The following is a 46,837-nucleotide window of genomic DNA, read 5'->3' on the forward strand; positions in this document are numbered from 1 at the left end:
CCACTTTCATCTAGCGACCATAATTTCTCAGGATGAGCTTCAAGCCTTGCCTGTACATCATCCCATGAGATATGTTCATGGCGATGCTTGTTTTTTTCAAATCTGGCTTTTAAGATATTTAATAAGTTTTCTATTTGCTCTGGCGAAAGTGTTCTGTGATTTGAGCTCATAATAGTTGATGAAGTATATTTTGGTTCAAATAAAATTAGCAAAATTATTTATAGCCCACAACCTGTAGTTGATTGAGGGACGTAATGGAACTTAACAGATATTACATAAAAAATGCCCTGCATAGGTTTGCAGGGCATTAAAAATTTTATTGAAGAATTAATCTACCATGGACTGATTCCTGATTCATCTTCAATATCATTACTGAAAAATTGTCCGGTTGGTCCGTTTTCATCTGTTAACGTATGTTTAATAATGAAACTGGCTGCGCTTTCTACGGTTCCGGGGCCGCTGTGGTGATTGAAGTCTGTTGCGGTATAACCTGGATCAATTACATTAACTTTAAATGCTGAATCTTTTAACTCATAAGCTAATACAATGGTGTAAGCATTTAATGCCGATTTCGATGGGCCATACGCTGCCGCTTTAACCTGATAGTACTTCCAGCTTGGATCGCTATGCAACGTTAATGAACCTAATCCTGAAGTAATGTTGCTGATTCTTGGCGCATCAGATTTTTTAAGCAGATCCAAAAAAGTTTGGGTAACCTGGATTACGCCAAAAAAATTGGTTTCAAAAACTGCTTTAATGTCATCAACAGCAGTTTCCGTTGCGGTTTGAGGATTCACACCCAAAACGCCAGCATTGTTGATTAATATATCCAGTTTTCCCTGTTCCTGCTCAATGATATTTTTCGCGGCAATAATCGAATCAGCGTTCGTCACATCAATTTCAATCGCTTTAATGTTTTTAAATCCTTGTTCGGTTAACGTACCGATAACTTCGTTTCCTTTTGCAAGATCGCGGCTACCTAAATAAACGAAAATACCTTGTTTTGATAATTGTTTTGCTGTTTCCAAACCGATACTTCTATTGGCTCCTGTTATTAATGCTGATTTCATTTTTCTTATCTTTTAATTAATGATGTAAAGCTGCGGCTTTAAAAACTGAAATCATTTGCCATTTGGCAAAAAGTGTTTTAGCGGATATTTTTTCTGATTCTACTGAGCGAAGATTGGGTAACACCCAGATAAGAAGCAATATAAGATAGTGGAATCCGGTTAACAACAGTGGGATAGATTTCCAAAAATTTCAGGTAACGGGTAGTTGCATCTTCTGAAACTAAAGGACTTCTTCTTTCTACTTTTTGCATTAAAGCTCTGGTGGTAATTTTATTTACGATGGTGTCCCAACCTATAATGGTTTGCAGAAGCTCCAGCCAGTCTTTCCGCTGGAAAACAATCATTTTACAGTCTGTAACTGCCTGAACGTAAGCACTGGAACAAATTTCATTATTGAAGCTCTCCAAATCGACAACAAGGTTATTTTCTTCAATAAAATATTTAGTGATTTCCTCTCCCTGGTTATTATAATAGCAAACGCGTAAAATTCCATCGACAATAAAGCCAACCTGGCGGGCAATTTTTCCAGCTTCAGAAAAATATTCATCTTTTTTAAGTTCCAGCGTTATCGATTTACCGGCAATAAAATCTATTTGTTGCGGATTGAGATTTCCAAACCTTAAGATGAAGTCAAACAATTCTTTCATGCGCACAAGGTAGCTAAAGAAACAAATAAAGAATTTGCCATTTGGTAAAAATTTGGGTTGTTATTTGGGCTCTATTTTTTTGGGATGAAGGAGAAGAATTAAAAAAGCAACTAATCCTCAATGGCTTCAATGCCCTGGTCTTTGAGTTTTGCCAAGGCTGCTTTCATAGTTTCAATCTGTGCCTGAGGATGGCCCTGCCAAACAGTAATCTCGGCGATCACTTTAAATGGATCTTTTGAACGGTAAGATTTGGTTGGGTTACCCGGGAACTTTTTATCCGTTAAATTAGGATCGTCCTCAATATCTCCGGTAGGCTCAACCACGTAAATTCTTTCTTTTGCATCGCCCAAAGCAAGTTCTGCACCCCAAATTGCAGCATCTAAGGTACCAGAAAGGTAGATGTATTTGGCTGCTTTTTGTTGCCCGTAGTTGGAACTAATGCCCACGGTAATCAAATCTCCTGGCTTTAAATCAGCTTTGGTACCATGAAAATAAGCTTGCGCAAAGGGACTGTGAATGGTTGTTGATTTAATATCCATACTGTTGTTGTTAAGAAAACATGAAATTATCGTCTTCGCGAAATATGTTCGTGTACCCATTTTGCCTCTTCATCCGGGCTTGTTGTTTCCAACGTACTGCTTACTCTGCTGAAAGTTGCCTGAGGAAAATCATAGGGTTTGCTATCTTCAAAATACGGACCAACCACTCCCAAAATCCAATCGTCTTTTGCTGCCCAATGTGGCTCGAGCGTTTTATATTTAAATACTTCATAAAAAACCATGTGGCGTTTTCCATCAAAATCAATGCCTACCCGCTTAATATGTTCAATTTCATCAGGGCATGTGCCTAATTCTGTAGGAAATTCTAACCAGTTCGCCAGATTACTTTCAGCTGCTTTTTCAATCGTAACTAATTCTCCTGGGAACAGCGATAATTTTTGATGTTCATTTAACAATTGATAAGTCGTTTCACGGGTAAGCAGATTTTCGGCATAAGGCTTTACTTCCGTAGGCGTAAGTTCTGCCGCCGTATTGAGCTTATCATAAAGCGGCTTTACCCTGTTAAAACGGAGATCATTCAGTTTTCTGTGTTGTCTTTTTATAATGATCATGCGGTAAGTCCCGATGATAATTACCGCTAAAATAATCAAACCCAATATGGGTAAAAATGAATTCATTCGGATTAGGGTAAATACTTTGACTTCAAAATCGAGATGCTCAAATTTTGATTATCCAATCCTAAAGATAGAGAAAATGCCTAATTTAATTACCACTTGTGCCGGTTTTTACATTTCCAGCCCTTGAGAAATTGGCCATAATCAAGCCTTTTGACGTAACAACACTCTCTTGAAGGGTGAAAGAGGCTGGAATGGCACCATCAACAAATAATTTTTTCCTTTCCCGAGTGTTAGTGGATGAATAAAAAGCCATAATTCATCAATCAGATCATTTTTTAACAACAATTGAATAAGTTCGCTGCTACCCCAAACTTGTAAGTCTGATCCATCTGAATTTTTGATTTGTTTAATATCTTCAATTCCGTTAATAAAAACTGTATTCTGCCAATCAGATTTTGTAACTGTAGTCGACAAGACATATTTTGTTACCGTATTTATGCTTGGCCAGTAGTTGGTGTGCTTAGGCCAGTAATCTTCCCATATTTTGAATGTTTTTCTACCCAATAGCAGATCAGAAGGCTGCATTAACTTCTGCATTATCTTCCCCGATTCCTCATCATTGAAAGGCGCACTCCAGCCACCATATTCAAAGCCTCCTGATAAATCTTCTTCAGGTCCACCTGGCGCTTGCATCACTCCATCTAAAGTGATCATCGATAATACTGTTATTTTTCTCATAATATTTAACTCCTTATTTTTCTATCTTGTTGATTTAGAAAGTATAAGTTAAATATCTGCAAATAAAATGCGCTTTCAACTATGCAAATACGGCAATATTGAGGGTTCAATGCGACAGGTTAATAAGTGTTCTCTATTGAAAACTACTTATTATTCTTATCATAAAACTCAAAGAAATCATTCAATCTGAATATTTTAGTGAGGAAAGCATAATCTTGATTCACGCGATTGTAATTCTCGAAAGCAGGTTCCTTATCATCAATATTACCTTTTCCCAGAGTTCTATCGGGGATAAATAACGCAGTCGTCACTTCCGGCTCTCCAAGCAACGAATAAATTTCCTTGCCTTCTACCTGATAAGCCTTGAATTTGCTGCTCAGGTCTTTTTTTGTGTAAATGATGTTATAGATAACGTACTTCGATTTTGTTGGATTAATTACCCCGTATTCAGTTGGGTCGAGATGCAAATCCTGGTCGGCGATTTGGTATGCTTTGCAACTAATTTTATGATGACCAATTTCCAGATCGATTTTTTCAAAAGAATTAGCGGGAATTTCGTAATCTGTACCATCAATGGTTACAGCCAGTGGCTTACCGGTAGGATTATCAATCAGTGTGGTTCCGTTCAGTTTTGTCTTCCATACTACCTCATATAAACCATAAATAATAAATGCAGCTAATACACCCACCAATAAGAAGATGTGCGCTTTCGTTAATTTTTTATTTTCCGGGTTGGTTGCGTTTGCCATAACAATAAATTAAAATATGTTTAATAATTCTAAAATAAAGTTTCTATTTCAACCCGTCAGGCTACATTTTAAATTCGCTTCATTTGCTTAATGATTCGTAAAGAATGGATTATTATTTGCAATAGCTGGGTGAGAATGTTTAAACCAGGCTTTCTGTCAATGGCTCGTATCATTTAAAAACTTTTCTATCATTGGCACTACCAAATCACTTTCCTTAAAGTTAGGTTTAATCGTCGTAATTTCTCCAATATATTCACCATGTCCTCCCGGGATAATAGCCAACGATGAATTCGAAATTAAATGATGTAAGTTGATGGCATGTTCAGGTGTGATCACATCCTTATCGCCGATAATGATTAGGGTTGGGGATTGAATCGATTTAAGCTGCTCATCTGGAATGTCTTTAAAATTTACCATTCTGCGGGCATCCTTATCATGCATGTTTTGCAGGCCATTCTTATTTGCGGCAACTGCTTGATAACCTTTTTTTAAGGGTTCCGGCATATTATCCAGCCTGGCCTGTGCCATAAAATCCCAAAACCAGTTGGGCACACCGTTTCGTTTGGCTAATGCAGAGCCTAAAATCAGTTTGTTAATCAGTTTTGGATGCCAGATGGCAAGCTGTAAACAAATTGTTCCTCCATTACTAAAGCCAAAAAAATCGGCTTTTTTGATATTGAGATTTTTGAGGAATGTAGCTACATCATCGGCATCCTGCTCAAAAGTCAACTCAGCATTACGATCGCTTGTTCTTCCATGCGCCTGTAATTCAACAGCAATAACTTTTCTGTTTTTAGCCAATAAGGGGATGAGTTTTTCGAAATTCGTCTGAATGGTTGAACCGCCACCATGTAACAACACAATCGGTTTTCCTTCACCGTATATTTCATAATACATTCTCAATCCGTTCACTTCAGCATATCCGCTAGTGAATGTCAAATGATCATTGCTCTCCTGTTTCATTTTCAATGTCTCAGTTTTTTGTCTGTAAGGTGGAAATGTAAACATCTCCAATAGAAAAATCAATGCAATGAATTTCATGAGTTTCCGCTATCCGTTCCATTATTAAACTCAATCATAAGAACGTGAATCTTTACCATGCCGATTTCAAGTTTAGTTGTGAGCTGCTCGCCGATCACACTGCCGGCTCGAAGTTTACCATCCATTCAATCCCAAATTTATCTCTAAACATTCCAAAATACGATCCCCACATACTGTCGTCAATCGGCACTTCAACATTTCCACCTGCTGAAAGTGCCTGAAATAGCCGATCTGCTTCTTCACGACTTTCGGCACTTACAGAAATTTTTGATCGGTTTTCATTTTCATCTACTTTACCCATAAAAGCCGGAACATCATTGCCCATTAGCGCATTATAGCCAATAGACAAAGCAATGTGCATGATTTTATCTGCCTCACTTTCATCTACCGGAAATTCTTCGCTTGATAAATCTTTAAAACGAACAATTCTTTGGAACTCGCCGCCAAATGCTGATTTATAAAAATTAAAAGCTTCTTCGGCATTGCCATTGAAGTTAATGTGTGGGTTAATAATTGCCATAGGTAGTATTTTTGTTAGTTTATAAAGACGTTAAATGTGCATTAGTTAGTGTAAAGGTATTAAAATCAATCTGTTGATTATCAATATCTTTGGATGGAAGAAAGTTGTATTTGGTTAATAATTTAGCTGAAGCATAGTTTTGATAATGGGTTACGGCCAGTATTTTCTGAAATTTTAACACCTTAAAAACATAGTTGATCACCTTTTCGATTGCTTCGCTCATAATTCCCCGGCCTTGAAAACGCTTCAGGAGTTCGTAGCCAATTTCAACACTGGTTTTATCATTCGAAAAATCAAACAGACAGATGGTACCAACAAATTCTCTGGTTTCGGTGAGGGTAATTGCCCAGTAAACCGAAATATTTTTTTTGATGTTCGCATTAATAACATTGATGAACCTGATGGCATCTTCTATCGTTTCGGCTGGTTTCCTGTCCAGAAATTGGTTGATTTCTTTGTCAGCACGCAAAGCGAAAACATCTTGCTGATCGGTTAATGATAATTGCCTGAGTGTAAGTCTTTCACTTTGCAAAACAGGAAAGGGGTTAAAACTGATATTGGCCATTTTTTTAGCTCTGGAAGTGTTTGCAACCTTATCCATCCTAATTAAGCGGAAAATTAATGATATCGCTTATAGGAAGATTGATTCCTTTTGTAAATCTAAGTCGTTTACCTGCATGAACATTCATGATGCTCACTTATGTATCTAATTGATTCCAAACAAAGGTCTTTCAAAACCTCCAGCTTAATATCAGAAAGTTTTTTGACGTAAATACAAGCTTTACTCATCTTGAATTTGCCAAGGTTTGGAAGCAGCAATTTACTTACTTCTGTTTCAGCACAAACATATAAAGTAAGTGCATTTTTTCTCGGCGAAAAACCAATAATAGGCGCATCGCCTTCATGTCCGCTGGCGTATTTGTAATGATAGTTACCAAAACCGATAATGCTTGGTCCAAACATTTTAGCTTCTTCGGCCGACCATTCTTCCATCAATTTAATCAGTTGAAAACTATCAGCCTTTTTTTGCTCGTTATCAACATAAGCGTTTATAAAATCGGCTACATTTTGTCCGGTATAAGTTGTTTTTGTTTTTGCCATAATATTGATTTAAACTACTGCCTTAGAATTTTTTCCATCTTTTTTCCTTTAGCCAATTCATCAATCAGCTTATCTAAATACCGTATTTGTTTAGTTAGGGGCGTTTCAATATCTTCAATGCGGTAGCCACAAATTACACCTGTTATTAACTCTGCATTTGGGTTTAATGCTGCTTTATTGAAAAAAGTTTCAAATGTGGCTTTCTCTTCTATGAGTTTTTGCAGTTTTTGAATGTCGAAACCTGTAAGCCACCCAATAACCTGATGTAATTCTGCCAACGTTCTGCCTTTGCTTTCCACCTTTTTGATGTAATGTGGGTAAACCGATGCAAAAGTGATGTTTGCAATCCGCTTATCGTGTTCAGGGGTTGTTTTCATATCCAATAGTCAATGCCTGTTACAATTCATATTGTTGGCACATTTTAATATTCTTTTAACTAAGATATTGAATTTACTAATTTTTACGATTTCTTTTCTTTTTTTGATATGATGGCTTATTCATTTAGTCTGGAAACTCATAACAGCTTGTACATTATTTGATAGGGATATATATGTTCAGCTTCAGCTTTTTCCGCAGAGCGACACCAGCACAGCTCGACCAGGAGTAAATCCATTTATTTAAATTCCGTTTTGAAATATTTGTATTTTTTTATCCATTGATTATTCTCATAAACTTCCTCGTAGCCTTTTACAATGAAACTATTGTCTGTTTTCCAGATAATTTTTTCGACTGCAAAATCAGCAGAGCGATAGCTCGCATATTCACTTAAATAAGTTTTGGGATTTGATTTATCATTTATTTTTAAAACTCCAATGTCGCAGTTTTTATGCCCATAAACCGCGTTGTAGAAATAAACAAAGTATTTATTATTGATGGATGGAACAGGTAAGGCTACACTCGCATCACCAAACGAAATGATATTATAGTTATAGTCATTCAAACTATCTAATAAAAACAATTGACTAAAGTTTATATTTTCAGACGTTGAATGTTCTGTAATGGCATAAAGTTTAGTAGCCGGATAATATCCTGAAAACTCATATCCGCTCCAACCCAATTTTCCACCGTAATCATTATGTTTCTTAAACTTATGCTTTTTTAGCCTTGTTTGAATGTAAAAGTAATTCCCTTCTCCCTCAGGCTTAAAAGTTTCAATATATTTTTTCTTTTCAAGAGATAAAAATTCAGCTTCATCGGCAGTTTCGAAAATTAACTTCGGCAACTTTTGGTAATTTTCATCATATCCAATATTAACATACTGCTTTCGGCTAGTTTTTAAAGCGGGTTTTTCCGAAGTCAAACTACCTTTAGAAGTTGTGTCGTTACTCTGAATGGTATTTGTTTTTTTTGAAGATGGTATAGGTGGTGGAGGTATTTTTTGCTGAGCAAATGAACAAAAAGAAAATGAAAGCAATATTGCGATCGAAATTTTTGACATCCATTTAATGTGAAAAAGATTATTCCGTTTATTTGTTCTGTTCATAGTGTTATCATTTATTGAATTCTCTTTTTACAAACTTTCCTTTTTTATCGAAGTATTTCCATTCGCCAACCTGTCAGGACTAATCAAATCTATAGTCATATTTCCTAAAAATTTAGATTAATTAGCATTCGAATAGGTTTTACAAAAAAAGTGTCAGGATTAAATTTTTATTCGTTTTCTATTTTCTGATAATAGGAACCAGAATCATTGGTAGAGGAGGGTGCATCCAATGGTGGTACGGCAATTTTTTTCGATGAAGTTGAGGATTATGAATTTTAGTTCAAGACTAAAATCTATTTTCAAAATGATAATATCAGGTCAATATCCACGGCAATTAGTGGTGATCACTCGTCGATTATATCACCTGCTCGAAATGACCATTCAATATGTTTATCTAAATCCTGTCGTAAAAGCATATTTAATTGTGCAGCATGATGTTGCGTATGTCGCATATTATAAAGTAAAATTTCCAAAATAGGATAATCCATATCATCTGGTTGATCTCCCTCTTTAAACCTTTTATTCAATTCATCAGCTGTTAAACTGAAAATTATTCGTTTGCACTTCTCTCTAATTTGTTTAAGGTATTTTAGTATTTCTTCTTTGCTATAAATTTCATCGGGTATTAAATCGCCAATAGCTTCTTTTGGTCTTTCTGACAGCTCTTTTTGTGTGAAAGAAAGTAGCGGAGAAAAATCTTGTGGTGAAATTGTAGAATAGTAGTCTAAAAAAATTGTACTGTGAAATGCTATAAAATAAAATCGTTTATTCGTGAGAAAATAATCGTCGGGGCAACTTGAAATGACGTTTAAAAGCATATCTATACTTGCCCCAAGTTGATTCCACAGTATTTCCTTTATTGAGTGATCCATATTTTATCAATGTTTGCTATAGTTTTTTTATAAGGTTAAGCTAACTTTTGGAAGTTAGGATGATTTTAAGTCGCTGCTTGCTGCAGGCAGGGCATTATAACTCGCTTCAAATTCCAAAACCTTTGCCAGCTAATTTTTTTTAGTTAGCTTTTCTCGGAGCTTCCCGAGGAACATAATCTGGGTCGGTCCTGTATAGATAATCTGGGAAATTGATACCCCTTGAATGCATGCGTTAATGGAACGAACAGTTTTGTAAATTAGCTCAGCCATAACTTTTCATCTCGTTTTACGAGTAAAAGCTCATCGTCATTTAAAAGCAAAAATCCGTATTCATAACAAAAGTGGTAGGTTTTTCCTGCCTGAGTGATGTAGGTATGGGTATGATAGTCAAAATTGAACCCTACTGAATTGAGTTTGCTTTTCTTCATCTTTACTTTGCCATCGGGATTAAATTCAGCTAAAATTGCCCGGTTTTTCTTAAGAATCAGGTTAATTTTTTTAACCACAATAGAATAATCATTCTTTATGCGGTTGTTATAATTGTTTCGACAAGAATCGTCGCAGAATTTTTTATCGGCTCTGCCTACCAAGGCTTTGCCGCAATCTAAGCAGGAGCGGTCCATAATAATTTGATTTATTTATTATGGGATGATGTTTAAAACTAAAAAGAATTGTAGGCATTTCAAAATTGAACGTCAAAAATTGTAAGCTTTTGCTAGTCAATTAGATTTCGAAACAGGCAGTACAAGCAATATTATCCGTTTTAAACGCTTATACACGACTATAAATGCTTAAACTCCGACTAAGTTTTACTGCTTGTTGCAACTTTGTCCTGTCGGTAGTTGTGGTGACTGCTGCTCGTTAAACATCAAGTTATTTAAATTTTACGATCATGGAAAGTACAATTAACAAAGTGGTATTAACTGGATTTGCAGGAGCAGATGCAGAATTAAAAAACCTGTCAGGAAATCAAAAATTAGCAAGAGTTAATCTGGCGGTAAATGAATATTTTAAAAGTGCTTCGGGTGAAGAGGTAAAGAAAACACAATGGTTTACTTTAACTTTTTGGAATGCCAAAGCAGAGCTGGCTTTAGCCCAGATTAAAAAAGGAACACAATTGACCATTGAAGGCCGGTTACAAACCGGAAGTTATGAAGCAAAAGATGGTTCAAAAAGATTTACAACAGATATTGTAGTGAGCGAATTAATTGTAAAGGAAATGACATTAACGAACTAAGATCGTCACTAATTGAAATGCAGTAAGTCAAATGGCTACTGCATTTCAATTAAGCTTTACAGTTTTACGGCTAATCCAGAATAGAAATTGAGGCCTGCTGCAGGATTGTAATATCGGTTGCCTACAGCATTTAAATCATTGCCCAGGCTATATTTTTCATTTAAAAGATTATTTATACCTGCAAAAAATTCGATTTTTGTTTTGCCCATTTTTAAATCACGAATACCCGCTTTTAATTCTATCAGATGATATTTGTCTGCAAAAGCCGTATTGGCATCATTTAACGGAATCATACTGGTATAGTTATGTTGGGCAAAGAGATAAACGCCAATTTTCGATTCAAACAGTAAATTACTAACAATCACGTTTGCCGGAACTCCTGTGAGTTTGTTTCCTGTAAAATCAGTATTACCATTTTGAAAATCACTGAAACGAAAGTGACTGTAGCTATAACTGCTTCTCAATTGGATGCCTGTTAAAAATGATTCTTCGTTTTTTATAATCCAGAAAGATGTTTCTAACTCAATGCCTTTTTGCCTGGTACCGCCGGCATTAATGAAAAATTCTGTATCGTTGGCGTTCAACCTTCTTACTATGGCATCACGAAGTTCAAACTGAAAAACATTTGCATTGGCATAAAAACGATTGTTCCTGCTGTTAAATCTTAGGCCAGCTTCGTAATTCCAACCCAGTTCGGCCTGGAGATTATTATTGATGTTATTATCGGAGGATCTTACCTCGGCAATAGTAGGTGGCGAATAACCTTTGCTGATGGAAGCTCTTAAAGAAAGGCTATTGTTCAGCAAATACGAAGCGGCCAGTTTTGGCATCCATTGCTCAGTGAAAGTACGTTTTTGCTTTGCAACCGGAATAGGGAAGATGCTTTCATATTTGTAATTGAAGAAATTGATACTTGAAGCGAGTTCTATTAAAAGTTTTTGGCCGATATCAAAATTCAACCTCAAAAAAGCAAAATCCTGGTTGGCCTTTAACCAGTCTGATGCTTGCATTGCTGTTGCTTCGCCTGCATTGTTATTGAAATTTCGAACCTGGGTTTTGGTTCCTGCACTTTCAATACCTAGCTGGGCATTTACTTTTAAGTTTTCTTTTGAATGAATATATTCAAGAAATGTCCGCAAGCCCAAAGTGCTCTCATAACGTTTTTCGTAATTGGTTATAAACGGATTTTTGAAATCGGTATAAGTAGTGAAAATTGATACAACATGCTTAAAATTTTCAGATAGTTGATAAGTATTGGTTATGCCGGCAAATGTAGTCTGGTTATAAATGCCTGCTTGTTGGGTAACAGCACCGGGCAAGGTTGGCGTGGCGGGGCGGCCGGCTTTAGGGTCTTGCTGCATTTGAGTCAAGGTTAAGCCTCCTGGTGTTTTATAGCTTAAATCGCTGTAGAAAGCAAAAAGTTTCAAACTGCCTTTATTATTGTAATTCCAGCGGTGCGAAGTTTGCAGATATTTTCGCTCCATGCCACTATTCTGGCGATAGCCATCACTTCGCTGATAACCTTCTACGATGCTGAAACTGTAATTTTTAAAACTTCTTTCAATATTTGCGGTCTGGTGAAACAGGCCATAAGATCCAGCAGTTAAGGAGGCTTCAATTTTATTTTGATCCAAACCAGCAGAACGGATTAAAACTGCACCTCCAGTGTTAGCGCCAAAAATATTAGCTTCCGGACCTTTATATACTTCGGCTGATTGTATCGCAGTGGGGTCAAGGGCATTCAGATAGGTATTTCCGCCGGCATCAGTTAAAGGAAGTTCATCAATATAGATTTTGATGTTTCTAATGCCAAAAGGCGATCGCAACAAGCTTCCACGCAAAGATAAACGGTAGCTTCCTGGCGATCTTTCTTCCATTCTAACGCCTGTGATGGTATTAAACGAACTTACCAATGATGTATTCTGCTGATTTTTGAGTTGGTTGCTGTCCAGCAATGTTACCGCAGATACCGACCTTAGCAGTGGTTGGGTATTATAATACCCCTGGATGACTACATCCTTGAGCTTTCTTGTGCTATCAACTTTCGTAATTTGAGCAAAGCTAATGCCGCAACAAAGCAACAAAAGAGTAGTAAATGTAGATTTCAATATTTGTTGGTTTAAAAATCAAGCAAAAACATCCGCAGATAAATAAGTGATATCTGCGGATTTTAAGGGTAAATTATTTTGCAGCCACTCGCCACACCACGCCACTAACATCATCAGCAACAAGTAAAGCGCCATCTGGTGTCTGGGTAATTCCTACTGGTCTGCCATAAACTTCGGCTTTATCTTGATCTGCAATAAAACCAGTTAAAAAATCCTCCGGTTTTCCTGTTGGTTTTCCATCCTTAAAAGGAACAAATAATACTTTGTATCCCGCCAAGGCCGAACGGTTCCATGAGCCATGTTGCCCTATAAAAGCGCCACCCTGATATTTAGTAGGGAATTTCTTGTCTTTGTAAAAAGCCAAACCTAACGAAGCAGTGTGCGAACCAACCGGAACATCAGGAGCAATGGTTTTCTTAACCAGTTCTGGATTTTTTCCTTTTAATCTCGGATCTTCATTAGGACCAAAATACGCATAAGGCCAGCCATAAAAAGCACCTGGTTTTACACTGGTAATGTAATCCGGAACCAAATCATCTCCTAATCCGTCTCGCTCGTTAACTGCAGTCCAAAGCATTTTGGTTCCAGGTGCCCAATCTACACCAACCGGGTTTCTTAAACCGCTGGCATAAATTTTTTCGCCTGTACCATCTGGATTAATTTCCAGGATATTGGCTCTTCTTACCTCGTTTTCCATGCCATTTTCGCCAACATTACTTCCTGAACCCACTGTTACATAAATTTTGCTTTTGTCTTCGTTGGTAATCAGGTTTCTTGTCCAGTGATTATTGTAACCTCCCGCTGGCAAACTTAAAATTTTCTTCCCTGTTCCGGAGATTTTGGTGTCACCTGTTTTATAAGGGTATTGCCACAAACCATCGGTGTTGGCTACATAAAATGAGTTTCCGATGATTGTTACGCCATAAGGTTGGTTAAGACCAGATAAAAAAGTGGTTTTAATTTCTGCTACGCCATCTTTATTGGCATCACGGTATAATAAAATGGTATTGGCACTGGCACCAGCTACCTCCGATTTTGCCTTTCCCGTTACGGTGTTAGCGATTTTTTCCTTGGTACTGCGTTCCGAATTACTTAAAACAATCAATACATCGCCGTTAGGAGCAATGTAAGTATTTCTCGGACTTTTAATATCTGATGCAAATTTTGTCACTACAAATCCTGCCGGCGCAACCGGCGTTTTGTTCTCAGGCCAGCCAAGCACCTTACTAAACTTGTTTTTAGCTGCTGTGGTATCAGGTGCAGGCAGTTCTACTTGCTGGGTTTCTGTAGTTAAAGTTGTTGAATCGCCCTGTGGCTCAGAGGTTTTGTTTGAATTTGATTGGCAGCTTACTAAAACCGAAGCTGACAACATTGTTGCGTATAAAATCTGATTTTTCATAATTAATATTTTTCAGGAAATGAGATATGTTTCACAGAAAATACAACAGAAAAAATGTGCAGATGTTTTTGAATAAAAAATACTGGATTGACTTATGATAAAAACAATCAAACCATAAATAACATTACAATGTTCCTTAATTCATTCGATTCTTTTATCTTTAGGCGATTTAAAAAAAGCTCGGTTTTTTATTTTAACCGATCAATAGTTAACCTTTTAAAGCAAAATCAATTTAAACATGTCAAATACATCAAAAATTATCTACACCAAAACCGATGAGGCGCCAATGTTGGCAACTTATTCACTTTTACCTATCGTACAAGCTTTTACCGCATCTGCAGGTATTGATGTAGAAACCAGAGATATTTCTTTAGCAGGAAGAATTTTGGCTAACTTTCCGGAGTATTTAAAAGACGATCAAAAAATTGGCGATGCTTTGGCTGAGCTGGGTGCATTGGCAACCACTCCAGAAGCAAACATCATCAAGTTACCAAATATATCAGCATCTATTCCACAATTGGTTGATGCCATTACCGAATTGCAGCAGCAAGGTTTTGCCTTGCCGAATTATCCGGATAATGCTCAAACTGAAGAGGAAAAAGCAATCAAAGCTAAATATGCTAAAGTTTTAGGTTCGGCAGTAAATCCTGTTTTACGCGAAGGAAACTCTGACAGAAGAGCACCGAAAGCGGTTAAGAATTATGCTAAGCAAAACCCACATTCAATGGGCAAATGGTCTGCAGATTCTAAAACCAGGGTAGCCAGCATGACAGAAGGCGATTTCTATGGTTCAGAAAAATCTACTACGGTTGAAACAGCTTCACAGTTTAAAATTGAATTTGTTGCAGAAGATGGTGCAGTAACTGAATTAAAAGGCCTTTCGCCATTAAAAGCAGGAGAGGTGATTGATAGCTCTGCACTTAGCTTATCGGCATTAAAAACTTTTGTTGCTAAAGAAATCGAGGAAGCTAAAGCCGCAGGCGTTTTGTTGTCAGCGCATTTAAAGGCAACCATGATGAAAGTTTCTGATCCGATTATATTCGGCGCCATCGTAGAAGTTTATTTTGCAGATGTTTTTACAAAATATGCCGATCTTTTTAAAACCTTAAATATTGATACCCGAAACGGTTTAGGCGATGTTTATGCAAAAATCGCAGGCAACGCACAACAAGCTGAAGTAGAGGCCGCTCTTGCTCAGGCCATTGAAAACGGACCGGCTTTAGCGATGGTGAATTCTGATAAAGGAATTACCAACCTGCATGTGCCAAGTGATGTAATTGTTGATGCATCTATGCCTGCTATGATTCGTACTTCAGGACAAATGTGGAATAAAGAAGGACAACCTGAAGATACCATCGCTTTAATTCCTGATCGTTCATACGCTGGGGTTTACACGGCTACTATTGACGACTGCAAAGCAAACGGTGCTTTTGACGTGACTTCAATTGGTTCGGTTCCAAACGTTGGTTTAATGGCGCAAAAAGCTGAAGAATATGGTTCTCATGATAAAACTTTCCAGGCAACTGCAAATGGCCTAATCCGTGTTACTGATGCTGACGGAAAAGTTTTCTTTGATCAAAAGGTTTCCACGGGAGACATTTTCCGCATGTGCCAAACCAAAGATGCGCCTATTCAGGATTGGGTTAAACTGGCTGTAAACCGGGCTCGTTTATCTGAAACGCCAGCGGTTTTCTGGTTGGATGAAAACAGAGCACATGATAGAGAAATTATTAAAAAAGTAAATCAATATTTAAAAGATCACGATACTACTGGTTTAGATATTCGTATCCTTGCTCCAATTGAAGCCACTAAATTTACTTTAGAGCGTATTCGTAAAGGGGAAGATACCATTTCAGTTACCGGTAACGTATTACGTGATTATTTGACAGATTTGTTTCCAATTTTAGAACTTGGAACTTCTGCTAAAATGTTATCTATCGTTCCTTTGATGAATAGTGGCGGTTTATTTGAAACTGGTGCCGGAGGTTCTGCTCCGAAACACATCGAGCAGTTTATCCATGAAGGTTATTTACGCTGGGATTCTTTAGGTGAATTTTTAGCGCTTCAAGCTTCTTTAGAACATTTATCGCAAACACAAAACAATGCAAAAGCACAAGTTTTAGCAGATGCATTAGATGAAGCAAATGCTAAATTTTTAGCGGAAGATAAATCTCCAGGTAGAAAATTAGGAACAATTGATAATCGTGGTTCTCATTTCTATCTTGCATTATATTGGGCTGAAGCATTAGCTGCACAAAGTAAAGATGCAGAATTAAAAGAAAGATTTTCACCGTTGGCGAAAGCGTTAACTGAAAATGAATCGAAAATTAAAGAAGAATTAATTGGAGCTCAAGGTAAAGCGCAGGAAATCGGTGGTTATTATCATCCAAACGATGAATTGGCTGGAAAAGCGATGCGTCCTAGTGAGACTTTAAATGCTGCATTAGCGGCGTTATAGTATTTGATTATTAGTTTAAATCCCCGGTTGATTAATTTCAGCTGGGGATTTTTTGTTTTTTATTTATTGGTGTGGAATTTATCTGTTTCCCGTTTAGTGGCATTATTCAAGATATAATTTTAAATATTTCGAACACCTGCTGGCCACGAATGATATTATCGTAGAAGCGGGTTTGCCAGCCAAATTCAATTTCCAATCTATCGCAATAACTCATTCCAGATAACATTGAGGGATACGATATAGATTTAAAATGCAAAAAAAAATGGGCGATCATAATGATCGCCCATCTAAAAAAGAATTGGTTAATTTAGTAAGCACCTAAATAAAAGCTGCCAGATTGGTTTTTTAATTTTGCACCTTTTGTGATGGTTTTTGTTTTATAATTAATTACATATAAGTTTCCATCAAGTCCATTTGGTGTTAAAGGAACATATACGTTATCACCTGCAAGACCAATATTCTGAAATTGACCAAAAGTACCTGTTAAAGCAGTTCCGCCGTTTTGCGCTGCTGTTAATCCAGAGTAACCACTATTGTTTTGATTTTCTGTAGTCAACCTGGTAGCAGTTTTAGCATTTAGATCTATTAAAGCCAAATATCCACCCTGTAAACCTGTTTCTGTAAATAAAACAATTCCGATTCCATCCTTAATGTATCTCCAGGCGCTGATAGTCACATTATTCGATGTGCCTAGCGCTGTTTTCAGGTTGAAGTTATAGCTGTTGTCATATTCATTTGTTGACGCGTTGATACGTAAAATCTGACTGCCGGAAGTCGCTGTCGCCTGATAAACGTTTCCATCAGTACCTACATATTGCGTCATGGTACGATATGAGTGGTTGTTTATCTTACTGATGTTCGGATCAACAAAAATTAATTTAGGATTAGCTAAAGAAGGATAATCTACAACCAAAGTAGCTGTACCCAATTCTCTTGTACCTGTAGACCAGGTCTGAGCAGTACCTGCAGTGTTAACACCAGATTTTTTAGTTACATCTGTTCTGGTCACGTTACAGCCAATAAAGATTTTTGTTTTAGCTGCATTTAATACCGGTACATCAATACGGCCAATTTGATAACCCGCTTTAGTTTGTTCTGCCGTAAACGGAATGGTAAATTCTGTTTGACGGGTAATTTGAGGATCATTTAAATTCAGTACCGCTATTTTCGCTGTGCTTTTCACATCAACAAAGTCTGCACCCGCACCTGTAGCTGGAGCACCCGTTGTAACTGAAGACGCAAAAACGCCAATACCAATGCCGTCAGCAGCGACTACCCAGCGAGGAGCAGTGCCCAAAATGGGTTCGGTATTTACCTCCTCACGCGTATCGATGAAGTTTTTATCGCCCTCCACTTTATATTTATTAAAAATACCACCATCTGTACCTGTATATTGAATGTTGTATAGAAAATTTCCATTAGCAGAACCCTGAACACGGGCAGTACGCTGTGATCTTAACCCGTAGCCATTGGTAAATACATTTACCTCGAAGTTTGGATTAATTGCCTGAGCTGTTGTGATGGCAAAAGCCCTGGTACCGCCATTTCCCGCAGTTCCTTCAGCATCTGGAAAGGCAGCAGTTAGTGTGATGTACTTTCTATCCCAGATGTCAGCTCCTGAAACTCCTGTTTCTGAAGTCTCTCCGCCATCTTTTTTACAAGCAGTGAGCGCACTGATCGCTAGAACGGAACCGAAGATTGCGGTTTTTAATAAATTAGTTTTCATACGTTATTATTTAAAATTATTTATAGTGTAGTTTAATTTGAAATAGAATGCCCGGCCGGGTTTTTGAACGCCAAAGTTGTCATACACCTCCGCGTTGAGCATATTTTTACAATCTATGCTGGCTACAAGTTTTCCACTTGGGAAACGGTAACTTGCGCCCAGGTCATGTGTAAATTGATTTGGCGTTGTGAACCATTCTGATTCGATCCAGATGGTGCTGAATGAGGCTACGTAGCCTGCATTATAATATACGTTCATCACCGATTTCTTTTGAAAAACGTTGTTGAAACGATATTGAAGGTTACCATTAACGGTAAAAAAGGGTTCGTTTGGAACTTGTTTGTTGTATAAGCTATTTGGATTTCCACGCTCATCAAGTTCTACTTTATAAAGCGAATTAAATTTTGAAAAGTTAAGCATGGCATTGAGTCGGTTGTTGTAGATATAGTTGACTTCTGCCTCAAAACCTACCGATTGAGTTTTGGAAAGGTTAACAAATTGCGTTACCTGAATATCTTCCACCTGATTCTCCCGACCCTCAATTACCGGATCGATTCGCGTTTGCTGAATAATTTTATCATAGCCATTCCTCCAAAATGCGTTTCCATAAAGAGAAAACTTATGCTGATCACCTGTAGTAAACTGGTATCTCCCGCCAAGGTTATAATTAATAGCGAGTTCTGGTAAAATCGCAGGATTAGGCAGTAAATTATTTTCAGGCTCTCCGTAAATGTGTCTGTCGGTCGGCATGATAAACGATTTTTCAGCAGAAAGGATCAAAAAGCCATTACGTATGGCTTCATAAGAAAGTGTACCGCCAAATCCTTTATTATCTCTGGTGGTGGTGCTGTTTTGATAGATCAATTGGCCGTTAACTTCATTTGTTGGTCTGTTCTGATCTGTTTGATAAATGGCATATTTACCGAAAATGTTCGTTTTAAGCTTGCCTTTAAAAAGTTCGGCCTCATAGTTCATCGCAAAGATGTTGGTGGTTAACCCGTTCTGAGTGATCCACCTGCTTCTTTCCGGGATAAGTAGATCCTGATCATTGCGGTCAGATTGTTCGAACTTATGGTTGAAGGATACCCTGTGACCTGAAACAATAGTGTAGGCCAGGTTCGATCTGATATTGGAAATCTGACGCTCGATATTACTCATCACGGCTATTCCTTGTTGTCCCTGCCCCGGGCTGTAACCATAAGTTTCTGGTGGCCCTTCAGAATTTTTTACCAGTAAAGTGCCATCCCAATTATATTTCAGGCTAACGGTATCTTCCAGATAGGTTGTTCTTCTGCTGTGCACCGCATTTACGGTAAGCGCAAGTCCATCAACTAAAAAGTTATTCTTATTGTAATTTAAACTAAAAACATGTGCCTGGTACTTATTAAATCGGCCAAAATAAGGCTTGGTCATGGTTATTCCATGAGGAATTTGTTTGTAAGAATCAGATACATTATAGCCAACAAAAAACTGATCGGCCCATTTCACATTGGTAAACCCAGCCTCAAATCGTCCGCCAACAGTTTCAAACTCATCATTCGGTCGTCTGGTTCTATAGTTTCGAACAATTCTTCCGCCAGGTAAAGTATATTTTGAAAATTTACCCCACATCTCATAATTGTTATCGGAGTGACTGTAAAAACCAGAAGCCCGGGCCGTGAAACCATTTTTTTGATTGCGATACAAAGCGCTCACATCAGCCCGGTAAGTATTAAATGATCCATAAGACACCGCTGCAGTAATGTTATTGGCAGAGGCATCTTTTTTCATAATAACGTTTATGGCGCCACCAATATAATTTCCACTTAAATGAGATGGGAGCACACCTTTGTATACTTCGATCCGTTCTATCATAGATGGGGGAATATTATTCAAATTAAAAGAAGAACCATAAGTGGAGATTTCAATCCCATCCAGAAAAAGACCGATCGTACTGCCCGACATGCCGTTTAAGTTATATTCTATCGGCGAGCCTTCGCCACCGTTCTGTCTAACACGCACACCAACCGCCCGGTCTAAAAGTTCATTTGTGGTAAGATTTCTCAGAGAGGCTTCCTTGGTTTCGATAATCGACATGGCAAAGCCGCTGGTTTCCATTTTTCGTTTTTCTGTTTTGCCTGCCACACTTACCTCTTGCAAATCGCGATCTAAATGCTCCTTCACTTTGGTGTTAAAAGTTACGTTTGCAGCATTAATATTGACCACTTGAATCTTCTGCTCAGACATTACTGAGCTGATTAGCAAAGTGTAATTACCATATTTTAAGCCTTTGAACTCATATTTTCCCTTTTCATCAGTCATGGTGCTGCGGCTTAGCTCTTTGATTGTTACCGTTGCCCCATCCATTGGCTGCCCGTTGTGATTTGTTATTTTACCTGATAGGCTAGATGTTTGCGCAAATGCAACAACAGAAAGGCAGAAAGTAAGAATACTGAGTAAAAATATTTTCATCGACTAGTTTGTAACTTTTTCAAGTTGTTCTTTAGAATAGGTCTTAATAAGAATAACTTTGCGCAAAGATAAATTCTGGATATGACGCAATCGGAAGAAATAGTAACGCAGAAGGGAGTTTCTCAAAAAGCTTTGGAAAGTGTGTTTCTATACAATAGAGATATGGAGGTAAGTTATCGAAGTTACATAAGCGACCCTAAGAAACTTGAGATCAGGCTTAGCCATCCTGATGCTTCGCAATTGGTTACTTTCCAAATGATTTTTGTATTACAAGGAACTGTCAGGCTGAACCAGTCGGGTGGTGGAGATTATTATAAGCAAATCAATCAACACCAGCACAATATTTACCGCACCTGTTTTAAGTCAAGTCAGATGTTGGTAGACGCTGCGGATGATGTTATTTGTATCAATATCAGCCCTGCTTTTGTAGATCGGTTTTTGCCAGGTGATCATATTGCCTACCAGCGTTTGTGGTTAGAGGATCAATCAAAAAATCCATTCCCACTGTCAGAAGTTAATATGCAGATTAGCCCCGAAATCAGTGCTATTCTGCAGCGTCTGGGTAATGCAAAACATAGTGCATTTTCTGACCAGTTATTGCTCGAATCGAAAGCAATTGAGCTCTTTGCGCTGCAAATTTTACAATTCGAACAGATGCAAATGAATAAGGCGGAGCCAAAACTTAAAGCATTAGAGGTGGAGCGAATGCATCAGGCCCGTGAAATTCTGATTGCCCAAACGGGTAATCAACTTTCTTTAAGGGCACTGGCACACCTTGTTGGCACAAATGAATTCAATTTGAAACGCGATTTTAAAGCAGTTTTTGGCAAAACAGTTTATGCTTATCTGAATCAGCATAAAATGGAACAGGCAAAAACCATGTTAATGGAAGAGGATATCACTGTTGCCGAAACCTCTAAAAAAATGGGCTACAAACATGCCACCCATTTTACAAATGCTTTTAAGAAATATTTTGGTTTTTTGCCCAATAAAATTAAAACCGGTAAACTTTCCATGTTGCTCTTTCTCGAAGATTTTGTTGCCTTTTTGGAAAGTTTCAACTCCATAGCGATTTAGTTTATCTCCTGTTTGGTACAAAATTTTCTTCGTAGAAAAAACCATACGAGAAGGGAATTGTTATAACCTTAACTAAAATAAGGAGACCAATACCATGGCAATTAACGAGAACAAAGGATCACAAGATAAAATACACAGTACTACGGAAAACCCGGAAATTAATAAGGAAAATTTGGCTTACGATAAAAATAAGCAAAGTTACGAGTTAGACGTAAAAGGTACCGATAAAGATTATGATCATCCGATGGGATATGAAACTGTTGCAGCAGGTGCCCGTGATGATGATTCGACATATGATGAAGCAAACCCTTATGTGGGCGATGAGTATGCGAGAAATGAAGAGATTGCCGAAGATAACCTGGATGAGTTAGGGATGCATGTGGACAATGGAGAAAGCGTAAAGCTTAGTCCGGAAGACGAGATCCTGGCTCGTACAGATGAAGATAATCGTGATGATTTAGATGAGGAAGGCTACCCAATTAATGATGCACCGGAAAAGTAGAAATAAATAATTCTTTCAATGATCGCCAGATGGATGGTGTATTGATTAATATAAAGGCAGGCTGATGTAACATTAGCCTGCTTTTTTTATAATGATTGATTTTGCATCTGGCGGAAGATTGCAGTTTTCCAAAAATTTCTATTGTTCACTACAAATTTCTCTTCATCACCATCTTTTAAAATCAGTTTCATTCCATTAGGCACTAATCCTAATGTATTGAAGTATGTAATTTCTTTAATCTCCTCAGTATATATGATGAAAGCATGGTTCTGGATATTGAAACCATGCGATTTAAATTCTAATTTGTTTTGAAGTAAATAAAGTTTGCCGCCAACCGCCTCTGCGTTTTTAAAATGATTGGCACCGCCCGAGTGAATGATATCACGCTCATCAACACCAGTAATTTGGGTTTGCTGTTTTACTTTTTTTGAGTTAATAAAAAAGTACATCAAAAGGCCCCATAGTAAACCGGCAATCGGCGCTGCAATTAGTGCATAACCTATCCCATTCATCAATGCGATGATCACCCCAAACAAAATGGTAAAACCGATTGAAGAAACGACCAAAGCCTTTAAGGTCGCTTTTTTATCATCATTCATAAACTATGGATTAATGTCTAAATTGAACCTTTTACGTAACTCATCAAGTTTAGGGTTTTTGTTTACCAGGTAATCATATTTTTCCCGATTGCCATAAAGCCGGTTCTCAATTTTCCGCTCCACTTGTTTAAAGGTTATATCTACTGCGAAATTTTGGAGGGTATTCCGTAAATAGTTCATCAGCTCAACAGATTCCTGAACCACGAACTGTTCCTGAGTTTTGCTCTCTACTGAAATCTCGATTAAAGTAGGATTGACAAGGGTAGGGGCAAAGTTATTTAAAATGGTAAAAAGGTTAATCTTATCTGCCGCTTTTAGTATCTGGATATAGTTATTCCACACTTCTAATAACCGTTCATAACTAAAAGACTCGCGGGCTTCTCCGGTTACGGTTTTCGGACTTCCATCATCCTCACCAGCTGCGAGCCGCTCCAAATCATTTAAAGATGGAATCAGTGTGCCAACAGTTTTTTTCGGGATATTGATGCTGATCGAAGTTGCAGATGAAATTGCAGGCTTTGAATTTTCCTTCGGTTTATCTAATGGAATACTTACCGGAACTTCTGTTTTCGGAGTGATTATAGCTACTGGTGGTGGGTTTTCACTTTCTGCTTTAAGCTTTCCGCTTTCGGCCTGCTCGGCTACGACATTAGTTTTTTTTTATCCTGATCTCCGTCAGTTGCTGTGTTACTTGTGCTTAAAGGTTGTTGTGCTAAATGTACTACCGATCGGATATGGCACATTTTAATTAATGCCAGTTCTACCTGCAGCCTTTGGTTTTTAGAGTTTTTATAATTTAAATCGCAGGTATTTGCCAGATTTAAAGCAGTTAACAAAAAGGAAAGTTCAGTTTGCCTGCACTGATCTAAATATTTTTGTTTAATATTTTCACTAACCTCTAAAAGTTTAATGGTTGCCGCATCTTTCCCAACCAGCAAATTGCGGAAGTGTGTAGCCAGTCCATTGATAAAATTATTTCCATCAAAGCCATTATTCAAGATCTCATCAAATAATAAAAGTGTTTGACTTACTTCTGCCGCGGTTAAAAAAGACGTTAGCTTAAAGAAATAATCATAATCAAGAATATTCAGGTTATCGATTACGGCTTTATAAGTGATATTCTTGTTAGCATAACTGGCAATCTGATCAAACATCGAAAGGGCATCACGCAATCCTCCATCAGCTTTTTGCGCAATAATATGCAAGCCATCACTTTCAAAAGCAATGTTTTCACGCTGGGCGATTTTGGTAAGATGATTTGCAATGTCTTCAACCTGAATGCGATTGAAATCGAAAATCTGACAACGGGATAAAATAGTTGGCAGAATTTTATGTTTCTCAGTGGTTGCTAAAATGAATATCGCATAAGATGGTGGTTCCTCCAAAGTTTTCAGAAAGGCATTGAATGCACTTTGAGATAACATGTGAACCTCATCAATGATGTAGATTTTATATTTTCCGGCTTGTGGCGGTATGCGAACTTGTTCAATCAGGCTGCGAATGTCATCAACAGAGTTGTTTGATGCCGCATCCAGTTCATGAACATTAAATGAATGCCCGTTCTGAAAAGAAAGGCAGTTATCGCATTGCCCACAAGCTTCCATTTCTGGAGTAGGATTGGTACAATTGATTGTTTTGGCCAGGATACGGGCGCAGGTGGTTTTACCCACTCCACGCGGACCACAGAATAAAAAGGCCTGTGCAAGCTGGTTGTTTTTAATGGCATTTTTTAACGTACCAGTAATATGCTGCTGCCCCACTACGGTTTCAAACGTGGCCGGACGATATTTACGGGCAGAAACGATAAAATTTTCCATCGGCACGAAAATAGGAAAATTTTATGGAGTTGAAATGTCGATTTCTGGAATGTTGAAAAGTTGACTATTTGTGCAATTGCATCACTTTTTCCAATAAAGGCGGTAAGCCGCTTTCATTGATTTGATCGTTATTCCAGAAGCTCATCACGCAACTTACATAATTCTCCCTAACCTTGCTTGCTACATAAAATGCTGTCAATGTTTTTCCTCCAGAAGTTTTAACAGCAAGATTAGTTAAGCCTGTAAAACCGTAAACAACCTTTAATGCCTTCGCCGGGGTGCTTTCAAAAATTACATCAACTTGCTGTTCAGAAATAATTTTAAGTCCTTTTTTAATCTTGGTTAGCGTGAGTTGATTTTTAATCGCTTGTTTGGCGCTTTTTTCGGTTTTGTGAACCGACCAATTCATTTCGCCGTTTCCAGGACACTGAACTGTATTAACATTTGTCCAATAACAGCTGTTGCTCAGATGTATTTTTCTTCCAGCAAAATCAACGCTATCAATTCTCTTATTTTCGAAAACATGCATTGGAATAGCATCCTCAATAATAAGGCTGATCAGTTTTTGTTCAAACTGCACTTCAGGTTTCTCAAAATAAGCAAAGCAAATGGCAGTTACCATCTTTTGTTTATCTTCTATAAAATAATAGGATAGCATTTCGTTTAAGCTATCAGTTATTTTCTTACTTTTTAAAACATGTAAGTTGTTGTATGACAGTTTTGTATCTTTCGTTTTAAGAGCTTCATTACTTATGCCATATTTTCTAAAGACAAACTTTAAATCTTTTTCTGTAAATGAATTGGTAAACGTTTGACTGGTAAAATCAATTCCATCCACGTTATAATAGGTGACGCCATTGTTTTGTATCGCTTTTAATCTGTTAATATAATCTTCCTGATTTTGAGCATATACTCCGAAAGGTAAGAGTAATAAGAAGACTAAGTAGATTTTGTTCATTTCTGTTTTGGCTATCGTTACAAGATAGCAGTTTTGGTCGGTATTCCGCTCAGGATGAATTATTTAATGATTAATTTCAATTCGTTTCGGTATTCTGATGCGCTTTTGCCCGTAAACTCATGGAATATTTTATTAAAGTGACTAAAGTTGTTAAAGCCGCTTTCCAGGGAGATGGCGGTAATGCTAATGCGTTTTTCGGCTAGGAGTTTCGATGCATGTACCACACGGTATTCGTTAACAAAACGCGTAAAAGTTTTTTTGGTGATTTTTTTAAAATAGCGGCAAAACGAAGGCACCGTCATTGCAGACATTTCTGCAACATCTTCCAAACTAATCTGCTGTTGAAAATGATCTTTCACATAGTTGAATATCATATTAATGCGATCATTGTCCTGAATCTGCATTTCCATCGAGAAACCGGTGGCATTTAAAATTGTAAAGTCTTTTGAGGAATCCAGCGATTTTAAAACAGATAATAGTGTCATTAATCTTTTGAACGGAGGCTGGTCGGCCATTCCTTCAATTTTATTTCCTACAGCTTTTTTAGTCGCCTCACCAAAAGCTATCCCGCCTTTAGCTTTATTAAACAAGGCTTTTATCCATTTGCTTTCTTGCAGATTTAAAAATTCAGCACCTAAAAAGTCTGCTTTGAATTGAATAACGGTTTCGTTCTTATTTCCGGTGTTGGTATCAGTAAAGCCACAATGTGGGAGGTTGCTTCCGATTAAAATTAAATCTCCATCAGTATAATAGGAAACATGGCTACCAATCTGACGTTTTCCTGTGCCGCCGTTTACAAAAACCATTTCAATTTCTGGATGATAATGCCATAAATGCGCTTTGTTATTTTCATTCTCGACATATTTCGAGTAATAAAACGAACTTCCGAAGGAAGGTTCAACAATTTCGAAGCTCGGTTTTAACGTTTTCATGACAATTTAATGTTAATTCAGGGTTAATTAATGTGCTTAATTGATGACTGGATATAAAATTAATGATAACAGAGGTAATTTTACATATAAATTTGAAAATATAGCGCAAGTTAGGCGTTAATTCTCGCTGTAATTTAGCGGTATAAAATAATTGTTCACCCATTAATTGATTTAGTTATGAAAAAGTTCTTTAAAATCGGTTTAATTGCTGCGTTATCGTTTACAGTTTCTCTTGCTCAGGCAAATGACAACGAATTTTCATTAAAAGTTAAAGATGAGAAGCAGAAAACAATTAGTTTTTTGATGAGAAATAACAAAGAATTTAATTTTTCTGTGTTTTCTGATAATAATGATTTAGTTTTTGAACAAAAATTTAACGGTACTGCTGGTCTTACCAAAACATATGATTTAAATTCTTTACCTGATGGCGCTTATTTGATTAAAGTAGAATCTGGTGCTACCGTTGCAGAATATGCTGTGAAGATTTCAAGCAATAAAGCTGCAATTTCAACAGCAAAAATTACTGAGGTAATCAAGCCTAAAATCACGAAAAATAAAGATTTAATCACCCTGGATTATCAGGTAAAAGATAATATGCCAATTGAAGTGGCTGTATTTAATGAGCGTAACGATGAACTTTACTCTCAGGTTTTCAAGGATAGAACAAAGTTGATTAAAAAATTTAACATTGGTAAAGCTGACGGCGATTCGCTAACATTCGTCGTGAAACACAACAATGAATCTTTTACCAATACAATACAAACTCGCTAATTTTTAAAATAAACCAAACTAATAAAGGAGATACTTATAAGTCATCTCCTTTTTTGTTTTACTGCTGAATTAGTTTTTCAGAGACTGGAAAAACAAATTCCTACATGATCAATCTAATCTCTACTTTTGCCAGGAAATAAATAGCTTATTGATTTAGTCCTGCGTATGGAAAATGGTTTTTCAGATTATAACTATGTTAAGGTGGTTTCATCTTTTCCGCAGTTAGTTAATTTAGAGTGGAAGGGAGAAGTAAACGCAGCTTGCTGGCATCGAAATTTAATCGGGGATTTTTCGGAAATCGTTTCTAAGCTTCGACTTAAGCAAGATTTAACCGAAGTTTCGATGGAAGACCTCAATGCTTTGCAATTAACGGAGGAGGGTAGTAAAGCCCGGGAAATCATCATCAACGATTTTCAATGCCTGAATGATTTTGGGGTATCGCCTTCACTTAATTTAATCAGGGGCTATCAGCGTGATAAGGAGCTGGATTTTATTTCAACAGATGTGTATTCCTTTCACGTAGATCGTTCGCCGGTGGGTACTGATACATTTCTTTGCACATACTTTGGTGCTGCCAGTGAAATTTTAGCCAATAGCGAAGCAGAGCAGAAAATCCTCATCCCGGAAATTCGCCGGAAGCTTGAAGCGCTACACGACGGACCAGAGGCAGAATTTGACGCATTTTTGAGTGAACATTTTTTCGACTTGCATTATCAGGCAAAACCATCGGCTTCGCCCCTGAATTTGGGGCTGGGTAATTTATGGCGCCTGGCCGTGGATAACCCCGAAGGAAAGGTTTTGCCCAGTATTCACCGGGCGCCTCAGGAAAAAGATGGCGAATATCGATTATTAATGATTTGTTAAGTATTATTGTGATGCAGCGGTTTTTACTAAACTCTATTAACAAAAATACTTTTCGATTGAAGTTAGTAAAGCTGGCAGGCACAACGTGAGTTAGCGTTGATAACTTTTCAAAAGATTGTAGCGAGAGCGGGGCAGCGCTAACCGATTGGTGCTGATACTGCTTTCGAAATCGTTTGCATTTTGCATTTTAAATTTAAGCGCTTTATTACACATCATCAGCTAAGCACTTTTTTCTGCTCAATCATTTGATTTTAAGAAATATATTGTTACTTTTGCAACCCCGTAATATACCTCGGGATTAAAAAATTAAAAACATAATTTATAACAATGAATCAGTACGAAACTGTTATCGTTCTAACCCCATTGTTATCTGAAGAAGCTGCAAAAGAGGCATTAGCTAAATTTAAAGCAGTTCTTGTTGATAACGGTGCCGAAATTATCCAAGAGGATAATTGGGGTTTGAGAAAATTAGCGTATCCAATTGAGAAAAAATCAAACGGATTCTTCAACTTAACTGAATACAAAGCTTCAGGAGATTTGATCGCAAAATTAGAGCTTCAATTAAAACGCGATGAGCGTGTGTTACGTTTCTTAACTATCCGTCTAGATAAACACGCTGTTGCTTACAATGAGAAAAAACGTAGTGGTGCGTTTAACAAAAAAACTAAGGAGGTTGCAGCGTAATGGCAAGAGAACAAATTCAATACGTTACTGCCCCTAAAGTAGAGGATAACCGTAAAAAATATTGCCGTTTTAAGAAAAATGGTATTAAATACATCGATTACAAGGATGCAAACTTCTTGTTGAAATTTATTAACGATCAAGGTAAATTATTACCAAGACGCCTTACTGGTACTTCGTTAAAATTCCAACGTAAAGTTGCTCAAGCTGTTAAACGTGCTCGTCACATCGGTTTGTTACCATTCGTTGCAGATCAATTAAAATAGGAGGCTCAGAGATATGGAAATTATTTTAAAACAAGATATTAAAGGCCTTGGTGAGAAAGATGATGTAGTTACAGTAAAACCAGGTTATGGTCGTAACTATTTAATCCCTCAAGGATTTGGCGCTTTGGCTACTTCTTCTGCTAAAAAAGTTTTAGCTGAAAACTTAAAGCAAGCTGCTTTTAAACAAGATAAAATTAAGAAAGATGCTGAAGGTATCGCTGAGCGTTTAACTGCTGTTAAACTTTCTATCGGTGCTAAAGCTGGCGAAAGCGGAAAAATCTTTGGAGCGGTTAACACCATCCAAATCGCTGAAGCATTAAAAGCGCAAGGTTTTGATGTAGATCGTCGTCGTATTACTTTCGAAACTGAACCTAAATTTGTTGGCGAATATGTTGCTAACTTAAACTTACACAAAGAAGTTAAAGTTCAGGTTCCTTTTGAAGTAATTGCTGAATAAGCATTCTTAAACGAATCAAAAAAAGTCCTTTCAGTTTTCTGGAAGGACTTTTTTATTGGTGTGAAATTTAATTCGATGTGAGATATTAAATGTAATACGAATGATGTGAGCTCATGGTCTCCCTAGCATTTTTTATTGCTCGTTTTTCATTATCCATCTTCCATTTTTACCTTTTCCATCATTTTTATCCTTTCGGTGTAGTAGGTCTGATCTCTACTTTACTTGGTAGCGTTCTGGCTGGCATCGCCAGAAGATCAACAATCAATTTTCCCATGTCTTCTGGTTGAATTTTCCATGCGTCATTTTCAGCATCAGGGTGATGATCATTGAAATGACTGGCTACTGAACCAGGCATAATGGTACTCACTTTTACGCCATATTTTCTTAAATCGAGCATAACAGATTGTGTAAATCCCGTTAAACCAAACTTGCTGGCGTTGTAAGCGGCGCCACCGGCAAAAAAGTTTGTACCTGCCAAACTCGATATGGTAAAAATGCTTCCTTTGGTTTTTTTAATTTCTTCAACGCTGGCTTTTATGCTGTAGAACACTCCGGTAAGGTTGGTATCGATGATGTCGTTCCAAAGTTCAACATCCATCTCGTCAATGGGTGCAAAATTTCCTACACCTGCATTAGCAATCAGTGCATCGAGCTGTCCCCATTTTTCAATCACCAGGTTTACGGCACCTTGTTGCGACTGGAAATTTTTTACATCGGCTTCAATGGCTAAAACATCGCCATACTCTACTAATTTTGCTGCGGCTTCATTTGCGTTATTGATGCTTCTGCTTGTGATGGCAACTTTATAGCCATTTTTTAAAAGTGATTCGGCAATGCCATAGCCAATACCTTTACTTCCTCCTGTTATCAGGGCGACTTTTATACTCATGATTCTTTTGTTTTGATCTTCTAGAAGGAACAACAAATATGTTTCCATACAGTTTTCTGTTTCCTGATAAAGTACTAAGGCCCATCATTCGAAATAAATGTTTTCATATTTTGCTACCTTTGCGCCATGGCTAAATCTCGATCTAACAAATCAAAAAGCAAGCAACCTTTATTAAAAAAGATTACCAATATTGCTACGAAGGTATTTTTATACTTTCTAATGGTTTCGTTTTTATGGGTATTGGCCTATCGCTTCATCAATCCACCAATTACGTTGTTAATGGTGTTGAGAAACATTGAGCGTAAATCAGACGGAAAATCTTTTAAAACTGAGAAAAAATGGGTTGATTTTGATGACATGTCTGATAATATGAAACGGGCAGCAGTTTCAGCTGAAGACCAACTTTTTTTGAAACACATTGGTTTCGACGTAAAAGCTATCGAAAAGGCCTTTGCCGCAAATGCGAAAAGCAGAAAAGTTAAGGGTGGAAGTACCATATCACAGCAAACAGCTAAGAATGTTTTTTTGTGGCCTGGCAGATCGTGGATTAGAAAGGGTTTCGAAGCCTATTTTACTCTACTCATCGAAATGTTATGGAGTAAGGAACGGATACTGGAAGTTTATTTAAATGTGATTGAAATGGGGGATGGGATTTACGGCGCCGAAGCGGCAGCGCAAAGTTATTATGGTAAATCGTGCCATAAGCTTTCTAAAGCTCAGGCGGCTTTGATTGCGGCTTGTTTCCCCAACCCTATCAGGTGGACACCAAAAAATCCTACCCGATATATCAGACATCGCCAATATTTGATTCTAAGAAATATGAATAGGCTAGGACCACTGGATTTTTAGTTTGTAGTCCATAGTCTAATAATTTATCATCGTACTAAAGACTTTGTACTGAAGACTAACGACTAGTCATGATCCTTATTCCACCTGATTTTGATTCCGCCTTTTTCATCATCAACCGCTTTCAAATGCAGCACAATTCCCCTCATTCTGGCCTCACGCTTTTCCTGACGGGTTAGGTTTTCATCCCCTTTGGGATTTCTCAATGGAATATCTAAAGCTACATTTGTTCCGCTACCTAAAGCATAAACGCCTTTAACATTAAAATTCATAGCGCTTGAGTTAATCTGCATCGGACTGATGTCTATCTTGTCGCCACGGATGTTGAGGGTTCCGTCCAGGTTTTTGATTTCTACATTCGACAGGTTACGGTTAGCAAAAGCAAACTTGCCAACTTTTACCATTGGCTCGAAATTTACCAATGCGGCGTTGTTTAGGTTGAACACAACCTTGCCATTAATAGAGCGAGGCAATATTTTTCCCGTGTGCGAAATTCGTCCTCCAATATTTACGGTTGAAGATAGGTAACCTTTCAGGTTTTTATTGGTAATCGTTTTCTGACCGAAATTATCAAACGAATAGAAGAAGTCTTTTACGCTTACGTGGTTAATTTTGGAATTAATTCTGAAACTGTTCGAACTTGGCTCCTGAATAATGTTTCCGGTTAATGCAAGTGTTCCGCCTGCATGTGCTACGCTTATTTTATTGAAGTAAATGCCCTCGCCGCGTAAAGAAATATCGGCAGCTAGGTTTTTCGCCAGGAAGTTATCATATATTGCTTTTCCTACTGTGAGGTTAATATTCATTTTCGAAACCTCTAAAACATTGCTCAGTTCTTTTGATGCTGTTTTAATTGAACTGCCTCCACTGGTTTTTTTCTTACTCGTTCTTGGGCCTAAGAAGGGTAAAAACTCATTTAAATACAGTTGCGGACTGTGCATTTTCAAATTCACCAGAATTTTATCCGGATCAGTATAATAGAGATTGGCAAAGTTTGCGATGCTGCAGCTTACATTCAGTTCACTTTTGCCTAATTGAAAATGACCATTCTGAATCGATAGATCATTTTGGTCAAAATTAATGTTCAAAGCGCTTTTAACCAGTCGTAGTTTTCTAGGGATATAAAGAATATCAGCATTATCTATTTTTATTTTTCCGGAAACTACTGGTTTGGTAAAGCGAAAGTTATCAATATCAGCCTTGCAATATAATCTCAAATCTGCTGTACCCTGTTTAAACTCAAAATCTTGTGTGCCAAGGGAATTATTAAGGTTAGATAGCGGAAATTGTGAGGTTACCAAACCTGTTGCAATTGGTCTGGCTAAGTTTGTTACGGTGAAAGTATCAATTTTTAGCGGTGCATTAAAATATTTGGCTGTTAAACGATGAAATTTTATCGCCGAATTCTCGTCACCAATAATTCCGCCTGCGGTATCACGGTTGGTAAAAGATCCATCGAAATTAGCCGCGGTGAGTTTGCCCGCCGGAATGGAGATTATATTATTGCGAACGGTAATGCCAACATTAATTAATGGATCGCCATATTTCCCTGATCCATCATCAATAATATTTCCCCGGATATTGATGGGTTTCTCAATGCCAAACTTTAAAAGCTTCGATGAAATGTTTGGAGAAAGCAGCATGGCCACATCTTTGAACAAAATATCATCAACTGCAATGCTAATTGCAAAAGCTGATTTATCAAGTTCGACCTTGGCGCCGATTTTGAAAGGATGACCCCCGATTTTCAGTATTTCCGGATCTAAGATAATGGCATCAAGCGCTCTGGAATAGTGTGCTGAAAGTGTTCCCTCTAGCGATTTATCTTTTAAAAAGCTTCCTTTTCTGGTATTAAAGGCAAAGCTGTTCACCTGGGTCTTCAATTTTATTTTTCCTGTCCAGCCACTATCCGGGTATTGCATTCTCCCTGCTACCTGATCAATGTTGAAATTGAAAAGCTTGTGCCTTTTTTGATTGTCGAGCGTAAGCGTAACACGATTCAGGTCGATTTTTTTTACTGCTAAATCTGGTGTTTTTGAATCTGATTTTTTAGCGGTATCAGTCTTTTTGCTTTTAAAAATACTGGTATTACTGTAACCATTTGAATCGGTGTAAATGTAAATTGATGCATCATTAATTGCGATTTGATTAATGTTAACATTACCAACGATTAACGAGAGCACATTTAGCGAAACATTAATGTCTTTTGCCTTGATTAAATCGTGTTTATGTTGCGACCATAAACTATCTCGCAGTAAAATGCCATTTAATGAAACGGAAACGCCAGGGAAGCTTTTAAGTAAGGTAGGCTCCATACCTGTAGCTGTAATTTTGCCATTTAGATTTTTGTTTAACTGACCCAGAATAGAGGTCAATATTTCTTTTTTATTTCTGCTAATGTAAAACGCCCCTGCAAGCCAGGTAAGTATTATTAAAATAATCAGACCAGATAATATACCTAAAGAAATTTTTAGCCAGCGTTTCATAAACATTATTTGATATAAGCAATATAATGTTATTTAATGCACAATTGTTTTATGCGGCTGCAATTTAACAGGTAAACCTGATGTTAACGGCTCAAGGAAAAGTTAACCTCTAATTCAATTCGGGTATTTACCGGTTTTTCATCAACTTTTAAAGGAATCCAATCGTTTGGAATAAGATTAATTACTCGAAGCGCCTCTTCATTTATGCCATAGCCCGGCCCATTCACAATTTTTCTTTCTACCATTTTACCGTCAATTGTAATGATTGCAGATAATATGGCTGTTCCTTGGATATGCTTTTCTATCGCTTCAGCAGGATACCTGATGTTATGGCCAAGTAGAGAAGAGAAAAGTGCATCACCGCCAACAAACAACGGACGAAGTGTGGTTTCGATTTCTTTATTTTCAGTTTGTGTAAGAATGAATGCTTTTTTAAACATCTTCGAAGGCTTTGCAAAAAGAACCTCCTGGTTAGAAAAATCTATTTTCTGTTCGAGGTCGGTTTGATTAAAAGCTTCCCAAACGCCCGTTCGGGCTCCATGATCATATTGCCCTTTCAATACCGATCTTCCAGCGACTTGCTGATAATCGCCTTGTTTAATTTCAGGGGTAGATTTTAAAACGGTGTAAGTTTCTTTAATAGCGAAATAATTTGTACCGCTGCGTTTAGTGATTTTTTTTTAACTCCTGTGCGCCCGCTATAAAGCTAAATGACAGTAAAACTAATATTGAAAACGTTCTGTTCATTAAATGAAATTGCCTTTTTATGATCAACTAAAGTTTAAATCAATATTATTTTTGCATAAATTCTATGAAATAAGGTGGGCAAAAACAGTAGAGTGCCAGCTATTTTTAAAAGGCACTTCCCATTTGTTTTCTAATTCGGCCAGGGTTTGCACCATATTATTAAATACGATCGTTTCCGAATTGATTTGCTTAATGTTAATCAGTGTTTCGAAATCTTCTTTACTGTTTACCACCACATCATCGCCAACCTTATAGGCCATGTTGAAGCGATTAAATAAATCGACATGATATTCTTGTTCTATTTCTTTAATTAATCTAACAGAGCTATCAATAGAACAACCCGTAACGTTAGCCTGCGATTCGTCAACCGTAAGGATGATAAAAAATCCATGTCTGATTTCTGCTTTAGCCAGCAATTCATTTCCATGTGCTTTCCATTGGTTGGTAAAGGATGATAACTTTTCTAAAATTGCCATTTCTTCAGCAGGAGTGAATTTGCGATCACTCTGGTAAACCCAAACTCTTGATTGTGGAGAAAAACTCATATACAAATTTACTATTTTAATTAAATTGCTGTGTTTAAAACGACATCCCAATGAAAAAGTTTACAATCGGCTTGGAAATACCCTTTCTATCAGCTCTATGCATCATTTTATGCGCTTTTTCAGATCCTGAATCTATTGAGCAATACGTGGGTTTTCTTCAAAAAACACTAAGCGATCATTATGATAGTAATCAGGAAAATGGGAAAATTAAGCGTTACGAATTAAACATTACCAACAATGGCTTTTGTCGTTACAAGCGATATTTTAATAATGGTAAAACGGAGTATTTTGCCTTTAAATTGTCAAAATTCAGAGATATGGATTACCTCGGGAATACAACTGCCGGGAAACTATATCTGAAAACCAAAGGTGATGATGTGATTGTTCAAACTTATAAGGATAGGGGTGGGGATGTAGATTCTATGGCCACTCAGGTGGTGATCCCGTTAAAAAATATTGAAGCTGAGGATCTTAATCTGATTCGTGATAATCTGGAGCGCATTATTAAATTGCCCTAAAATGAAATAAGTCTTAGCGTTTGACTAAGACCTACTACTTTTTATTTTGTTTCCAGATTAAAGCCCATTAGCTCTGGCTGTAATTTCTGCAATATCCAGCACCTTTACTTCCTGCTCTTTGTCTTTAAGTTTAATGCCGTCACTTAACATCGTCATACAAAACGGGCAACCTGCTGCAATAAACTGAGGATTGGTTTCCAGTGCTTCATCAATCCGTTCTACATTAATATCTTTTTTGCCTTTTTCAGGTTCTTTAAACATCTGTGCGCCGCCTGCACCACAGCACAACCCGTTGCTTTTACAACGTTTCATTTCCACCAGCTGTGCATCTAAAACCTCGAGTGCTTTTCTTGGCGCTTCGTAAATTCCATTTCCACGACCAAGATAACAAGGATCATGGTAAGTAATTTTTTTACCTTTGAAACTTTCGCCACCTTCCGCCTTTAGCTTACCTTCATTAATCAAATCTTGAATAAGCTGAGTATGGTGAATCACCTCGTAAGTTCCGCCCAAGCCTGGATATTCATTTTTAATGGTGTTGAAGCAATGCGGACAACCGGTAACGATTTTTTTAATATTATAAGCATTTAGCACCTCAATATTGGTCATGGCCTGCATTTGAAAAAGGAATTCGTTCCCGGCTCTTTTTGCCGGATCTCCCGTACAGCTTTCTTCTGTGCCTAAAACCGCGTACTTCATGCCCACATGATGTAGGATTTTACAAATGTCGCGGGTAATTTTTTGCGCCCGTTCATCATAACTCCCTGCACATCCTACCCAAAATAAAATTTCCGGCTCTTCTCCTGCGGCCATTAATTCGGCCATTGTTGGTACTTTAAATTCCATGTTTAAGTATCAAATATTTAGTGTCAAGCTATCAAAACTTGAATTTTTTATTGTTTTATTTATGGAGCTAAAAACTCAATCATAAATGGTGACGCTCAACTGAACGCTATCCTTCTTGTGCCCAGTTAAAACGATCAGCCGGAGAATATTTCCACGGTGCCTGATTATTTTCGATATTGCCAAGCATTGCATTAATACTTCCTGGCGCCTGAGACTCTTCCATTACTGCATAACGACGCAGTTCAGTGATAATCTGCAAAGGATCAATATTTACAGGGCAAGCCTCTACGCAGGCATTGCAACTGGTGCAGGCCCAAATTTCCTCTCTGGTAATATAATCATCAAGCAAAGCTTTTCCATCCTGATGTTCTGCACCGTTTTTATCAATATTTTTGCCGATTTCGGTAATCCGATCCCGGGTATCCATCATAATTTTTCGGGGCGATAAAAGTTTGCCAGTGATATTTGCCGGGCAAACTGAAGTGCATCGGCCACATTCTGTGCAGGTATAAGCATTCATCAGATTTACCCAACTTAAATCAGTTGCATCTTTTGCACCAAATTTTCCGGCTTCAGTTTCAGCAGGAACAAATGAAGGATCGAGCATAGCTTTCACTTCGTTTGTAACCGAAGCCATATTCGTAAATTCACCTTTGGGCTCCAAATTAGAAAAATAAGTATTTGGGAAAGCGAATAAAATATGGAAGTGTTTCGAATAGGGCAGGTAATTTAAAAACGCTAATATGCCAATGATGTGAACCCACCAACATGCTCTTTCAATCGCAATCAACGCGTTTTCTGAAGAGGGTAATACATCCATTAAATACTGACTTACCGGAAACGAACCTGCAAGGGTATAGTGCGATGAACCTAAAAACTGAAGTTTTGCATCAGCAGCATTCATCAACAGAAATGCACTCATCAGCAAAATTTCGGTAATTAAAATATAGTTTGCATCAGATTTTGGCCAGTTTGTCATTTCTACACCGCGAAAGCGTTTCAGCTTCAATACATTTCTGCGAATGAGAAAAATTACACAGGATACCCAAACGGTCAGGGCTAGTATTTCAAATGATCCAATTAAGAAATTATAAAGTCCGCCAAGGCCATGAAATATGCGGTGGGTTCCAAAAATTCCATCGATCATAATTTCCAACACTTCTATGTTAATGATTACAAAACCGATGTAAACAAAAAAGTGAAGGAAAGCGGGGATAGGGCGTACCACCATCTTCGATTGGCCAAAAGCAACCCTCAACATAGTGATTAATCTTTTTTGAGGCTGATCATTGCGATCAACTGATTTGCCCAGGCGGATATTGCGGATAATTTTGCGGAAATTAACCGTAAACAGCGCAATTGCTGCAAGTGTTATTACTAGAAATAGGATCTGAGCCACCATGCAATATTATATTGTTTATGCTAAATTAGGATATTAATCTAAATAAAATGCTATGCATGCATAAAAAAATCATTTAAATTTCTTGTTTGTATTGATTCTAAGCGTGAAAGCGAAGTGTGATTTTTTTAAATAAAAATTAATTAATTGATAATCAGTGTGCAACTGAAATAATGGAAAAAAAGTTTTGCTTTTAGAAAAAGAACACTACATTTGCAATCCCAAACGGGAGGTGCCATAGCTCAGTCGGTAGAGCAAAGGACTGAAAATCCTTGTGTCCCTGGTTCGAATCCAGGTGGCACCACTTCCAAAAGCCTTTCAGTAATGATGGGCTTTTTTGATTAGCGGGATCTCAGCGATTGAGAAAAAAATTAAAGGACGTTGTTGCATTTGATAAAAAGAATCTTACATTTGCAATCCCAAACGGATGGTGCCATAGCTCAGTCGGTAGAGCAAAGGACTGAAAATCCTTGTGTCCCTGGTTCGAATCCAGGTGGCACCACATCAAAAAAGCCTCTGAAATTAATTTTTCAGAGGCTTTCGTTTTTTAGGTATCAAGGTGGGGTTTTTCAGCTAACTCCTTTACTATAGCCAATGCTTTTGGCCAGGTTTTTTCAAAATAATCTTTCCACTCGGCAGTAATGTTTAAATCAATTAGTAGTGCTGTTTTACCGCCTTGCTCTTCTAGTGTGTAATTCTCAAAAACTGGTCCCCAATCTACATCCAAATTTTCTTTGCCATCTTTTATTTCTCCAATATGTTTGATGGATAAATATTTATTTGGAATATTTTCTTCAATAATAGCAACCATGCCATTGCCGGAACCATCGCCAAATATAGCTTTACTTCCTTTTTGCCAATCGGTTTCTACTGAAGAATTTTCAGCAAATGCTGCAGTCCATTTTGGATAAGTATCGGTTCCTAGCAGTATTTTCCAAACTTGTTCCGGACTGGCGTTAATTTCGGTTTTGAATTCGATTTTTTCCATCGTATTTGAATTTAGTTAAGAATTTTCCATTAATGTTACCCAGGCATTTACGGCTTGTGTTAAACCCTTTCGGTATTTATTCACATCATCCATACTATAAAACTTTGCATAAGCTTTACCTTTCGTTTGCGCTTCTAAAAAGTTAAAGTCATCTTCAAGCAAAGCAGCTTTATGAAAAATAACGATTACATACTTCGTTATCTTTGGATTAATTGTTGCCATGTCGCCATTGAAACTAAAACTTGGTCCACCCCACTTGATATGTCCTTCAACTTTTGGGTTGGCATTCAATATTATTTCAATAACTTCTTCCATTTCTTTTTTTAATGGATGAATTAAGTTAGCCATAAATTCACTTATTTTTTCATTTTTGCTCATCGTCGCCATGTTTATCCAAATATCCATAAATCAAAAAATAATGCAAAGGTGCAAAAGCGACATTTCTAATGGCCTAATCAGCCTACCGTTGATCTTCAAAATGAAAATTGCAAAATAGCAGAAGCCATATTGTTAGTGAAAGAGCATTCTTCTTTTTCACCCAATTGTAATTTAATCGGCAGATTTAAGTTATTCACCGATACATCAATACTGAACAACAATATTTTAATTTAAATTTAGTTTGTTGATACAGAAAAAGTTATGTAGTGACAACTACGTTCGTTTAATAAACGTATATCACAAATAAATCCGCAAACAAAATACACATGATAAACAAAAATTTTTGCTTCCGTACGGTTTTACTGCTGAGCTTTTTTGGCTTTATTGCCGCTTGCAAAAAAGATTCTACTACCCCCTCAGAGGCGCCGGGAACAACGTCAGCGGTAACAGCTTCCAGAGTCGAGTTAACGAAGGATTCCATTTTTCTGTATACCAAAGAACTATATTATTGGAATGCCTCTCTGCCTACTTATGCTGCATTTAACCCACGCGGTTACAGTTCAAACGAAACTGAACTTTATGCGTTAACACAGTATTCAACTGACCCTTCAACAGGTAAGCCTTATGAATATGTGAGTGGCAGTACTGAGCCGAAATATTCTTTCTTAGATTATACAGCTACAAATGGTAAGGTTTCGGTATTGGATTTAAAGGCTGACGTTAACGGAACAGCTAATGACTATGGCTTCTCTGTGATGTACAATACTACTAACGATTTAAGGGTAAAATACGTTTATCCAAACTCGCCGGCCAGCCAACAAGGATTAACAAGGGGTTGCAGAATCACCAGTATTAATGGAAGAACCAGTTTAACTTACAGTACTACCAGCGGCATCATCAGCTTTTTAAACGAAGCGATTTTTGGGAGCAGTGCATCAGTTAGTTTAACATTCACTGATTTAAATGGTTTTAGCAAAAGCGTAGTGGTAAATAGCAGCAGTTATACGGTTAATCCAATTTTATTTACCAATGTTTACACAGTGGGTAGCAAAAAAGTAGGTTATCTTGTTTTTAATAGTTTTACCAATAACGTTTCCGCTGCTTTGAAAACAGTTTTTGCTAACTTTTCGTCGCAAGGCGTAACGGAGTTGGTTGTAGATCTTCGCTATAATGGCGGTGGTTACGTTTCAACCGCTACAGAAATCATTAATCTTGCAGCGCCTGCCAGCCAAAACGGGAACACGATGTACACGAGCTATTATAATAGTTATTTACAAGGCTTAACTACAGCCCAACGAAAGGCTTCTGTACTTGCGCATCAGCCTTTGCTCGATGCGAGTGGCAAAATTCAGAGTTTTACTACCGGAATTAATGGCAAATACGCCACCTACGCAGATCTAAATTACTCGGCAAGTGCTGCGGATAATATTGAAAAATTTGCGAAATCAGGTTCTTTAGCCCTAAGCAGGATTTATTTTATAGTCACCGGATCTACGGCGTCGGCTAGCGAATTAACCATTAATAGTTTAAAGCCGGTGATTGATGTGAAGCTGATTGGAGAAACGACTTACGGGAAACCGGTTGGCTTTTTCCCCATCAGAATTGATAAACTTGATTTGTATGTTCCCGAATTTGAGACTAAAAACCAGCTCGGTGTTGGCGGATATTATTCCGGTCTTAGCGTAGATAAAAGTGCTTTTGAAGATTTAACCAAGGCATGGGGCGATGAAACGGAAACTTTATTAGGATATGCATTGCTTTACGCCAGAACAGGAAGTTTCGTAACTACAGCAGCTAAATCAGCCAGTCTCTCTGCAACATCTACTAACATGCCAGATAAATTATCGTCAACTGAAATTAAAGTGGTGAGAGAAAATCTTGATCAGATTGGGATTAAAGGCATGATCATGGTGCCTGATCATAAATTTTAAACAAAAAACCTCCCTTAATTAAGCTTAAGGGAGGTTTTTCATTTAGAGAAGTATTTTGCTGCTAATGTCTTTGTTTATGGTGATGTAACCAGGATATTTGACTGGTGTATTGCCAAGCATAAAAGTTGGCTTAATTTTAATAGTTAGAAGTCCCAGTTTTTCGTCTTTTGATGACGATCCTTTTTGAGCGGCCTTTAAAACATCATTGAAAACATTCCCATTTGAAACCAGTCCGTAAATATTACTGATTAACTGAACGGGTACAGTAACGGTTTGCCCTTGCGCAATGCTTACATTTTGATTTACAATGCCCTGAGCCAGATCGGTATTGTTAACCAGTATTTTATATTCAAACTGATTAATGGCTGCCAAGTTTGCCGATGGATTGGTGATTTCTAAGTTAAGGTTGGCCCTTAGAGGAATGTCTTTTCTTAACAATCCGAGTGCAACTCCCGGCAAACTGGTTAAACTAAAACTTTGTTCATCCATTAGTTTTTTCACATCTGTTCCGGCAATGGAAACCTGCTGAATGCCTGTGATTTTATAAGTACAATCTTCGAGCGCCTTGATTTGCTGCGCTTGCCTGTTTATTCCGCAACTAAACAGTGTTAGTGTGAACAGGCATAGCAATAGTGTGTTTTTCATGTTTATCATAACGCCAAAATAGTAAAACTATTTCAGCGTGTATATGGGTTTAACAAAAATTAGCATTAAGCACTTGGGGTGATGGTTTCGATATTGCTGCGCTCATCATTTGAATCCCCATCGTTTGAATTTTCATCGCTTGAATCTTCATCACCTGATTCGGATGAAACTTCACTGTTTTCTGTTGTTTCGTTTTGGCTACTATCACCCTGTTGTTCTGTAGATGAACCAGCTTCTCCTTCAGTAACTTCTTTGCCTTCAGCTTCCGGCGATTTGCTCTCCGCTCCAGATTGCTCCTGATTCGCTTTCGGTTCATTTTCCGGAGATTGATTTTCATCATGACCATCCTCTTCAGTGTCGTTTTCAGCAGTTTCTTTTTGCGATTCATCTACCGGTTTGGAAGGATCAACCTCTTGTTTATGGGCTTCAGGCACAACGGTTTCTATATCTAGCTGTACATCATCTGTAGGCTTAGGTTGTGTATTTGTATTTTCCTGTGGTGTTTTATCTTTTTCGTTTTCCATAACTTTTCTTTTCTTAACTAAATAGAATCAATCGCCGTTTTGTTTGGATTTTCTTAAATGTTAGCTTTGAGAAAAAAAGCCATGGCCATCACTTACAGAAATATAGAAGAAAAAGATAATCAAGAACTCGCTGAGGTTATCAGAACGATATTCAGGGAATTCAAAATTGATCAGCCTGGCACCGTTTACACCGATCCAACTACCGATCACTTATCTGAGGTTTTTAAAACAGCGCAATCCATTTACTGGGTTGCCGAAGAGGATGGAAAAATTATTGGAGGCTGCGGCATTTATCCTACTGATGGCCTGCCTGATGGTTGTGTAGAGTTGGTAAAACTTTACACATCAGCCGAAGCAAGAGGTAAAGGTGTTGGCAAAACATTGATGCAAAAAAGCATTGAATCTGCTCAGCATTTTGGCTATAATGAAATTTACCTTGAGTCATTTCCTGAATTAACCACCGCTATATCGATGTATGAAAAGGCAGGATTTAAATATCTATCGGCACCATTGGGCAACTCTGGTCACTTTGCCTGCAATGTGTGGATGCTGCTGGTACTTTAATCTAACTAGAAGGAAAATTACAGATTGGGATAATTTTCTAACCAGTTGGGATAACAAAATCGAAAATTTTAAGGTGTTAGGCTAAGTTTATAGGATGAAAGAAACTAAAATTATATTAATACATCTCATCTGTTGGATAACGGTTTTAGCCTATTTTTATGGAGAGGCATTAATTGAAGGGGTAACACTTCGTCAGTCAGCCTTTAGTATCTCCATGAATATCATTCAGGTTATAGAATTCTATATCTGTTATTTATGGGTTTATCCGAGGTTTTTAAAACGCGAAAAAATCCCGCAGCTTGTTGGAGCCATTATTTTGACCATCGCCATATTTATTGCTTCGCGATATTTAATAGAGCAGGTGCTATACAAGAACTGGTTTGGCATGCAAAATTATTCAGATGAAACACCTATATCAAAATATATCGCAGATAATATTTATTATAGCCTGGCATTTCTGGTGGTTCCTGCTGCTGTTTATAGTGTACAACAAAATTTTAAAACCGAAATTGCCAACCGTAAACTGAAAGATGAGGTAGTAAAATCGGAACTGGCATTTTTAAAATCGCAGATCAATCCACATTTTCTTTATAACACTTTAAACTATGTGTATGCACTGGCAATTCCGGTGTCAGATAAACTGGCGAATGCCATACTGAGGCTATCTGATTTAATGCGTTACACCCTTAATGAAAGTCCGGATGGTATGGTAACCTTAAGTAAAGAGGTTGAATATCTGGAGAGTTATATAGCGCTTTTTGAAATGCGCTTTGAGCCGAAATTTTATGTTGATTTTTCAACTGTTGGTGTTGCCGAACAAAAAGTTGCTGCGCTCATGCTGATTCCTTTTGTAGAAAATGCATTTAAACACGGTGTAGTGAGCGATGAAAAACATCCCATTCGCATCAAGCTTAGGATTAACGGGAAAAGGTTGAGTTTTGAAGTGAGCAACAAAATCAGTCATGCGCAGAAAGATCATTCCAGCGGGGTAGGATTAGTAAACATCCATCGGCGGCTGGATTTAATTTATCCTGAAAAACACGAATTGCTGATCTCAAACAATGGCAATACTTACAAAACCACGTTGATTTTAAGTATATGAAAGCGGGTTTATCAAATAAGGCTATTGCTGCTATTGTGATTTTAATTGGATTATTCATTTCAGCTTGTGCGCCAATCAGGGCGGTAAGGTGGTGGCAACCAGATTTGAATGACAGTAGTAAATTCAGGAACGCCAGAATCATGCATGCTAAGATGCCATTTCGGTTTATCTCCAACACCAAGCAGCTAAAACACCAGCAGCTGAAAAACTACCTCGACACTTTTCTCAGCAGAAGCAATACAAATGCATTTATCATCATTAAAAACGATACGATCATTTACGAACGTTATGAAGATCAGGTAAATCAAAATACGTTACATCCCAGTTTTTCGGTAGCTAAATCTTTTGTGGCAACCTTAATTGGCATTGCCGTTGATAAAGGTATAATTTCATCCCCAGATGATTTAGTAATTAAATATATTCCCGAACTGGAGAAAAATGATCATCGCTTTAAAAAGTTAACCATACAACATGTTCTTGATATGCGTTCAGCCATTGATTATGACGAAAATAAGGAAACGCCTTTTTCTGACATCACTAAACTGTACTATGGAAGCGCTTTAAAAAATCAAATCATTGGGCTTAAAATGAAAGAAGAGCCGGGCTTAAAGTTCGAGTATCAAAGTGTAAATACGCAGCTGCTGGCGAATATCTTAGAGAAAGCAAGTGGCAGAAAAATTCAGGATCTTTTTGCTGAATATCTGTGGCAACCGTTAGGAGCAGAATCGAATGCGATTTGGAGTGTAGATGATCAAGGAACTGCAAAAGCTTTTTGCTGTTTAAACGCCACCGCAGCAGATTTTGCCAAATTAGGTCGACTTTACCTCAATAAAGGAAACTGGAACGGGAAACAAATTATTTCAAAGAAATGGATTGAAACTACTACCAATGCCAATACACTGGATGCGTTAGGTTATAAAAACCAATGGTGGGCTTGTTATGATTATCGTTATTTTAAAGATTCGGTAAGTGCAACAGCTGCACTGGCGAAAATTGAAGCTCGCGTACCGGTTAAAAAAACAAAATACAATGGTTATTACTTCAAACTAAAAGCTCATGATTATACCGCTGAAGGAATTTTAGGCCAGTTCCTCTATGTTAATCCAAAAAATAACGTCATCATTCTTAGAATGGGAAATTATCCAAACAAAAGAATGAACTTTGAAAATTTTATCCCAAAAATAGGCCGACAACTATAAACGATACCATGATGATCCGCTGTTTAGCTGTTGATGACGAATCTTACGCATCAGATATTATTGCAACATTTATTAATAAAACGCCTTTTTTAGCGTTGGTTGGTACCACAACAAATGCATTCGAAGCACTGAACATGGTCCAGGAGGGTAAGGTGGATTTGGTTTTTCTGGATATCCAGATGCCTGAACTGACCGGAATCCAGTTTCTGAAAATATGCGGAGGCAAATGCAAGGTCATCCTAACCACTGCTTATCCCGAATATGCTCTGGAAGGCTTTGATCTGGATGTGGTAGATTATCTGCTGAAGCCGATTTCATATGAGCGTTTTTACAAAGCCGCAATAAAGGCACAGCAAATTATTTCTCCTGCGCAATACGATATCGTAAATATTCCTGCTTCAGCAGGCAGCAATGATTTTATTTTCATTAAAGGCGATACTAAAAATAAATTTATCAAAGTTAATTACGATGATATCCTTTATATCGAAGGGCTAAAAAACTATGTTTCCGTTTACACCGCTTCGCAGCGGATTATCACTTATCAGGCACTCCGAGAATTAGAAATAGACTTACCTAAACCTCCGTTCTATCGTATTCATAAATCTTACATCATATCATTAGAAAAAATTAAAATGATAGATGGCAATACCGTTTATATTAACGATCAGTCTATACCAGTCGGAGATACTTACAAGGAGGAGTTTTTCAAAGTGATCAGGGATAAAAAATAAGTCAAAATGCTTGCAATGGAAAGTGCATCTGCTTAATCAACCAGCCATTTTCTGAAAGTGAACAGTTAACTTGCTATAGCAATTCAACAATAGCGCAATATTTCTTAAGTTTGCCAGCCTAAATACAGATTAACAACATTATGCAGGAAACAAACTCACTAAACCAGGTTGCAGAATTTCACACTACTTTTAAACATCCAATTTTAGAATCACCAATTATCCCATCTCGCCAGCGGGCAAATCTTCGTGTGGCACTTTTAGCAGAAGAGTTGAAGGAATTACAGGAAGCAATTGAAAACGATGATTTAGTTGAAGTTGCGGATGCGCTTTGCGATTTGCAATACGTTTTAGCGGGTGCTATTCACGAATTTGGTCTGGGCGGTAAATTTAAAACCTTATTTGACGAGGTTCACCGCTCCAATATGAGCAAAGCTTGTAAATCCGTTGAGGAAGCCGAGCTAACGATTAAACATTATTTCGACAAAGATCAAACTGAATCTTATTACAAAGAAGTTGATGGATTGTTTCTGGTGTTTAGAAAGGCAGATGATAAAACTTTGAAATCCATCAATTATTCACCTGCTGATTTAAAATCGCATTTAATATAATTTTGCTATTCCTAAAAGTTGGCGGTGGTTTACTTATATAAAATAATCACCGCTAACTATTATAGATTGGTTCTCAGGTTGCCCATACCACCATCTATATTAATAATTTGGCCGGTCATCCAGCTGCTTTCTTCTGAAGTAAAAAGCAATTGCCGAAGCAATGTCTTCAGGCTGCCCGTATTTTCCCAATGGATGTCTTTTTGCTGAAGCTGTCTTTTTATCATCGGTATTAAGCAGGCTAGCAGATAAC

The 46,837-nt window shown here is 37.5% G+C and carries 51 protein-coding genes and 2 tRNA genes; 19 read left to right on the forward strand and 34 right to left on the reverse strand.

The genetic code is table 11. The annotated features are described in order from the left end of the window. From ON09_RS26755 to ON09_RS02915, 15 genes are all read right to left on the reverse strand, one after another. A partial coding sequence (locus ON09_RS26755) for a DUF4256 domain-containing protein (protein WP_010599551.1) occupies positions 1-170 on the reverse strand: 170 nt, incomplete at its 3' end. Between the two features lie 162 nt (positions 171-332). Then, positions 333-1,070 carry an SDR family NAD(P)-dependent oxidoreductase gene (locus ON09_RS02850; RefSeq protein WP_010599552.1) on the reverse strand — a complete coding sequence of 246 codons (738 nt, stop codon included), beginning with the start codon at positions 1,068-1,070 and terminating at the stop codon, positions 333-335. Between the two features lie 77 nt (positions 1,071-1,147). Then, positions 1,148-1,717: a Crp/Fnr family transcriptional regulator gene (locus ON09_RS02855; protein ID WP_010599553.1), complete on the reverse strand. Its 570-nt coding sequence runs from the start codon at positions 1,715-1,717 to the stop codon at positions 1,148-1,150. Between the two features lie 110 nt (positions 1,718-1,827). After that, positions 1,828-2,256: an NAD(+)--rifampin ADP-ribosyltransferase gene (arr, locus tag ON09_RS02860; protein WP_010599554.1), complete on the reverse strand. Its 429-nt coding sequence runs from the start codon at positions 2,254-2,256 to the stop codon at positions 1,828-1,830. 26 nt (positions 2,257-2,282) lie between these two features. Continuing rightward, on the reverse strand, positions 2,283-2,894 hold the full coding sequence (locus ON09_RS02865) for a hypothetical protein (RefSeq protein ID WP_010599555.1): 612 nt from the start codon (positions 2,892-2,894) through the stop codon (positions 2,283-2,285). A 141-nt stretch (positions 2,895-3,035) separates the two neighbouring features. Next, a complete protein-coding gene (locus ON09_RS02870; RefSeq protein WP_010599556.1) occupies positions 3,036-3,572 on the reverse strand; it encodes a dihydrofolate reductase family protein in 537 nt (178 codons plus the stop codon). 143 nt (positions 3,573-3,715) lie between these two features. Further along, positions 3,716-4,321: a hypothetical protein gene (locus ON09_RS02875; protein WP_010599557.1), complete on the reverse strand. Its 606-nt coding sequence runs from the start codon at positions 4,319-4,321 to the stop codon at positions 3,716-3,718. 156 nt (positions 4,322-4,477) lie between these two features. Next, positions 4,478-5,362 (reverse strand): alpha/beta fold hydrolase, encoded by an 885-nt coding sequence (locus ON09_RS02880; protein ID WP_010599558.1) that lies wholly within the window; start codon positions 5,360-5,362, stop codon positions 4,478-4,480. 94 nt (positions 5,363-5,456) lie between these two features. Then, positions 5,457-5,882, reverse strand: a complete 426-nt coding sequence (locus tag ON09_RS02885) for a VOC family protein (protein WP_010599559.1) — start codon at positions 5,880-5,882, stop codon at positions 5,457-5,459. A gap of 19 nt (positions 5,883-5,901) precedes the next feature. Then, entirely contained in the window at positions 5,902-6,483 is a 582-nt protein-coding gene (locus ON09_RS02890; RefSeq protein WP_010599560.1) for a GNAT family N-acetyltransferase, read from the reverse strand. Positions 6,484-6,551: 68 nt separating this feature from the next. Further along, on the reverse strand, positions 6,552-6,983 hold the full coding sequence (locus tag ON09_RS02895; RefSeq protein WP_010599561.1) for a DUF1801 domain-containing protein: 432 nt from the start codon (positions 6,981-6,983) through the stop codon (positions 6,552-6,554). A 14-nt stretch (positions 6,984-6,997) separates the two neighbouring features. Beyond that, positions 6,998-7,360 (reverse strand): DUF2200 domain-containing protein, encoded by a 363-nt coding sequence (locus ON09_RS02900; RefSeq protein ID WP_010599562.1) that lies wholly within the window; start codon positions 7,358-7,360, stop codon positions 6,998-7,000. A 236-nt stretch (positions 7,361-7,596) separates the two neighbouring features. Next, positions 7,597-8,421: a hypothetical protein gene (locus ON09_RS02905; protein WP_157258817.1), complete on the reverse strand. Its 825-nt coding sequence runs from the start codon at positions 8,419-8,421 to the stop codon at positions 7,597-7,599. A 389-nt stretch (positions 8,422-8,810) separates the two neighbouring features. After that, the gene (locus ON09_RS02910) at positions 8,811-9,338 is read right to left on the reverse strand and encodes a DinB family protein (protein ID WP_010599564.1); all 528 of its coding nucleotides are present in this window, start codon (positions 9,336-9,338) and stop codon (positions 8,811-8,813) included. Between the two features lie 257 nt (positions 9,339-9,595). Next, positions 9,596-9,961, reverse strand: coding sequence for a hypothetical protein (locus ON09_RS02915; protein WP_010599565.1), 366 nt, complete (start codon positions 9,959-9,961; stop codon positions 9,596-9,598). 269 nt (positions 9,962-10,230) lie between these two features. On the opposite strand from ON09_RS02915, the gene ON09_RS02920 reads away from it, so the two are divergent. Beyond that, positions 10,231-10,575, forward strand: coding sequence for a single-stranded DNA-binding protein (locus ON09_RS02920; protein ID WP_010599566.1), 345 nt, complete (start codon positions 10,231-10,233; stop codon positions 10,573-10,575). Between the two features lie 56 nt (positions 10,576-10,631). On the opposite strand, the gene ON09_RS02925 is transcribed toward ON09_RS02920, so the two are convergent. Both ON09_RS02925 and ON09_RS02930 read right to left on the reverse strand, forming a co-directional pair. Beyond that, entirely contained in the window at positions 10,632-12,683 is a 2,052-nt protein-coding gene (locus tag ON09_RS02925; protein ID WP_010599567.1) for a TonB-dependent receptor, read from the reverse strand. Positions 12,684-12,756: 73 nt separating this feature from the next. Then, positions 12,757-14,082, reverse strand: a complete 1,326-nt coding sequence (locus tag ON09_RS02930; RefSeq protein ID WP_010599568.1) for a PQQ-dependent sugar dehydrogenase — start codon at positions 14,080-14,082, stop codon at positions 12,757-12,759. 238 nt (positions 14,083-14,320) lie between these two features. On the opposite strand from ON09_RS02930, the gene ON09_RS02935 reads away from it, so the two are divergent. Beyond that, positions 14,321-16,540, forward strand: coding sequence for an NADP-dependent isocitrate dehydrogenase (locus tag ON09_RS02935; RefSeq protein ID WP_010599569.1), 2,220 nt, complete (start codon positions 14,321-14,323; stop codon positions 16,538-16,540). Between the two features lie 307 nt (positions 16,541-16,847). Here the strand turns inward: ON09_RS02935 and ON09_RS02940 are convergent, their stop codons facing one another. Both ON09_RS02940 and ON09_RS02945 read right to left on the reverse strand, forming a co-directional pair. Next, positions 16,848-18,266 (reverse strand): hypothetical protein, encoded by a 1,419-nt coding sequence (locus ON09_RS02940; RefSeq protein ID WP_010599570.1) that lies wholly within the window; start codon positions 18,264-18,266, stop codon positions 16,848-16,850. Positions 18,267-18,272: 6 nt separating this feature from the next. Then, the gene (locus ON09_RS02945; protein ID WP_010599571.1) at positions 18,273-20,717 is read right to left on the reverse strand and encodes a TonB-dependent receptor; all 2,445 of its coding nucleotides are present in this window, start codon (positions 20,715-20,717) and stop codon (positions 18,273-18,275) included. 81 nt (positions 20,718-20,798) lie between these two features. Between ON09_RS02945 and ON09_RS02950 the strand changes: the two genes are divergently transcribed. Together ON09_RS02950 and ON09_RS02955 are read left to right on the forward strand one after the other, a co-directional pair. Beyond that, entirely contained in the window at positions 20,799-21,794 is a 996-nt protein-coding gene (locus tag ON09_RS02950; protein WP_010599572.1) for a helix-turn-helix domain-containing protein, read from the forward strand. Positions 21,795-21,888: 94 nt separating this feature from the next. Continuing rightward, complete coding sequence (locus ON09_RS02955) at positions 21,889-22,296, forward strand: hypothetical protein (RefSeq protein ID WP_010599573.1); 408 nt, start codon at positions 21,889-21,891, stop codon at positions 22,294-22,296. 86 nt (positions 22,297-22,382) lie between these two features. Here ON09_RS02955 and ON09_RS02960 read toward each other — a convergent pair whose 3' ends face one another. The 5 genes from ON09_RS02960 to ON09_RS02975 all read right to left on the reverse strand — a co-directional run bounded on the left by ON09_RS02960 (position 22,383) and on the right by ON09_RS02975 (position 26,602). Continuing rightward, the gene (locus ON09_RS02960; protein ID WP_010599574.1) at positions 22,383-22,895 is read right to left on the reverse strand and encodes a hypothetical protein; all 513 of its coding nucleotides are present in this window, start codon (positions 22,893-22,895) and stop codon (positions 22,383-22,385) included. Between the two features lie 3 nt (positions 22,896-22,898). After that, positions 22,899-23,330 (reverse strand): hypothetical protein, encoded by a 432-nt coding sequence (locus ON09_RS24700; RefSeq protein WP_010599575.1) that lies wholly within the window; start codon positions 23,328-23,330, stop codon positions 22,899-22,901. Between the two features lie 206 nt (positions 23,331-23,536). Continuing rightward, on the reverse strand, positions 23,537-24,712 hold the full coding sequence (locus ON09_RS24705; protein ID WP_010599576.1) for a DNA polymerase III subunit gamma/tau: 1,176 nt from the start codon (positions 24,710-24,712) through the stop codon (positions 23,537-23,539). 64 nt (positions 24,713-24,776) lie between these two features. Next, positions 24,777-25,670, reverse strand: a complete 894-nt coding sequence (locus ON09_RS02970; protein WP_010599577.1) for a hypothetical protein — start codon at positions 25,668-25,670, stop codon at positions 24,777-24,779. 59 nt (positions 25,671-25,729) lie between these two features. Beyond that, positions 25,730-26,602, reverse strand: a complete 873-nt coding sequence (locus ON09_RS02975; protein ID WP_010599578.1) for an AraC family transcriptional regulator — start codon at positions 26,600-26,602, stop codon at positions 25,730-25,732. 177 nt (positions 26,603-26,779) lie between these two features. Between ON09_RS02975 and ON09_RS02980 the strand changes: the two genes are divergently transcribed. The 5 genes from ON09_RS02980 (at position 26,780) to rplI (ending at position 29,641) form a co-directional block, all read left to right on the forward strand. Continuing rightward, positions 26,780-27,373: a hypothetical protein gene (locus tag ON09_RS02980; protein ID WP_010599579.1), complete on the forward strand. Its 594-nt coding sequence runs from the start codon at positions 26,780-26,782 to the stop codon at positions 27,371-27,373. A gap of 165 nt (positions 27,374-27,538) precedes the next feature. Beyond that, on the forward strand, positions 27,539-28,237 hold the full coding sequence (locus ON09_RS02985) for a hypothetical protein (RefSeq protein ID WP_010599580.1): 699 nt from the start codon (positions 27,539-27,541) through the stop codon (positions 28,235-28,237). Between the two features lie 327 nt (positions 28,238-28,564). Further along, the gene (gene rpsF / locus ON09_RS02990; protein ID WP_010599581.1) at positions 28,565-28,921 is read left to right on the forward strand and encodes a 30S ribosomal protein S6; all 357 of its coding nucleotides are present in this window, start codon (positions 28,565-28,567) and stop codon (positions 28,919-28,921) included. Further along, positions 28,921-29,184: a 30S ribosomal protein S18 gene (gene rpsR, locus ON09_RS02995; protein ID WP_010599582.1), complete on the forward strand. Its 264-nt coding sequence runs from the start codon at positions 28,921-28,923 to the stop codon at positions 29,182-29,184. Before rpsF ends, rpsR begins: the two co-directional genes overlap by 1 nt. 13 nt (positions 29,185-29,197) lie before the next feature. Continuing rightward, positions 29,198-29,641 (forward strand): 50S ribosomal protein L9, encoded by a 444-nt coding sequence (gene rplI, locus ON09_RS03000; RefSeq protein ID WP_010599583.1) that lies wholly within the window; start codon positions 29,198-29,200, stop codon positions 29,639-29,641. Positions 29,642-29,825: 184 nt separating this feature from the next. Here rplI and ON09_RS03005 read toward each other — a convergent pair whose 3' ends face one another. Then, positions 29,826-30,530 carry an SDR family oxidoreductase gene (locus ON09_RS03005; protein ID WP_029204071.1) on the reverse strand — a complete coding sequence of 235 codons (705 nt, stop codon included), beginning with the start codon at positions 30,528-30,530 and terminating at the stop codon, positions 29,826-29,828. 126 nt (positions 30,531-30,656) lie between these two features. On the opposite strand from ON09_RS03005, the gene mtgA reads away from it, so the two are divergent. Then, on the forward strand, positions 30,657-31,379 hold the full coding sequence (gene mtgA, locus ON09_RS03010; protein WP_010599585.1) for a monofunctional biosynthetic peptidoglycan transglycosylase: 723 nt from the start codon (positions 30,657-30,659) through the stop codon (positions 31,377-31,379). A gap of 62 nt (positions 31,380-31,441) precedes the next feature. On the opposite strand, the gene ON09_RS03015 is transcribed toward mtgA, so the two are convergent. The 3 genes from ON09_RS03015 to ON09_RS03025 form a co-directional block, all read right to left on the reverse strand. Beyond that, positions 31,442-33,862, reverse strand: coding sequence for an AsmA family protein (locus ON09_RS03015; protein WP_010599586.1), 2,421 nt, complete (start codon positions 33,860-33,862; stop codon positions 31,442-31,444). 83 nt (positions 33,863-33,945) lie between these two features. Beyond that, positions 33,946-34,422 (reverse strand): energy transducer TonB, encoded by a 477-nt coding sequence (locus ON09_RS03020; protein ID WP_010599587.1) that lies wholly within the window; start codon positions 34,420-34,422, stop codon positions 33,946-33,948. A gap of 249 nt (positions 34,423-34,671) precedes the next feature. Next, complete coding sequence (locus ON09_RS03025) at positions 34,672-35,154, reverse strand: hypothetical protein (RefSeq protein ID WP_010599588.1); 483 nt, start codon at positions 35,152-35,154, stop codon at positions 34,672-34,674. Positions 35,155-35,204: 50 nt separating this feature from the next. Between ON09_RS03025 and ON09_RS03030 the strand changes: the two genes are divergently transcribed. Further along, positions 35,205-35,672: a hypothetical protein gene (locus ON09_RS03030; RefSeq protein ID WP_010599589.1), complete on the forward strand. Its 468-nt coding sequence runs from the start codon at positions 35,205-35,207 to the stop codon at positions 35,670-35,672. A 57-nt stretch (positions 35,673-35,729) separates the two neighbouring features. On the opposite strand, the gene ON09_RS03035 is transcribed toward ON09_RS03030, so the two are convergent. Together ON09_RS03035 and ON09_RS03040 are read right to left on the reverse strand one after the other, a co-directional pair. Beyond that, positions 35,730-36,518, reverse strand: a complete 789-nt coding sequence (locus tag ON09_RS03035; RefSeq protein ID WP_010599590.1) for a (Fe-S)-binding protein — start codon at positions 36,516-36,518, stop codon at positions 35,730-35,732. 106 nt (positions 36,519-36,624) lie between these two features. Beyond that, positions 36,625-37,920 (reverse strand): (Fe-S)-binding protein, encoded by a 1,296-nt coding sequence (locus tag ON09_RS03040; RefSeq protein ID WP_010599591.1) that lies wholly within the window; start codon positions 37,918-37,920, stop codon positions 36,625-36,627. A 228-nt stretch (positions 37,921-38,148) separates the two neighbouring features. On the opposite strand from ON09_RS03040, the gene ON09_RS03045 reads away from it, so the two are divergent. Both ON09_RS03045 and ON09_RS03050 read left to right on the forward strand, forming a co-directional pair. After that, positions 38,149-38,221: transfer RNA gene (locus tag ON09_RS03045), tRNA-Phe, on the forward strand. 125 nt (positions 38,222-38,346) lie between these two features. Continuing rightward, positions 38,347-38,419: transfer RNA gene (locus tag ON09_RS03050), tRNA-Phe, on the forward strand. 45 nt (positions 38,420-38,464) lie between these two features. Here ON09_RS03050 and ON09_RS03055 read toward each other — a convergent pair. After that, positions 38,465-38,905 (reverse strand): SRPBCC family protein, encoded by a 441-nt coding sequence (locus ON09_RS03055; RefSeq protein ID WP_010599592.1) that lies wholly within the window; start codon positions 38,903-38,905, stop codon positions 38,465-38,467. Between the two features lie 15 nt (positions 38,906-38,920). Then, positions 38,921-39,283, reverse strand: a complete 363-nt coding sequence (locus ON09_RS03060; RefSeq protein WP_010599593.1) for a DUF1801 domain-containing protein — start codon at positions 39,281-39,283, stop codon at positions 38,921-38,923. Between the two features lie 326 nt (positions 39,284-39,609). On the opposite strand from ON09_RS03060, the gene ON09_RS24020 reads away from it, so the two are divergent. Next, positions 39,610-41,214 carry a S41 family peptidase gene (locus ON09_RS24020; RefSeq protein WP_010599594.1) on the forward strand — a complete coding sequence of 535 codons (1,605 nt, stop codon included), beginning with the start codon at positions 39,610-39,612 and terminating at the stop codon, positions 41,212-41,214. A gap of 42 nt (positions 41,215-41,256) precedes the next feature. On the opposite strand, the gene ON09_RS03070 is transcribed toward ON09_RS24020, so the two are convergent. Together ON09_RS03070 and ON09_RS03075 are read right to left on the reverse strand one after the other, a co-directional pair. Continuing rightward, positions 41,257-41,859 (reverse strand): hypothetical protein, encoded by a 603-nt coding sequence (locus ON09_RS03070; protein ID WP_010599595.1) that lies wholly within the window; start codon positions 41,857-41,859, stop codon positions 41,257-41,259. 65 nt (positions 41,860-41,924) lie between these two features. Next, entirely contained in the window at positions 41,925-42,383 is a 459-nt protein-coding gene (locus tag ON09_RS03075) for a hypothetical protein (RefSeq protein ID WP_010599596.1), read from the reverse strand. 66 nt (positions 42,384-42,449) lie between these two features. Between ON09_RS03075 and ON09_RS03080 the strand changes: the two genes are divergently transcribed. The 5 genes from ON09_RS03080 (at position 42,450) to ON09_RS03100 (ending at position 46,587) form a co-directional block, all read left to right on the forward strand. Further along, the gene (locus ON09_RS03080) at positions 42,450-42,947 is read left to right on the forward strand and encodes a GNAT family N-acetyltransferase (RefSeq protein ID WP_238533592.1); all 498 of its coding nucleotides are present in this window, start codon (positions 42,450-42,452) and stop codon (positions 42,945-42,947) included. Positions 42,948-43,041: 94 nt separating this feature from the next. After that, a complete protein-coding gene (locus tag ON09_RS03085) occupies positions 43,042-44,049 on the forward strand; it encodes a sensor histidine kinase (protein WP_010599598.1) in 1,008 nt (335 codons plus the stop codon). Beyond that, positions 44,046-45,248: a serine hydrolase domain-containing protein gene (locus ON09_RS24025; RefSeq protein ID WP_010599599.1), complete on the forward strand. Its 1,203-nt coding sequence runs from the start codon at positions 44,046-44,048 to the stop codon at positions 45,246-45,248. Before ON09_RS03085 ends, ON09_RS24025 begins: the two co-directional genes overlap by 4 nt. A gap of 8 nt (positions 45,249-45,256) precedes the next feature. After that, positions 45,257-45,979, forward strand: coding sequence for a LytR/AlgR family response regulator transcription factor (locus tag ON09_RS03095; RefSeq protein ID WP_316927769.1), 723 nt, complete (start codon positions 45,257-45,259; stop codon positions 45,977-45,979). 140 nt (positions 45,980-46,119) lie between these two features. After that, on the forward strand, positions 46,120-46,587 hold the full coding sequence (locus tag ON09_RS03100) for a pyrophosphohydrolase domain-containing protein (protein WP_010599601.1): 468 nt from the start codon (positions 46,120-46,122) through the stop codon (positions 46,585-46,587). Positions 46,588-46,837 lie beyond the last annotated feature (250 nt).

Source organism: Pedobacter agri PB92, assembly GCF_000258495.1.
Lineage (GTDB): Bacteria > Bacteroidota > Bacteroidia > Sphingobacteriales > Sphingobacteriaceae > Pedobacter > Pedobacter agri.

Bases quoted from the DNA above. Each gene is read 5' to 3' on its own strand.
- ON09_RS02850 (WP_010599552.1), bottom strand. From the start codon at position 1,070: ATGAAATCAGCATTAATAACAGGAGCCAATAGAAGTATCGGTTTGGAA.
- ON09_RS02855 (WP_010599553.1), bottom strand. From the start codon at position 1,717: ATGAAAGAATTGTTTGACTTCATCTTAAGGTTTGGAAATCTCAATCCG.
- arr (WP_010599554.1), bottom strand. From the start codon at position 2,256: ATGGATATTAAATCAACAACCATTCACAGTCCCTTTGCGCAAGCTTAT.
- ON09_RS02865 (WP_010599555.1), bottom strand. From the start codon at position 2,894: ATGAATTCATTTTTACCCATATTGGGTTTGATTATTTTAGCGGTAATT.
- ON09_RS02870 (WP_010599556.1), bottom strand. From the start codon at position 3,572: ATGAGAAAAATAACAGTATTATCGATGATCACTTTAGATGGAGTGATG.
- ON09_RS02875 (WP_010599557.1), bottom strand. From the start codon at position 4,321: ATGGCAAACGCAACCAACCCGGAAAATAAAAAATTAACGAAAGCGCAC.
- ON09_RS02880 (WP_010599558.1), bottom strand. From the start codon at position 5,362: ATGAAATTCATTGCATTGATTTTTCTATTGGAGATGTTTACATTTCCA.
- ON09_RS02885 (WP_010599559.1), bottom strand. From the start codon at position 5,882: ATGGCAATTATTAACCCACACATTAACTTCAATGGCAATGCCGAAGAA.
- ON09_RS02890 (WP_010599560.1), bottom strand. From the start codon at position 6,483: ATGGATAAGGTTGCAAACACTTCCAGAGCTAAAAAAATGGCCAATATC.
- ON09_RS02895 (WP_010599561.1), bottom strand. From the start codon at position 6,983: ATGGCAAAAACAAAAACAACTTATACCGGACAAAATGTAGCCGATTTT.
- ON09_RS02900 (WP_010599562.1), bottom strand. From the start codon at position 7,360: ATGAAAACAACCCCTGAACACGATAAGCGGATTGCAAACATCACTTTT.
- ON09_RS02905 (WP_157258817.1), bottom strand. From the start codon at position 8,421: ATGTCAAAAATTTCGATCGCAATATTGCTTTCATTTTCTTTTTGTTCA.
- ON09_RS02910 (WP_010599564.1), bottom strand. From the start codon at position 9,338: ATGGATCACTCAATAAAGGAAATACTGTGGAATCAACTTGGGGCAAGT.
- ON09_RS02915 (WP_010599565.1), bottom strand. From the start codon at position 9,961: ATGGACCGCTCCTGCTTAGATTGCGGCAAAGCCTTGGTAGGCAGAGCC.
- ON09_RS02920 (WP_010599566.1), top strand. From the start codon at position 10,231: ATGGAAAGTACAATTAACAAAGTGGTATTAACTGGATTTGCAGGAGCA.
- ON09_RS02930 (WP_010599568.1), bottom strand. From the start codon at position 14,082: ATGAAAAATCAGATTTTATACGCAACAATGTTGTCAGCTTCGGTTTTA.
- ON09_RS02935 (WP_010599569.1), top strand. From the start codon at position 14,321: ATGTCAAATACATCAAAAATTATCTACACCAAAACCGATGAGGCGCCA.
- ON09_RS02940 (WP_010599570.1), bottom strand. From the start codon at position 18,266: ATGAAAACTAATTTATTAAAAACCGCAATCTTCGGTTCCGTTCTAGCG.
- ON09_RS02945 (WP_010599571.1), bottom strand. From the start codon at position 20,717: ATGAAAATATTTTTACTCAGTATTCTTACTTTCTGCCTTTCTGTTGTT.
- ON09_RS02950 (WP_010599572.1), top strand. From the start codon at position 20,799: ATGACGCAATCGGAAGAAATAGTAACGCAGAAGGGAGTTTCTCAAAAA.
- ON09_RS02955 (WP_010599573.1), top strand. From the start codon at position 21,889: ATGGCAATTAACGAGAACAAAGGATCACAAGATAAAATACACAGTACT.
- ON09_RS02960 (WP_010599574.1), bottom strand. From the start codon at position 22,895: ATGAATGATGATAAAAAAGCGACCTTAAAGGCTTTGGTCGTTTCTTCA.
- ON09_RS24705 (WP_010599576.1), bottom strand. From the start codon at position 24,712: ATGGAAAATTTTATCGTTTCTGCCCGTAAATATCGTCCGGCCACGTTT.
- ON09_RS02970 (WP_010599577.1), bottom strand. From the start codon at position 25,670: ATGAACAAAATCTACTTAGTCTTCTTATTACTCTTACCTTTCGGAGTA.
- ON09_RS02975 (WP_010599578.1), bottom strand. From the start codon at position 26,602: ATGAAAACGTTAAAACCGAGCTTCGAAATTGTTGAACCTTCCTTCGGA.
- ON09_RS02980 (WP_010599579.1), top strand. From the start codon at position 26,780: ATGAAAAAGTTCTTTAAAATCGGTTTAATTGCTGCGTTATCGTTTACA.
- ON09_RS02985 (WP_010599580.1), top strand. From the start codon at position 27,539: ATGGAAAATGGTTTTTCAGATTATAACTATGTTAAGGTGGTTTCATCT.
- rpsF (WP_010599581.1), top strand. From the start codon at position 28,565: ATGAATCAGTACGAAACTGTTATCGTTCTAACCCCATTGTTATCTGAA.
- rpsR (WP_010599582.1), top strand. From the start codon at position 28,921: ATGGCAAGAGAACAAATTCAATACGTTACTGCCCCTAAAGTAGAGGAT.
- rplI (WP_010599583.1), top strand. From the start codon at position 29,198: ATGGAAATTATTTTAAAACAAGATATTAAAGGCCTTGGTGAGAAAGAT.
- ON09_RS03005 (WP_029204071.1), bottom strand. From the start codon at position 30,530: ATGAGTATAAAAGTCGCCCTGATAACAGGAGGAAGTAAAGGTATTGGC.
- mtgA (WP_010599585.1), top strand. From the start codon at position 30,657: ATGGCTAAATCTCGATCTAACAAATCAAAAAGCAAGCAACCTTTATTA.
- ON09_RS03015 (WP_010599586.1), bottom strand. From the start codon at position 33,862: ATGAAACGCTGGCTAAAAATTTCTTTAGGTATATTATCTGGTCTGATT.
- ON09_RS03025 (WP_010599588.1), bottom strand. From the start codon at position 35,154: ATGAGTTTTTCTCCACAATCAAGAGTTTGGGTTTACCAGAGTGATCGC.
- ON09_RS03030 (WP_010599589.1), top strand. From the start codon at position 35,205: ATGAAAAAGTTTACAATCGGCTTGGAAATACCCTTTCTATCAGCTCTA.
- ON09_RS03035 (WP_010599590.1), bottom strand. From the start codon at position 36,518: ATGGAATTTAAAGTACCAACAATGGCCGAATTAATGGCCGCAGGAGAA.
- ON09_RS03040 (WP_010599591.1), bottom strand. From the start codon at position 37,920: ATGGTGGCTCAGATCCTATTTCTAGTAATAACACTTGCAGCAATTGCG.
- ON09_RS03055 (WP_010599592.1), bottom strand. From the start codon at position 38,905: ATGGAAAAAATCGAATTCAAAACCGAAATTAACGCCAGTCCGGAACAA.
- ON09_RS03060 (WP_010599593.1), bottom strand. From the start codon at position 39,283: ATGAGCAAAAATGAAAAAATAAGTGAATTTATGGCTAACTTAATTCAT.
- ON09_RS24020 (WP_010599594.1), top strand. From the start codon at position 39,610: ATGATAAACAAAAATTTTTGCTTCCGTACGGTTTTACTGCTGAGCTTT.
- ON09_RS03070 (WP_010599595.1), bottom strand. From the start codon at position 41,859: ATGAAAAACACACTATTGCTATGCCTGTTCACACTAACACTGTTTAGT.
- ON09_RS03075 (WP_010599596.1), bottom strand. From the start codon at position 42,383: ATGGAAAACGAAAAAGATAAAACACCACAGGAAAATACAAATACACAA.
- ON09_RS03085 (WP_010599598.1), top strand. From the start codon at position 43,042: ATGAAAGAAACTAAAATTATATTAATACATCTCATCTGTTGGATAACG.
- ON09_RS24025 (WP_010599599.1), top strand. From the start codon at position 44,046: ATGAAAGCGGGTTTATCAAATAAGGCTATTGCTGCTATTGTGATTTTA.
- ON09_RS03095 (WP_316927769.1), top strand. From the start codon at position 45,257: ATGATGATCCGCTGTTTAGCTGTTGATGACGAATCTTACGCATCAGAT.
- ON09_RS03100 (WP_010599601.1), top strand. From the start codon at position 46,120: ATGCAGGAAACAAACTCACTAAACCAGGTTGCAGAATTTCACACTACT.